We start from the raw sequence: 57,671 nt of genomic DNA, 5'->3' as shown, positions 1-57,671 counted from the left end.
ATTCGAGTCCCTCGCGAATCCGGGGAACGCCGAGATGAGGATGCTCGTTCTCGGGGACGACGACAGGTACACGCTCGACCGGCCCTTCACCCGCTGGCGAGATCCGGAACCGTACGGGATCAGCGGATAGAGTGGCAGAGCGATGACCGCTGACTTCTCTCCCGACCGGCGCCTGGAGCGCGCGCTGGCCAGCCTGCGCGGCCTCGCCCTGGGTGACGCGCTGGGCTCACAGTTCTTCGTGCCGGTGAACTATCCGCTGCTCCAGCGCCGCGCGCTGCCGCCCGGCCCCTGGCAGTGGACCGACGACACCGAGATGGCCTGCTCCGTCGTGGCCGTCCTGGCCGCCCACCACCGCATCGACCAGGACGCACTGGCGCAGTCCTTCGCGCAGCACCACGACTTCGACCGTGGGTACGGGCCCGCGGTCAACCGGCTGCTGAGGCTGGTCAGGGAAGGTGCCGACTGGCGTGAGCTGTCGGCCGCCCTGTTCAACGGGCAGGGGTCCTGGGGCAACGGCGCCGCCATGCGCGTGGCCCCGCTGGGAGCCTGGTACGCGGACGATCCCGAGCAGGCGACCCACCAGGCCGAGATCTCCGCCTACCCCACACATCAGCACCGGGAGGCCGTCGTCGGGGCCATGGCCGTCGCCGCGGCCGCCGCGCTGGTCGGCGCCCCGGGAGGGCCGCCCAGCGCCGAGGCGCTTCTGGACGGCGTCGTCGCCCTCGTTCCGAAGAGCGCCGTCGGCGCCGGTCTGCGGCGGGCCAGGGACATGCTCGACTACGCCGACGCGGCCACCGTCGCGGCAGTGCTGGGCTGCGGGAGGCGGACGTCGGCCCACGACACCGTCCCCTTCGCGGTCTGGTCGGCGGCGCGCGCTCTCGGTGACTACGAGACGGCGTTCTGGACCACCGCGCAGGTCGGCGGCGATGTCGACACGACCTGCGCCATCGTGGGCGGAATACTCGCCTCCGGCGAGGCGGGGGCGCCTCCGGAGGTGTGGGCACGGCAGGTGGAAGCGCTGCCGAGGTGGATGCCCGTCGGCCACGAGGTGCCTGACGCCTGACGCCTGACGTTTGTCGGCGGTCGGCGGTCGGCGGTCGGCGGTCGGCGGTCGGCCGTACGGCTCACCGTGCGCCCGCGTCGTCGCGCTGGGCGAGGCGGCGCGGCAGCCATTGAGCCATTGAGAACTCTCGGTGTTCGATGGGAACTCTGTGTGACTGTCCCGCGTTCTTCGGACATCCGCTGTGCGACCTGTGCGTGCAGGTGGGCGGGTGGCCGTGGGACGACCTAGGGGGTGCGCGTGCGGTTCGAACTGTTGACGATCATGGTGTCGGTATCGAGAGGCCGCGCGGGCCGACCCGGAAGCGGTGGACGCGCCTTCGTCGGAACAGGCAGTGACACTCCCGGGTCGGCCGACAGTGCTGGTCCGTCAGCCGGCCGTGGGGCCCGCCGTGCCGGACAGTGCCTCCAGGTCGCTCTTCTGGACGCGGATGACGAACCAGGCCGTCACCAGAGCGAGTACGGCCATCGCGGCAGCCGGGACGAAGGCCGTCGAAATGCCGTGGGCGAGTACGTCATGCCCCCAGGGGGCGGGCAACTGGTGCGTCTTGGCGAACTCGGCCTTCTGTTCCGGGGTTCCGTCCGCGAGGAACTTCGGCAGCTGCTTCTCCGCCTCGTCCTTGCTGGCCGTACCGAAGACGGTCGTCAGGATGGACAGGCCGAGCGAACCTCCCACCTGCTGCGTGGCGTTGAGCAGACCGGACGCGGCGCCCGCTTCGTGCGGGGCGACACCCGAGACGGCGGTGACCGTCACCGTCACGAAGTTGAGTCCCATGCCGAAGGCGAAGACCACCATCGGCCCGAGCACTCCGCCGATGTAGGTGCTGTCGGGACTGATGAAGGCCTGCCAGATGAGGCCGACCGCCACCAGTGCGGAACCGACGAGCATGAACGGCTTGGGGCCGACGGTGGGCAGGAAGCGCTGCGACAGACCCGCGCCCGCGGCGATGGCGACCGTGACGGGGAGGAAGGCGAGACCCGCCTTGATCGGGCTGTAGCCCAGCACGTTCTGCACGAAGAGCACGATGTAGAAGAACATGCCGAACATGGCCGCAGCGAGGCTCAGCATGATCACGTACGTACCGGAGCGGTTGCGGTCGGCGAACATCTTCAGTGGAGTGATGGGCTCCCTGGCCCGCGACTCCGTGAACACGAAGGCGACCAGCAGGACCAGTGCGACCGCGAAGGCGCCGACGGTCAGACCGTCCCGCCAGCCTTCCTCCGCCGAGCGGATGAACGCATAGACCAGGGAGACCATGCCGAGCGTCGAGGTCAGCGCACCGGCTATGTCGAAGCGGCCGGGGTGACGTTCGGACTCGCTGATGTAGAGCGGAGTGAGGAAGGCGATGAGCACGCCGATGGGCACGTTGACGAACAGCACCCAGCGCCAGTCGAGCCACTCGGTGAGCATGCCGCCCGCGAGCAGGCCGATGGCGCCGCCGCCCGCGGAGACCGCGGCGAAGACGCCGAAAGCCCGGTTCCGCTCCGGCCCCTCGGGGAACGTGGTGGTGATGAGCGCCAGCGACGTGGGCGACGCGATGGCGCCTCCCACGCCCTGGAGGGCGCGTGCGGCGAGTAACTGCCAGGGTTCCTGGGCCAGTCCGCCCAGGAGCGAGGCGAAGGTGAAGAGAAGAATGCCGGCCATGAACACTCGTCGCCGGCCGAGGATGTCACCCGCTCTGGCGCCGAGCAGCAGCAGGCCGCCGAAGGTGAGTGTGTAAGCGCTGACCACCCAGGTGAGATCGGTGGTGCTGAACTTGAGCGAGTCTTGAATGTGCGGAAGCGCGATGTTCACAATCGTCGCGTCGAGTACCACCATGAGTTGGCAGGCCGCGATCACGGTGAGTGCGATGCCGGGATGTCCCTCCCGACGGGCCGCCCCGGGTTTCTGGTTCTGAGTCAGCTGAGAGGTTGTCACTATGAGTCCCCCACAAGAGCATTAGTGAACGATGGCGTTCACTGGCTCGTCAACGGTAGTGAGTCCTTCGTAGTGAACGCAAGCGTTCACTCGCGGCGTCGCCCCCTCGGCGTGTCCCCCGTCGCGGTCGCGCGGAGCCTCGCTCCACCCCCTTGATCCCCGCTCTGCCCTGATCCCCGCTTCCTCTGCTCGCTGGAGACACCTGGATGGATACTTCGCGCTGGACGGCCGCCCCCGCTCGGGCGTCCTCTCCCCGCCGGCGCGGCGCCGTGCTCGAACGTGCGATTCTCGATGCCACGCTGGAGCAGTTGGGCACCGTCGGCTGGAACGGCCTCACGATGGAAGGGGTGGCGGCCGGTGCCCAGACCGGAAAGGCTGCCGTCTATCGCCGCTGGCCGTCCAAAGAGGCCCTCGTCACGGATGCCCTGCGGGCCGGGCTGCCTCGGCTGGACGCCGTACCCGATCTGGGCAGCGTGCGGGCGGATCTGATGGCGCTGTGCCGTGACGCGCGTGACGCGATGTTCTCCCGCCCTGGCTTCGCGTTGCGTTCGATCATTCACGAATGCGATCCGACGCAGGCTGAACGCTTCCACACCTTGATCATCGATGGAGTGGTGGAGCCGACCGTGAAACTGCTGCACGAGGTCGTCAACCGCGGAATCGAGAGAGGAGACGTACGGCCCGACGCGGCGAACGGTTATGTCTTCGATGTCATTCCGGCCATGATGATGTATCGATCGAAGATGTGCGGATGCGAATGGGATGATCGTGAACTCGACGAGATGATCGACCGGCTCATGCTGCCGCTGCTTCGGCCGGACCGGCCCTGAGCGCGGATTCGGCGGCCTTCTGACCGGTTGGCGGGGGCCCGGTGCCGACCGGGGTGTCGCGCCGGGCTCCCGGCGGCGTAATCTGAGGGCGCCATGCCGTACGAACCACCCACTCACACCGTCGAGCGCTCCCTCCGCGCCACGACCGGAGCGAAGGTCATTGCCGGTGTCGACGAGGTGGGCCGCGGTGCCTGGGCCGGACCCGTCACCGTCTGCGCGGCCGTCACCGGACTCCGTCGACCCCCCGTAGGCCTCACCGATTCCAAGCTGCTCACCGTCAAGCGGCGTAACGAGCTCTCGCAGGAGCTGCTGACGTGGGTGACCTCGCACGCCTTGGGTCACGCCTCCCCGGAGGAGATCGACGATCTGGGGATGACCGCCGCGCTCCGGCTCGCCGCCGGGCGGGCCCTGGATGCCCTCCCGATCCGCCCGGACGCGGTGATCCTCGACGGGAAGCACGACTACCTCGGCGCCCCGTGGCGGGTCCGTACGGTGATCAAGGGCGACCAGTCCTGTGTGGCGGTCGCGGCGGCCTCGGTGATCGCCAAGGTCCAGCGCGACAAAATGATGGCCGAACTGGGTGTCGACCATGCAGACTTCGGTTTTGCGGACAATGCCGGGTATCCGTCGCCCGTGCACAAGGCCGCACTGGAGGAGCGGGGACCCACTCCGTTCCACCGGTTGTCGTGGGCGTATCTTGATGCGCTGCCCCAGTGGCGGCACCTCAAGAAGGCCCGTACCTGGGCGAGCGGGAGCGTTCCGGGAGTCGAAGGTCAACTCGGCTTCGACTTCTGACGATTCCGGTCGCACTGATGTGCCACCCGCTGGCGCTTGCCGCACCAACGTTTGATAAATAACAGCTCATGCCTCTCATTCCCCAGGAGCCTCAGATTCACGAGAGTGCCCAGGGTCCCCGCGCCACTCCGGCCAGTGGCCGCACAGCGCCGACCCCTCGACCCGTACCCGGACCCCGTCCCGCGGCTCCGTCGCGTCCCGGTCGTCCCGGACCCGTCCGGCCCACGCCACCGGCGCAACGCGCGCCGCGTGACACGGTCGCCAAGCCCGGGCCCTCGGCCCCGGCCGCCCCTGCCGTCGCCGCGCCTGCTTCGGTGACTCCTCAGGTCCAGTTGATCCCGGCCTCCGCCGAGGGGGCGCTGGACGCCGCCGAGGAGGCCGTGGACCTCCTCCTGGACTCGGGTCGCACTCCGGGGGACGTGCTGGTGGTCACCACCGGCGAGCAGCACCCCTGGGCCACCCATGAACTGTCCTTCGGTGAGGCGCCCTACTGGGCGCAGCACGACGCGGGAGACGACGTCTTCTACGCCGATGCCGCAGTGCTGGACCGGGCGGGCGCGCGTCCCGTCGTCGTGGTCGCCGTCAACGGCGGCCCCGACACCGTGGCCGCCACCGCTCTGCCGCTGGCCCGCGCTCGGGCGGCCGGCCTGCTGATCGTCTGTGGCGATCCGCGGCAGATCAACGCCGCGCTGGGCGCGGGCGTCTGAGCCGGCTCCGGTAGGCCGTCAGGCGCCGGGGTCACGGAGGCGTCGCTCGTGCGGCGCCTCCGTGGTGTGTGTGCCGTCGGCACGGCCTTGCGCGTGCCGGACGGCCCAGGTCTCGGCGCGCGAAGATGCAGGTGGGCCCCCGGGAGGTTTGCGCCTCCCGGGGGCCGACGTACTTGCGGGCTCTTTTGGCCGCCCGGCCGCCTCTCAGCGGGCTGCCGCGCGACGGAGTACCTCCGAGGCGGCGCCGCCGGTTCGGGGCAGCGGCGGTGGGGCCTCGGACAGGGCGAAGGGTTCCGGAGTCGAATCGGCGTGCGGCCGACGGCCTCCGCGGCCCTCGCCGAGGACCTGCCACCCGTCCCGGGTGAGAGTGATGTACGCCCCACAGCGCAACCCGTGCAACGTGCAGGCGTCACGCAGACCCCACATCCACGCCCCGTCCTCTTCCGTCCAGCGCGCGTCGCCGTCCCGGCAGTAGAGCAGCACGGCGGTGCGCACGGGCGTGCGCAGCCGCAGATCGTGCGGGATGACCCGGCGCAACTGGGCGAGCAGCGCGTTGCGGAACATCCAGCCGTCCGACGATGCCTGGCGCCGGGTGAACGAGGCGCTCGCCCGCACCCGTTCGTCCGGGTCGAGTACGGCCACGATCGCGGTGGCCGGCCGTGGCCGGTGCCGCGAGTGCAGTCCGCTGACGACCTCCCGTGGGTTGCGCAGCAGCGGGATGCCGGCCGCTGCCCACTCGGCGGGTTCGAGCAAGCGGGTGGCGGAGGTGGCGGACGTGGACGTCGACAGCGATGCCGCCGAGGACGGAGCGAATCCGAAGGTCACGATCCTCCCTTCGGCTACGGCCCACACAGCGGGCGGGTCGGATTCGGGGGAGCGCACGCCGCAGCAAAGCCCTACCGGACTACGGGCGAGCCGTGCGGGGAGCGGAACTCAATTCTTCCTGGCGAACTGGGATGCGGCAACGAGCAATTGGGGCCACCGACCGTTATGTGACGATGAGTGACTTATATCCTTACCCAGTGATTCTCGGAAGGACACGTGAGCCGACAGCTCACGGCCTGTGAGTGCCTCCGTGGCGGCGGATTCGACAGACAACCACATCGGCACGCCGATGCCGAGGCGCCACCGGCAGGCGGTCGGGGGCGCGCGGGACGGGCTTCGCCGGTCGCAACCCGTGGTCAGCCTTGCACGGCCAGTACCAGAGGCAACACCCCCTGCGCGCCCGCGCGACGCAGCATCCGGGCCGCGACCGCGAGCGTCCAGCCCGTCTCGGTGTAGTCGTCGACGAGCAGAACGGGCCCTGAGGCCTCGGCGAGCGCGGCGGCGAGTGCGGGCGGCACCTCCAGCATTCCGTGGAGCGCCTTGAGGCGTTGGGCGCTGTTGCTCCGGGAGATCGGCGAGGCGTCAGCGGTGTACTCCACCGAGCCCAGGAGCGGCAGTCGGCCGACTTCGGCGATGCGCGCACCCAGGGAGTGGATCAACCGCGGTCGGGTGCGGGAGGCGATGGTGACGACCCCGACCGGGCGTGGCGAGGCGTCGGCCACCGCGGAGGCCCAACCGCCGGGGCCCTTCGCCCAGTCGGCCAGCACCCCCACCACGGCCCGCGCCACATCGTCCGGGACCTGCTCGTCGGAAGCCTGGGCAGTGAACATCGGGCGCAGTCGGTTGCCCCAGCCGATGTCGGAGAGGCGCCCCAACGCCCGCCCGGTCGAAGCCTGTTCACCGGCCGGAATGCGCCCCTTGAGCTCCACGCCGATCGCCGGGAGGCCGGTCGGCCACATCCGGCGGGGCTCCACCTCGACGCCCGCGCGGCCCAGGTCCACCCGCGCGGCGTCCAACGAGGCCGTGGACGTCTCGGCGGTGTAGCGCGCCCCCGCGCAGTTGTCGCAGCGGCCGCAGGGCTTGGCGCCGTCGTCATCGAGCTGACGCTGCAGGAACTCCATCCGGCAGTCCGTCGTCGACGCGTACTGCCGCATCGCCTCCTGCTCGGCCTTGCGCTGCCGGGCGACCCACTCGTACCGCTCGGTCTCGTACCTCCACGGCTGCCCGGTCGCGAGCCAGCCGCCCTTGACCCGCTTGACCGCCCCGTCCACGTCGAGGACCTTGAGCATGGTCTCCAGGCGGGAGCGGCGCAGCTCCACCAAGGGCTCCAGAGCGGGCAGCGACACCGGCCGCTCCGCGCGCGCGAGGACGTCCAGGGTGCGGCGCACCAGCTCCTCCGACGGGAAGGCCAGCGACGCGAAGTACTCCCAGATCGCCTCGTCCTCCTTCCCCGGCAGCAGGAGCACCTCCGCGTGCTCCACACCGCGACCGGCGCGGCCCACCTGCTGGTAGTAGGCGATGGGGGAGGACGGCGATCCCAGGTGCACGACGAATCCGAGGTCGGGCTTGTCGAAACCCATGCCGAGCGCGGAGGTGGCGACCAGTGCCTTGACCTTGTTGGCCAGCAGGTCCTCCTCGGCCTGCTGCCGGTCGGCGTTCTCCGTGCGTCCGGTGTACGAGGCGACGATGTGGCCGCGCTGGCGGAGGAAGGCGGTGACCTCCTCTGCGGCGGCGACGGTGAGCGTGTAGACGATTCCGGAGCCGGGCAGGTCGTCGAAGTGATCGGCGAGCCACGCCATCCGGTGCGCGGCGTCGGGCAGCCGCAGCACGTTCAGGCTGAGGCTCTCGCGGTCCAGCGGGCCGCGCAGCACCAGGGCGTCCGAGGTGCCGCCGGTGCCGAGCTGTTCGGCGACATCGGCCGTCACGCGCGCGTTGGCGGTCGCGGTGGTCGCGAGCACCGGTACGCCCGGCGGGAGATCGGTGAGCATGGTCCGCAGCCTGCGGTAGTCCGGGCGGAAGTCGTGGCCCCAGTCGGAGATGCAGTGGGCCTCGTCGACCACGAGCAGTCCGGTCGCGGCGGCCAGTGCGGGCAGCACCTCGTCACGGAAATCAGGGTTGTTGAGCCGCTCCGGGCTGACCAGCAGGACGTCGACCTCGCCGGCGGCGATCTCGGCCTGTACGGTGGCCCATTCCTCGGTGTTCGAAGAGTTGATGGTCCGTGCGTGGATACCGGCCCGGGCCGCGGCCTCGACCTGGTTGCGCATCAGGGCGAGCAGCGGAGAGACGATCACGGTGGGGCCGGAACCGCGGGCTCGGAGCAGCGAGGTCGCCACGAAATAGACGGCGGACTTGCCCCACCCCGTCCGCTGCACCACCAGGGCCCGGCGCCGGTCCGCGACCAGCGCCTCGATCGCCCGCCACTGGTCCTCGCGCAGCCGGGCCACGCCCGTTGAGTCGCCGACGAGGCGGGCGAGGACGGCGTCGGCGTCGGCCCGGAGATCCGCGTTGCTCGTGTGCTCCATGCCCCCATACAACAGGACGGCGCTGACAATCCGGCCTGTGACCGGAAGCGGCTGGGCGTTGCCCGGCCGTGCCGCGGCCCTTCCGCTCCGCGTGTCTGACGTGCTCCTGATCGGACTTATCCACAGGTCAAGCGGAACCTCGTGATCCGCGAGATCGTCGGCGCATGACGAATCACAGCGAAACCACTGGATCCTCCGAAAACGGCGACATCACCGGACGGGACGGACGTGAGCACCCGGCCCGTGCCGGCCGCACGGTGTTCGAGGGAGGCATCGGGTACGGCGCAAGCCCCGCCGACCACCAGGTCACCCTGCGGACTCCGGCGGAGCTGGCCGACGCCCTGCCCTATCTGCTCGGGTACCGGCCGGAGGACAGCATCGTCCTGGTCGCCCTGCACGACCGCGGCGGACGAGGCCGGTTCGGCGGCCGGGCGCGGCTCGGCATTCCTGCGAACCCGGACGACTGGGGAGCCGTCGCGCAGCAGTTGACGCAAGGACTCGTGAAGGGCAGCGAACGCCGGGGCACCCGTCCCGCGAGCATGGTCGTCTACCTCTGCCAGGAGCCGGGGAAGGGGGAGACGGGCCGTCAGGTCATGGAGCGGCTCCAACCGCTGGCCCACCGACTGCGTCTCGAGTGCGGCCGTCTCGACGTCCCCGTGATCGAGGCGCTCTGTATCGCCGACGGCCGTTTCTGGTCGTACTGCTGCGGCGGCAAGGGCTGCTGTCCGGTCGAAGGGGTGGCGATGGGCCTGCCCGGCACCTCCGTGCTGGCCGCGGCCGCGACCTACGCGGGCATCCAGGTCCGGGGCACCCTGCGCGAGTTGCGTGCCCGACTGCTGCCTCTGGAGACCGGCGCCGCACTGGAGCAGGAGATCGCCCTGGACACCGCAGGCATGGCGCTCCTCCCGAGGATCCTCGACGAGGAGAGTCGCGCGGCGGTGGCCGAGGAGACGATGGACCTGGCCGGGCGGATTGTGCGCCGCCTCGCCGAGGCGCCCGTCGTGCCCGGTGCTCTCCCGGCGGACCGCCGGGACGACGAACTGCTCGGATTCGACGAGGCCGCAGCTTTGATCCTCGGCCTCCAGGACCGGGCCACGCGTGACCGGGCGGCGGGGTGGATGGAGGGCGACGAGGCGGCCCCCGCCCTGCGTCTGTGGCGGGCCCTGGCACGGCGCTGCGTCGGACCGTACGCCGAGCACGCGGCGGCGCCGCTCACCCTCGCCGGCTGGGTCGCCTGGTCCACCGGCGACGAACTCGAGGCAAGGGAGGCCCTCGCCATGGCACTGGGCGCGGACCCGGACTATCTGTTCGCCCGCCTTCTGCACCAGGCCTGCAACGAGGGCCTCGACCCCGAGTCGGTACGACGCTGCCTGCGCGCCGAGCGCGAGGGACGCGGGCTGCCCACAGCAGTGGAGACGCCTGGCGAGACTGCTGCGGCCGAAGACTCCGAGGGCCCACAGGACCCAGGCGGGAAGGGGTTCCCCGCAGGTCTGTCCGGAACAGCGAGTGGGGAGGCGCCCACCGACCTACGGTGTCCAGACGCGGAGAATCGCCCCCGTGAGGAAGGCTGCCCCGAGCAGGGGAGCCGCTCCGGCGAGGAAGACCGCTCCAGTGAGCCGAATGACGCGGACGGCTCCGGCGGAGCACAGCACGAGGACCGGCCCGGTGAGGCCGAGCACGAGGACCAGCCCGGCCAAGTGAAGGGCCGCACCCCCGGCGGACTTCCGCACGTTCCAGCGACGCGCGCGTCAGAGTCAGTGCCGGTACCGGCCCCCACGACTGCTCGCAGGCGTCGCCGTGTCCGACCCACCGCTGTCGGCGCGGTCCACGCACGGGCTGCGGCCGGAGCGGAAGGCGGCCAGGAACCGGAAACCCGCACGCCGGGAACGCACGAGCTTCGCGCTCACACACCGAGGCCGCACGTCACGCGCCCTGCCGCGCCGAGCCGAGGAGGATCCCGAACCCGCCCTGCGGGGAAGGCCTCCACGCGGCATCGCGAAAACCGCCCGGGAGGCCCGGAAGGCCTGCGGTCCGACAGCGACGACACGACGGGGCAGGGGTGACGCCCGTTCTGCCGCCGCAGTGAAGGGCGGTGCTGCCGCGTGGGCGGGCCGGCGATGACCGAGGCCGGGTCAACGGACTGCCCTGCCCGGTGAACGCCTGTGGTCGGACACCCCGGCCAAGCAGCCCTGGCGTGGCCTTGAAGTCGGCTCAGCAGGCTCCGAAGCCGGCCCCGCCCGTCCGGATCCGGCGGCCATTCGGTGGGGCCTGCGGCCCAGAGGCGTGACCTGGGGGAGTCCCGCCCCGTTCACCTGAGTGGCGGAACGCCCGCACGGGGCGGGACGCCGCAGCGCACCCGCCCTGCCGGAGCCGTCCACCCGGCCTCGACCATGCCCGAGGCGCACAGAGAGCAGAAGAAGTCACCGCATGCATCAGCCGACTCCGCCCTCAGCCGCCGACGAACGCTCCAGCCACGACACCTCGACGCCGTTCCCCGGCGCGGGCACCGACCCACCGCTCGCGGACGGGCCGGGTCCGCAGCGGGCCGGACTTCCCGGCGAGGGCCGGCGCACCTCACCACTCCCTGCGCCCATCGGGCCGGCGGGAGGCCCGCGCCTGTCCACCGGACCGGGCGTCCGTGGCACGTCCGCCCTCCCGTCGACCGGCACAGCGCGTCGCCCGCCGTCGCCCTCGTCCAGAGGCGCCGGCCCTCCGCCGGGGACGCCTGCCCAGCCTCGCTCGGTCGGCCTGCCCCCCGCCCACACGGCGATGATCTGCGTCGCCCTGCCGGGCCTCGCCATCTCGACGGATCAGGGGCAGCTGACGGGACATGGGCTGGAGGGGTTCTACCGGGCGGGCCGACGCATCCTGTCCCGCTGCCAGGTGCGAGTGGCGGGACGTGAACCGCTGGCGGTCCAGGCCCGGATGACCTCGGCCGACCGGGCCCGTTTCGTCGGCACGCTCCGTGTCACACCGCACGGCGGTCCGGACCCGGACATCGTCGTCGAGCGGACCCGCTCCGCGGACGGCACGGAACTGATCATGCTGCACAGTGCCGCCGCCCGGCCGCTGCGTCTCCCGGTCGAGGTGGCGCTCGGCACCGATCTGGCCGACCTGGGGGCGATCGCGTCCGGCACCGTGGGGTCCGAACTCGCCGCCACCGTCCACGATTCCGGCCTGCGGTGGTCCTGTGCCGCCGGGGCCTCGAGCGTCACGGCCGACCCGCCCCCGGCCGACGCGATCGCCTCCGCGGGACTGCTGCGCTGGGACTTCGAGGTACCTCCCGGCGGAACCGTCCGTGTGGAGTTGAGGGTCCGCCTGGAGGGTGCGGGACCGGTCCGAGCCGTGGGGCGTGCGGCCACGAGCCCTTTGGCCACGGCACAGGCGACGGGCGACGATCCACGCGTCCGGGCGTTCCTGGCGACGAGCGTCGCGGATCTTCAGGCCCTGTTGGTGCGAGACCCCGCGCATCCCGCGGACACCCACCTCGCGGCAGGGGCGCCGTGGCGCTGCGGCCTGGCACCGGCGGACGCGCTTGCCGCGGCCCGCATGACACTGCCCCTCGGGACCCGCCTCGCCGCCGGCACGCTGCGCACCCTGGCCCGTACCCAGATCACGGCTCCGGGGCCACGGTGCGGCATGATCCCCGGCCCCCGTCGCGACGCGGGCGCGCACCTTCCGCCCGGATGCACGGGCATCGAGGCCACGCTGCTCTTCCCGGTGCTCCTCGCGGAGGCCCGCCGATGGGGCCTGCCCGACCCCGAGACGGAGGAACTGCTCCCCGCGGCCGAGCGCTGCCTGACCTGGCTGCGTACCACGGTCGGCGACGGGCCCTACCTGAGCGATCCCCAGCCCGGTGGTCCCGTCCGCTGCGAGACACAGGCCCATGCCCACCGGGCCGCGCTGCTCGGCGCCGACCTGCTCGACGCCTGCGGCAGACCGGGCGGGGAGGGGCTCCGGGAGTGGGCCCGGAAGCTGCGTGCCACCTTCCGGCGGGACTTCTGGATCGACGACCCCGGAGGCGGCCGGCCGGCAGCCGCCCGCACCCCGGACGGGCGGCCGCTGTCCCACCTCTGCGCGACGGCCGTCCACCTGCTCGACACCGGATTGCTGGGCGGCGGCGCCCACGCTCCCGGGCTGCTGGACCGGGTGCAGACCGAACAACTGGCCCGGCTGCTCGGCAGCCCCGTCATGGACTCCGGCTGGGGGCTCCGCGGCCTCGGCGCGAAGGAGATCGGCTACAACCCCTTCGGCCACCGCAGCGGTGCCGTCCGGGTCCACGAAACGGCGATCGCCGTCGCCGGGCTGGCCGTCGCGGGCTACGAGAAGGAGGGCGCCGCGCTGCTGCGAGGCGTACTGACGGCGGCCGAGGCCTTCGGGCACCGCCTCCCGGAGATGTACGCGGGGGAGCGACGGGGTGACGGGACAGCCCCGCTTCCCCATCCGGCCGCCTGTCGTCCTGCGGCCACCGCGGCGGCGGCCGGTGTCCTGTTGCTGACCACCCTGGCCGGCGTCCGGCCCGACGCCCCGGCCGGAACCGTCACGCTGCGACCCCTGCGCGGCACACCCCTGGGGGAGATCGGCCTGACCGGGCTGCGGGTCGCCGGCGCCCCCTTCTCCGTACGGGTCAGTCGGCTCGGTCTCGCCATGGTGGAGGAAGCGGCCGACGGTCTCCAATTGGGAGTGTGACCTCGCACGACGCAGCTCCGGACGCCGGCCCGGGTGGATGACGACGACCGTGCGGCACCGAAGTGGATCAGCCATGGAAGCGGCCGACGAAGGGAGTGTTTATCGTCAGGAAGACGACTATGATCGCCGCATGCCCTACGACCCGTCAGCCTTTCCGCCCTTCGCCGTCACCGTGGACCTGGTCGTGCTGACCGTGCGCCGCCATGCCCTGTGCGCGCTGGCGGTGCGCAGGGGCGAGGCGCCGTTCCAGGGGCGGTGGGCACTTCCGGGCGGCTTCGTACGGGCCGACGAGAATCTCACCCAGGCCGCGGCGCGTGAACTGGCCGAGGAGACGGGACTCCGTGCCCACGACCCCTCGGCCCCGGCGTACGACAACGGTGCCCATCTGGAGCAGCTCGCCACGTACGGCGACCCCAAGCGCGACCCCAGGATGCGCGTCGTCAGCGTCGCGCACCTGGCGCTCGCACCGGACCTGCCGGCCCCGCGAGCGGGCGGAGACGCCAGCAACGCGCGTTGGGCGCCGGTCGAGGAACTGCTTCAGCACGGCGGTTACGGGCGGGACGGAGAACCGGTCGCACCCCTCGCCTTCGACCACGCCCAGATCCTCGCGGACGGCGTGGAGCGGGCCCGTTCCAAGATCGAGTACTCGTCCCTGGCGACCGCGTTCTGCCCCACCGAGTTCACGGTCGGCGAGCTCCGCCGGGTCTACGAGGCGGTGTGGGGCGTGGCGCTCGACCCGCGGAACTTCCACCGCAAGGTGACCGGCACCCCCGGCTTCCTGGTGCCCACCGGCGGCACCACCACCCGCCAGGGCGGCCGCCCGGCGCAGCTGTTCCGGGCGGGCGGCGCCACCTTGCTCAATCCGCCGATGCTGCGTCCCGAGGTGTGACGCGGGCCCACCGTGTCGGCCCACGGGCGCGGGAGGGGCTTGGGGTGGTCGGCCGCGGCTGGGCAACGTCCGCATGGTGCCACCGTGCGGTGAACGGAAAAAAGGGATATACCGCGCTATCTTGCTACGGGTGATCCAGGCCTTCGGACTGACCAGCAACTCCCGCAAGGCGCTTCCGCCCGCCGTCGACGACGTCTCCTTCGAGGCGCGCGCGGGCCGCGTCACCGTGCTGCTCGGAGCGCCGGGCGCGGGCAAGACCACGGCGCTGAGACTGATGCTCGAACTCCAACAGGGCCGCGGGCTCGCCTACTTCCGGGGCCGTCCGCTGCACCGTATCGCCCACCCCTCGCGCGAGGTCGGCGTCCTCCTCGGCGATGTGCCGGGGCACCCGGCCCGCACGGTCCGGGGCCACCTGCGCATGTTGTGCGCGGCCGCCGGGGTTCCGGTGCGGCGGGCCGACGAAGTGCTCGAGGTGGTCGGCCTGGTGAGTCTGCGCGACGAACGCCTCGGCACCCTGTCCCGCGGCGTGGACCGGCGGCTGGGCCTGGCCTGCGCTCTGCTCGCGGACCCGCACACCCTCGTCCTCGACGATCCGGCCGACGGGCTTTCCGGGCGCGAGAACCGCTGGCTGCACGGCATGCTGCGCGCCCACGCGGACCAGGGCGGTACCGTGCTGACGACCACGGCCGATCCCAAGGAGGCCGCCCGCACCGCCGACCGGGTCATCACCCTGGAGCGGGGCACGCTGGTCGCCGACCAGGAGGCCACCGACTTCGCCCGCACCCGGCTGCGACCCCGGGTGGCCGTCCGCAGCCCGCATGCCGCCCGCCTGGCCGCCCTGCTCGCCAGGGAGGCGCGAGCCGCGCAACGCTCCGTCGAGGTCGTGCAGGAGGACGGCAACCGGCTCTCGGTGTACGGCAGTAGCTGTGCCCAGGTCGGTGAGACGGCATTCCGGCACGACATCCTGGTCCACCAACTCGCCGACGAGACCGGCGACATGGGGCCGGGAGCAGGGGCGGAGGATCAGCGGCGCGCGCGCCCCGAGGCAAGGCCGGGCTCCTCGGCTCAAGCAGGCCGGGGTCCCACGGACGGGGAGCCGGTCACCCTCGCCGCCGTCTCCGACCCGGGCACGGAACATGCGGAGGTCCCGGAAAACGCACGGGGGGCGAGCGATTCCCGGCGCACGGGAACCGCGGACGGGCCGTGCGGCCCCGACGATGCACCGCTGCCGTCCCCAGCGCCGTACCGGCCTGTCGACGCGGTGCCTCGCGACGGCATCCCGGCTTCCGACGGCGTCTCCCCGTCCGCTGTCGCGGCGTCCGTCGCCGTCGTCCGAGCCCCGGAAAACCCGGACGCACCGGTGTCTCCGACTGCCCCCGACAGGCACAGCGCGGGGAGACCGGCCGTCTCCGCAGGCACGATCGTCGACGGACTCCGGCGGCCCGGAGAAGCCGGCACCGCCGACGGTGGCGCCTCGGGTACCCACCCCGCCGCCTCCCGTTCCTCGGCCGCGTCCGTCGTGTCCTCGGCCCAGCGCCCCGGCCGCCCCTCCGTGTCTCGCGATGTCCACACCCTGCCCGCCCTGCCGCCTCCCATCTCCGTCCGCTCGGCCCCCAGCCCCCTGCGTCCGCTCCGCTACGAACTCCGTCGAGCCACCGGGATCGGCACCGGATTCACCACCGGTGCCGCCGTGCTGATCGTCTCCGCCCTCACCGCCCTGCTCCTGGCCCGCGCGGGTCACACCGCGCAGGCACGGCTGCTGGCCGCGTGGCCCACGGAGCTTCCGCTGCCGCCCGCGGCGCTCGGCGCGGGACTGCTCGGTGCGCTGGCCTTCGGAGACGAATTCCGCCATCCCGCCCTGGCCGCGGACCGCGGCACCGTGCCCCGAAGGCTGGGAGTGCTCACCGCCAAGCTCCTCGTCGCCGCTCTCACCGCGCTGATGCTGGCCTTTCTCACGGTGGGCTGCGACGCCGAAGCGCTCTATCTCGTCTACGGACGGGAGGTCGCACAGGTTCCCGGGGACTGGCTTTCGCTGAGCGCGAGTTGGATCGGCCTCGTGGTCGGCTGTGCCTGGACCGGTGTGCTGGCAGCCGGTGTCTTCCGCTCCACCACGGCCGGGATGGCGGCGGTGGTCGCCATGCCCGTCGTCGTCCTGCCCGTCGTACAGAAGGCCGTGGAGAGCGCGTCCGTGCGGACGGCGGCCGGATTCTCGATGCGGCTGCGCGAGCTGCTCCTGGTGCAGTGGCCCTTCGGCGGAGAGCGCTATCTGGCCGCCGCGGCACGTGTGATCGCCCAACCGGTCGGCGGCGCAATGACGTTGTCGCTGACGGCCCTGCTGTGCGCGTACCTGCTCACGACCCTGCGCAACAGAGCCCGATGACCACCGTCCGGGCCGATCCGATCCCGGCGTGTGCGCAACTCCCCGAAGAAAGCCCATTTCTTTCCGATAAGGCGTCAATTGCGACGGGGTGAGCGATCACCCTTTCGTGTGCTTTTCACCAAAGACCTCAAGGGAGTTGGGAGCGACGCCGACAAAGGATCCGTGAGTACCCTTGCGCACACCATGATGACCGCCGCCCGCTCCACCGACTCCGGTCTGGCCGGCCCGGGCGAACTCGACCGCTATCCCTTCGGTGAGGCCCCCGTGGCCGAACGCGTCGGAGCCCCCGTATGGGAGTCCGCGGAACCTGAGCTGGGCCGCGTGGGCCGTCGCGCCGCGGGCAGCCGCGGACGCGGACTGCACGGCCAACTCGTCCAGCAGCTCGGTCAGATGATCGTCTCGGGCGACCTGGGTGCCGACCGACCGCTGGTGCCCGAGGAGATCGGTCAGCGGTTCGAGGTGTCCCGCACCGTCGTCCGCGAGTCGCTGCGTGTCCTGGAGGCCAAAGGCCTGGTCAGTGCCCGGCCGAACGTCGGCACGCGCGTGCGTCCCGTGAGCGACTGGAACCTTCTCGACCCGGACATCATCGAGTGGCGGGCGTTCGGCCCCCAGCGCGATGACCAGCGGCGGGAGCTGAATGAGCTGCGCTGGACGATCGAGCCCCTTGCCGCGCGCCTCGCCGCAGGGCACGGGCGCGCCGACATCCAGCAACGCATGTCCGACATGGTCGAGATCATGGCGCACGCCATGGGGCAGGGTGATGCGCTCACCTACTCCCGGGCCGACGCCGAGTTCCACTCGCTGCTCATCCAGGTCGCGAGCAACCGCATGCTGGAACACCTTTCCGGGATCGTGTCGTCCGCCCTCCAGGTCTCCGGCGGCCCGGTCACGGGCTGTGACCGGCCGAACGACGCGTCGCTGGGGCATCACGGCCGGATCGTCGACGCCCTCGCGGCGGGCGACGGCGCCGCCGCCGAGACGGCCATGCGAGCACTGCTCACCGTTCATCCCGAGGTGGAGCGGGTCGTGCCGGCGCCGCGCGAACACTGACCGCACCGCGCGGGAGACGGTCGGGGGTGCCTCCCCCTCCCATGTCGTCCTCGGCCGCTCCATCCGTACTCCCCCTCGGACCCCGCAGAACCCGTCACGGGGCCTGCGGGGTCCGACGGTCGATGTGGCGGAACCGGCCCAGGCGGTACCGGTAGGCTCGACGGGTGACCTCATCTGTCCGCGTCTGACCGTTTTTGAACGCTTACGGGGTGTGACTCGGGCCACGAAGATTGGGCGTAACGCTTGTGGAAACAACGCGATGACCTAAGAGGTGACCGCCGCGGAGGGAATACGGACGCCGTTCAAGGCGCTGTGAATCCTCCCGGCCCCCGCCCGCGCCGTCGGCCCACCCCCAGGCCGGTGGTCGGCTCCTGTCCGTCACGGACGGGGCCGGAAGCCGTTTTCCAACGTTCCGAGAGGTTGTTCGTGTCGGCCAGCACATCCCGTACGCTCCCGCCTGAGATCGCCGAGTCCGTCTCTGTCATGGCGCTCATTGAGCGGGGAAAGGCTGAGGGGCAGATCGCCGGCGACGATGTGCGTCGGGCCTTCGAAGCTGACCAGATTCCGGCCACTCAGTGGAAGAACGTACTGCGCAGCCTCAACCAGATCCTCGAGGAAGAGGGTGTGACGCTGATGGTCAGTGCCGCGGAGCCCAAGCGCACCCGAAAGAGCGTCGCAGCGAAGAGTCCGGCCAAGCGCACCGCCACCAAGACGGTCGCGGCGAAGGCGGTGACCACGAGGAAGGCCACTGCCACGGCCGCCCCGGCCACCCCGGCCGTTCCTGCTGTGGACGATTCCGCAGACGAAGCCGCCCCCGCCAAGAAGGCGGCTGCCAAGAAGACGACCGCCAAGAAGGCGGTCGCGAAGAAGACCGTCGCCAAGAAGACGGCGGCCAAGAAGACCGCAGGCAAGGACGACGCCGAGGTTGCCGAGGACGAGGTCCTCGAGGACGCCAAGCCCGGCGAAGAGGAAGAGGAGGGGACCGAGAACAAGGGTTTCGTCCTCTCCGACGACGACGAGGACGACGCGCCCGCCCAGCAGGTCGCCGTGGCCGGTGCCACCGCCGACCCGGTGAAGGACTACCTCAAGCAGATCGGCAAGGTCCCGCTGCTCAACGCCGAGCAGGAGGTCGAGCTCGCCAAGCGCATCGAGGCCGGGCTGTTCGCCGAGGACAAGCTGGCCAACGCCGACAAGCTCGCCCCGAAGCTCAAGCGCGAGCTGGAGATCATCGCCGAGGACGGCCGACGCGCCAAGAACCACCTCCTGGAGGCCAACCTCCGTCTGGTGGTCTCCCTGGCCAAGCGCTACACCGGCCGCGGCATGCTCTTCCTGGACCTCATCCAGGAGGGCAACCTCGGTCTGATCCGCGCGGTCGAGAAGTTCGACTACACCAAGGGCTACAAGTTCTCCACGTACGCCACCTGGTGGATCCGTCAGGCGATCACCCGCGCCATGGCCGACCAGGCCCGCACCATCCGTATCCCGGTGCACATGGTCGAGGTCATCAACAAGCTCGCGCGCGTGCAGCGCCAGATGCTCCAGGACCTGGGCCGCGAGCCCACCCCGGAGGAGCTGGCCAAGGAACTCGACATGACCCCGGAGAAGGTCATCGAGGTCCAGAAGTACGGCCGTGAGCCCATCTCGCTGCACACCCCGCTGGGTGAGGACGGTGACAGCGAGTTCGGTGACCTCATCGAGGACTCCGAGGCCGTGGTCCCGGCCGACGCGGTCAGCTTCACGCTCCTCCAGGAGCAGCTGCACTCCGTCCTCGACACCCTGTCCGAGCGCGAGGCGGGCGTCGTCTCCATGCGGTTCGGTCTCACCGACGGTCAGCCGAAGACCCTCGACGAGATCGGCAAGGTGTACGGCGTGACGCGCGAGCGCATCCGCCAGATCGAGTCCAAGACCATGTCCAAGCTGCGCCACCCGTCCCGTTCGCAGGTGCTGCGCGACTACCTCGACTAGGTCGTAGCCGTACGAAGCCGAAGGCCCGGTCTCCCGCGAGGGGGCCGGGCCTTCGGCTTGGGCGCGAGGGTGCGGGCTGCCGCGCTCTGGATGACTCTGGGTGTCCATCAGTCACTCCAGAGTGAGGAGCGCGCATGCGTCGTCCCCTTGTCCGGGCCTTGGCCCGGCCGTTGATCCTGGCGGCCGCGGCGGTGGCCATACCCATGGGCTCCGCCGCCCCGGCAGCCTCCGACGGTGTTGTCGTGGGCGGCTACCCGGTCGATGTCTCCGAGAGCCCGTGGACGGTCGCGCTGTCCAGTCGTGACCGGTTCGGAGGTATGCGCTCCGGGCAGTTCTGCGGAGGCGTGGCGGTCGGACCCTCCACCGTGCTCACTGCGGCCCACTGCATGGGCGAGGACGTCCTGGGAGCACCGCCGGGGCAGCTGGCCGACCTGAAGGTCGTTGCGGGCCGCACAGACCTGTACAGGGACACCGGACAGGAGGTCTCCGTGCGTGGCGTCTGGGTGAATCCGGGCTACGACGGTGTCAGCAACGCCGGCGACTTCGCCGTGCTCACCCTCGCCCAGCCGCTTCCGGCGGCGGCGGTCATCCCCATGGCCGCCGAGGGTGATCCGGCGTACGAGGCCGGCACGGAGGCCGTGGTCTACGGCTGGGGCGACAGCACCGGCTTCGGTGCGTACGCCCACAGTCTGCGAGCGGCTCGTGTGCATGTGCTGTCCGACGCGTCCTGCGAGCGGGCCTACCCGGGCACCTCGGACGGCACCTACGACGCGCGGAGCATGGTGTGCGCCGGGGAGGAGCGGGGCGGCCGGGATGCCTGCCAGGGGGACAGCGGCGGGCCGCTGGTCGCACAGGGTCGACTCATCGGGCTCGTGTCGTGGGGAAGCGGTTGTGGACGGCCGGGAAATCCCGGTGTCTACACGCGGGTGTCCGACGCCGTGAAGACGCTCGGCTGGTTGCGGGCGCTCGGGGGCCCCACAAGGCTCCCTGAGGGCGCCTGAGCGAGCCCCGCCCTCGTGGCCGGTCTTCGAGTCACGAGAGCGGGCGGCCGCCCCTGAAGCAGGGGCGGCCGCCCGTATACCGGCCTGTGCCGGTCATGGCTCGTCGTGGACGCGCAGATCAGCGCTCTTCTTCCGGGGTAGAGGCCGGAACGGTCGTCAGCCGCTCTGTCTCGTCCTGTATCTCAGCGGCGATCTTCTTGAGTTCCGGCTCGAACTTGCGGCCGTGGTGGGCGCAGAAGAGCAGTTCTCCGCCGCTGAGCAGCACGACGCGTACGTACGCCTGGGCGCCGCAGCGGTCGCAGCGGTCCGCGGCTGTCAGCGGGCTCGCGGGGGTCAGAACAGTAGTCACGTCGCCTCTTCTCTAGCTCGACGAGCTGTCGTACCAGGGTCAACATCCAACCAGCCCCAAAACGTTCCCGCTCGTGGCTTGTCCTCGAAAAAATCTTTCCGAGGTGGCCGTCTGCTGCCGGTTTGGCGGCGAATGTGCCGTATTGCGTGGTCTGTAGTGCTTACGGTTTCGCGCTGTCGGTCATGGTTCGATCCTCCCGGCTGGGTTGCCGGTTTGTTCATGAGGACGTGCCCGGAGCCTAAATGGTTCATGCCCCGAAGGGAACGTGATATGTACTTCACTCAATCGAGGGATCGAACAAGTATGCGACGCTGGACTAGTCTGCGTTTCAGACGAGGGTGGCGTTACAACGGCTCTACCAGGCCTCGGTACCCTCTTGGCGGCAACCCAAGCCGCGCCCTTACCCAGAAGGGCCCCAAGTGAAATTCAGCGAGGAGCGAACCGCGTGACCGCCGAAACGTCCGTGCCGTCCACAGCGCTGCTGGCAGGAGCAGACCGGGACGGTTCCAACTACACCGCGCGGCACCTGCTCGTCCTCGAGGGGCTAGAGGCCGTGCGGAAGCGCCCGGGTATGTACATCGGCTCGACCGACAGCCGTGGTCTGATGCACTGCCTGTGGGAAATCATCGACAACTCCGTCGACGAGGCCCTGGGCGGCTATTGCGACCACATCGAGGTGATCCTCCACGACGACGCCTCGGTCGAGGTCCGTGACAACGGCCGTGGCATCCCGGTCGACGTCGAGCCCAAGACGGGTCTGTCCGGCGTCGAGGTCGTCATGACCAAGCTGCACGCCGGCGGCAAGTTCGGCGGCGGCTCCTACGCCGCCTCCGGCGGTCTGCACGGCGTCGGAGCCTCCGTGGTCAACGCTCTGTCCGCCCGCCTCGACGTCGAGGTGGACCGAGGCGGCCACACGCACGCGATCAGCTTCCGCCGCGGTGTTCCGGGCGCCTTCGCCGCGGACGGCCCCGACTCCAAGTTCGAGACGGGCGGCCTGCGGAAGATCAAGAGGGTCGCCAAGAACCGGACCGGCACGCGCGTGCGCTACTGGGCCGACCGCCAGATCTTCCTCAAGGACGCCAAGCTCTCCCTCGAGAACCTCCATCAGCGCGCCCGCCAGACCGCCTTCCTGGTGCCCGGCCTGACCATCGTCGTCCGCGACGAGTACGGCCTCGGCCAGGGCGGCAGCAAGGGCGAGGAGTCCTTCCGTTTCGACGGTGGCATCAGCGAGTTCTGCGAGTACCTGGCCACCGACAAGCCCGTCTGCGACGTCCTCCGCTTCACCGGACAGGGCACCTTCAAGGAGACCGTCCCGGTCCTGGACGAGCACGGGCAGATGACTCCGACGGAGGTCACCCGTGAGCTCGGCGTCGACGTGGCGCTGCGCTGGGGCACGGGCTACGACGTCAACCTCAAGTCGTTCGTCAACATCATCGCCACGCCCAAGGGCGGCACTCATGTCGCGGGCTTCGAGCAGGCGGTCGCCAAGACGATGAACGAGGTGCTGCGCGCCAAGAAGCTGCTGCGCGTCGCCGAGGACGACATCGTGAAGGACGACGCTCTGGAGGGACTGACCGCCGTCGTCACGGTGCGTCTCGCCGAGCCCCAGTTCGAGGGCCAGACCAAGGAGGTCCTCGGCACCTCGGCGGCCCGGCGTATCGTGAACACCGTGATCGCCAGGGAACTCAAGGCGTTCCTGACCTCCGCCAAGCGCGATGCCGCAGCTCAGGCGCGGGTCGTCATGGAGAAGGCGGTCGCCGCCGCACGCACGCGTATCGCGGCCCGGCAGCACAAGGACGCGCAGCGCCGCAAGACGGCTCTGGAGTCCTCGTCCCTGCCCGCCAAGCTCGCCGACTGCCGCAGCGACGACGTCGAGCGCAGCGAGCTGTTCATCGTCGAGGGAGACTCCGCGCTCGGTACGGCCAAGCTCGCCCGGAACTCCGAGTTCCAGGCACTGCTGCCGATCCGGGGCAAGATCCTCAACGTCCAGAAGTCGTCCGTCACCGACATGCTCAAGAACGCCGAGTGCGGCGCGATCATCCAGGTCATAGGAGCGGGCTCCGGGCGCACCTTCGACATCGACGCGGCCCGCTACGGCAAGATCATCATGATGACCGACGCCGATGTGGACGGCTCCCACATCCGGACGCTGCTCCTGACGCTGTTCCACCGCTACATGCGGCCCATGGTCGAGGCCGGGCGGGTCTTCGCCGCGGTCCCGCCCCTGCACCGCATCGAGCTCATCCAGCCCAAGAAGGGCCAGGACAAGTACGTGTACACGTACTCGGACCGCGAGCTGCGCGACAAGCTGATGGAGTTCCAGAGCAAGAACATCCGGTACAAGGACTCCATCCAGCGCTACAAGGGTCTCGGTGAGATGGACGCCGACCAGCTGGCCGAGACGACGATGGACCCGCGCCACCGCACCCTGCGCCGCATCAACCTCTCCGACCTGGAGGCGGCCGAGCAGGTGTTCGATCTGCTCATGGGCAATGACGTGGCACCGCGCAAGGAGTTCATCTCCAGCTCGGCGGCGACGCTGGACCGGTCCCGTATCGACGCGTAGGCGCCGCGTTCGGTCCGGCCGGGTCGCAGGTGGATCCGGCCGGATCCCGTACGGGTCCGTTCGTTCTCGGGCAGGTCCGGCTTGGTCTCGTGCACGTCAGGCCGGTTGCCGGGCAGGCCCGGCTGAGGGTTCTCCACCCGTGGGTGGAGAAGCCCGGTTTCCGGAGATCCACCCATGATCCACCCTCGCTCCGATCTGTGGACCGGCCCGTTTCCGTAGCGTCGAAGGCGTCGGCAGCTCTCGCTGCCGGCCTCCCCTTCCCGCTCACGGAGGCTGTGATGTCCGGGCTCGTCAACGCACTGGTGATCGTGGCGGTGGCCGCACTGGTGATCGCGCGGCAGTTCCGCGCAAGCCGCATCGACACGGACCGGCGATGGTGGCTCCTGCCGGGAATCCTGGCCGTCGTGGCGCTGCGCGAACCCGATCTGCTCGGTACCCGTCACCACACCGAATCGGCACTGGTACTCGGCGCCGAACTGATCGTCGCCCTGGTCATGGGAGCCGCATGGGCCTGGACCACCCGCATCTGGATGGAGCCGGACGGCGCCGTGTGGAGCAAGAGCACCAAAGCGAGCGTGGCCGTGTGGGGAGCCGGCATCGGTCTGCGGCTGGGCCTCTTCGGGGTCGGCGCCCTGTTGGGCATCCACCAGGACAGTGCGGCCCTGATGCTGGGACTCGCGGTCACCTTGCTGGTCCGCTCCGGGATCCTGATCTGGCGCGTGCGGTCTCTGGACCAGGCTCCCGCCTGCACCACGGCGTACGGTGACCCCGTGCCCCTGTTCCCGTGGAAGGAGCGCGTGTGACGGGCAACGTCTGGACACGCTGGCCCTCACGGGAGGCGCTGGGCCCCAGAGGGGTATCGCGCCCCAGGAGGCTGCTGGCCTGGGCCGTAAGGCTGCTGGTCGTGGGCGCCCTGGTGTGGAGCGCCCTCCACGACAGCCGCATCCAGGGGTGGGTCGCGGTCGCCGGCGTCGGCGGCGTTCTTGTGGCAGGTGGCCTGGCGTGGGCCTTGTTCCGGACCACGCTCGAGCACCGGCTGTGGCCGTCCTTGGCCCTTCTCCTCCTGCTCCTGGGGCTGGCGGCCGGCGCCGAGGCCGCGGACTTCCGCTCCCCGGCCGCGGTCCTGTGGTGCGGTTGCGCCATCGCGGCACTCGAACGACTTCCTCTGGGCGCGGCGCTGCCGGCGGCCTCGGTCGCGTTCGCCGCCTTCGCCGTGGTCAACGACGACTCGGGGATGACCTCGGCCACCGCCGTCGCGGGCATGGCCCTCGCCGGATACGCACTGCGTCTCGACGCCGAAGCCAGAGGCACCACACAGCGACTGCTCACCCAGGAGCGGGCCGCGCGCGCGGCCGAGGCCGAGTCGGCCGCACTCGCCGAGCGGGCCCGTATCGCCCGGGAGATCCACGACGTCCTGGCCCACAGTCTCTCGGCGCAGCTCGTGCACCTGGAGGCGGCCCGGCTGCTGATCGAGCGGGGCGCGGACCGCGAGCAGATTCTCGACCGCGTGGTGGCGGCACGGGGGATGGCCCGCGACGGCCTCGAGGAGACCAGGCAGTCGCTCTCCGCGTTGCGCGGTGAACTGACGCCGCTGGAGGACTTCCTGACGGATCTCGTCCGCACCTCCGACGGTGCCGAGGTCACCGTGGGCGGTGAGCGCAGACCACTGCCGGTCGAGGCGTCGCAGGCCGTGCGCCGGGTCGCTCAGGAAGCCTTGACGAACGCTCGCAAGCACGCACCGGGTGCCAAGGTCCGTGTCCGGCTGGAGTACGGCCGGCAGGAAGTGACCCTGGACGTGCGGGACTCGGGCGGTTCGCCGGGCGAACTCGCCGAGGCCGGCGGCGGGTACGGTCTGCTGGGTATGCGGGAGCGCGCCGAACTGCTGGGTGGTTCGCTCGCTGCCGGGCCGGACGAGGAAGGATTCGTGGTGACGCTGAAGGTGCCGGTATGACGGAGGAGGCGGCGAGGAAGCCCGCCACGGTGGTGGTCGCGGACGACCAGACGGTCGTCCGGGAAGGCATCGTGATGCTGCTCGGGCTGCTGCCGGGAGTCGAGGTCGTGGGCGCCGCCGGAGACGGGGAGGAGGCCGTGCGGCTCGTCGCCGAACTCGCTCCCGACGTGGTGCTGATGGACCTGCGCATGCCTCGCTGTGACGGAGTGGAGGCGACCCGGCGCATCCGGTCCGAGTATCCCGGGACACAGGTCGTGGTCCTCACGACCTACGCGGACGACGAATCCCTCTTCCCGGCGCTGAAGGCAGGCGCACGGGGGTACCTCACCAAGGACGCGGGCGGGGACGAGATCGTACGGGCCGTGCACAGCGTGCTGTCCGGGGATGCGGGGCTGTCGCCCAGTGTCCAGCGAAGGCTGCTGGAGCGCCTGTCGGCGCCCGAACCGGAACCGGCTGCGCCCGCTGTCGTCCCCGACGGGCTCACTACGCGCGAGGCGGAGGTGCTGGTGCTGATCGCCGAGGGGCTCAGCAATCAGGAGATCGCGCGCCGGCTGAGCGTGTCCACCGCGACGGTGAAGACGCACATCAACAACATGTTCTCCAAGACGGGACTCAAGGACCGGGCCCAGGCGGTGCGTTACGCGTACGGGAAGGGGCTGGTCCGGCCGCCCGCGGGGTGAACGGCGCGTTGGTCACCTGATGGGGTGAAGTGTTCGGGGAACAATAGTCGGGGATCTTCCCGTTCTGTCCATCCTTGGGCATGCAGCCAAGCAACGGTCGTGCCCGCGCCGACGGGGACGGTCCCGATAGCGGTGCCCCCACACCACACGCGTACGAGCAACATCAGAGCCAGGGCCAGGCGTACGCCGAGGTGCCAGGGGATGTGCGCTACGAAGACCCGTGGTACGACGCGCTCGCCTCGGGCTGGGGCGAGTCGGCCATCATGGGGACGCCAGGACCCGAGGTTCCCGCGGCACGTCGGCGGGAGACCGGAACCGCGGCGGCGGCTCAGATCTACCTCGAGGTGCAGCACAGCGCGGCCTTTCAGGAGGTACGCAGCCGGTACCGGCGATTCGTGGTGCCCGCCGCCGCCGGGTTCTTCCTCTGGTACGTGGCGTACGTGGTCACCGCGACGACCGCGCCAGGACTCATGGCGCGGCCGGTGGCGGGCGCGGTGAACGTGGCACTGCTCGCCGGGCTGGGGCAGTTCCTCAGCACGTTCCTGCTCACCTGGGCCTACGCCCGGCACGCGCGGCTGCGTCGGGACCGTGCCGCGCTCGAACTGCGCTGGGACACACAGGAGCTGACCCGGGGAGCAAAGGGCGGTGCGTCGTGACCGGCAACCACCAGGCGCTGGCGTTGTTGCTGTTCAGCGCCTTCGTCGCGGTCACGTTGGGGATCACGACCTGGGTGAGCCGCGACCGCCATGGTTCGGAGGAGGAGTTCTACGTCGGCGGGCGTCTGTTCTCCCCGATGGAGAATGGTTTTGCCATCGCGGGTGACTACATGTCCGCCGCCTCCTTCCTGGGTGTCACCGGGCTCATCGCGCTGTTCGGGTACGACGGGCTGCTGTATGTGGTCGGCTTCCTCGTGGCCTGGCTGGTGGTGCTGTTCCTCGTCGCCGAACTGGTGCGCAACTGCGGGCGGTTCACGCTCGCCGATGTGGTCGCCGCGCGGATGAGCGAGCGGCCGGTGCGGATCGCGGCGGGAACCTCCTCGGTCACCGTGTCCGTGCTCTATCTGGTGGCCCAGATGGTGGGCGCCGGCAGCCTGGTCGCGCTGCTCCTCGGGAACACCGGGGAGGCGGCCCAGTCCTGGGCCGTCATCGGGGTGGGTGCGCTCATGGTGATCTACGTGTCGCTGGGAGGGATGCGGGCGACGACGTGGATCCAGATCGTCAAGGCGGTTCTGCTGTTGGCCGGCACCGTCGCGCTCACCGTCCTCGTCCTGGTGCGCTTCCACGGTGACTTCGACCAGTTGCTGCGCACGGCGGCCGCGCGCAGTGGGCACGGTGACGCGTTCCTGGCACCCGGGCTGAAGTACGGCGGGGACTGGACCGCGCGTTTCGACTTCATGAGCCTGGGGCTCGCTCTGGTGCTGGGCACGGCGGGACTGCCGCACATCCTGTCCCGCTTCTACACCGTGCCGACCGCGCAGGCCGCCCGTCGCTCCGTCGTCTGGGCGATCGGGCTGATCGGCGGCTTCTATCTGATGACGATCGTCCTCGGCTTCGGTGCGGCGGCGATCGTCGGCCCGGAGGCGGTGCGCGGCTCGAACGCGGCGGGGAACACGGCGGTTCCGCTTCTGGCACTCGATCTGGGCGGCGGCGCCGACTCCACCGGCGGAGCGGTGCTGTTCGCGGTCGTGGGAGCCATCGCCTTCGCCACGATCCTCGCCGTCGTCGCCGGAATCACGCTCGCCTCCTCCGCGTCGGTGGCGCACGACCTGTATGCCTCCCTGCGCCGACGGCAGGCCAAACCCCGCAGCGAGGTCGCGGTGGCGCGGGTCGCCGCCGTGGGCGTCGGCGTGGTCGCGATCGCGCTCGGCCTGCTGGCCCGCGATCTCAACGTCGCCTTCCTGGTCGGGCTCGCCTTCGCCGTCGCGGCGTCCGCGAACCTGCCGGTCCTGATGTACTCGCTGTTCTGGCGGGGCTTCACCACGCGGGGCGCCGTGTGGGCGGTGTACGGCGGGCTCGTGCCGGCCCTGGCGCTCGTCGTGCTGTCCCCGGTGGTCTCCGGCAGCCCCGAGTCGCTCTTCCCGACCGTGGACTTCCAGTACTTCCCGCTGCAGAACCCCGGCCTGGTCTCGATTCCGCTGGGCTTCCTGGCGGGCTGGCTCGGTACGGTGACCTCGGCCGAGGTCGCGGACGAGGCCAAGCACGCGGAGACCGAGGTGCGGTCACTGACCGGGGCGGGAGCCGCGTGACGGGCGACGCCTCACCGCCGTGCCGCTTCGGAGCCCTGGCGCGCGTTACGGCGCCACCCAGGCGTACCGGTGCTCCGGGCGGCCCGTGTCGCCGTACTTGAGGGAGAGATGCAGGCGTCCGGCCTGTTCCAGGTGGCGGAGGTAGCGCTGGGCGGTGGAGCGGCTCAGGCCGGTCTCGGCGGCGACCTCGTGGGCCGACAGAGGGTGGTTCGCGCGGTGCAGAACGTCGCAGATCAGGTCCGTGGTCGGTTCCGAGTGGCCGCTCGGCAGGCCGGGCGAGGACGGCGCGGGCCCGGTGCGCAGGGCGCCGAAGATCCGGTCGACCTGCTCCTGGCCGGCGATCCCGTGCCCACCGACCCGGTCCACCGTGCGGCGCAGGGCGGCGTACGAGTCTAGGCGGGTGCGCAGAGCGGCGAAGGTGAACGGTTTGACCAGGTAGTGCAGGGCGCCCAGGCGCATCGCGGTCTGGACCGTCGTGACGTCACCGGCCGCCGTGATCATGATGACGTCGGTGCCATGGCCCTGCTCACGCATGCGGTGGATGAGCTGGAGGCCGGTCTGGTCGGGCAGGTAGTGGTCGAGCAGCACCAGGTCGATGGTTCCGCGCTCGATGGTTCCCAGCGCCTGGGCGGCACTGTGCGCGCGGGCGGCCACCCGGAAACCGGGAACCTTTCCCACGTACTTGGCGTTGATCTCGGCGACACGGAAGTCGTCGTCCACCACCAGGACGTCAATCATCGGGCCTCTCTCCGTCAAGGCCAGGCGGGCGTTGAGCCCGTGTTTCGGCTTCGCTGTTCTAGCGCGAGCAAAACGAGCACAACAGGCTACTGCAGGCAAAAGAAGCGCATGCGCCCAGAAGGCTGATGCCGCGTCCCGGGTCGCCTCTACCGTCCCCGGCCATGAGCGCACACACCAGCCCCGCCATCGAGCTGCGGGGCGCGAGCAAGGTCTTCAGGACCCCGTCGGGGGCCCCGCACACCGCCCTGCGGGAACTCGACCTCACGGTCGGGCGTGGCGAGTTCGTGGCCGTCGTCGGCCCGACCGGCTGCGGCAAGTCGACCACGCTGACCCTGGTCAGCGGTCTGGAAGAGCCCACCCAGGGCGAGGTGATGGTCGCCGGGCAGCCCGTGCGTGGCGTCGGTGACAAGGTCGGCTTCGTCTTCCAGCAGGACGCCACCTTTCCCTGGCGTACGGTCCTGTCCAACGTCATGGCCGGGCCCCGCTTTCGCGGTGTGCCCAAGGCGGAGGCGAAACGGAAGGCACGCGAGTGGCTGGCCCGGGTCGGGCTCACCGCCTTCGAGGACCGCTACCCGCATCAGCTCTCCGGCGGTCAGCGCAAGCGCGTGGCCCTCGCCGCGACCTTCGTGAACGATCCCGAGATCCTCCTCATGGACGAGCCGTTCTCGGCGCTCGACGTGCAGACCAGGGCACTGATGTCGGACGAGCTCCTCGAGCTGTGGGAGGGCACGGGCGCGTCCGTCGTCTTCGTCACCCACGACCTGGAGGAGTCCATCGCGCTGGCCGACAAGGTCGTCGTGATGACCGCCGGCCCCGCCACCGTGAAGCAGGTCTTCGACATCGACCTGCCGAGGCCGCGCAAGGTCGAGTCGGTGCGGCTGGAGCCGCGGTTCATCGAGATCTACCGCGAGATCTGGGAATCCCTCGGCGAAGAGGTCCGCATCACCCGCGAGAGAGGTGCCGCCCATGTCGCCTGAAGTTCTCAGCACCCCGGTCGTCGACACGGTCAAGGTGCCGGACCGCGCCCGCTCACGCGCGCGTGCCGCTCGCAGACGCAAGGCCGTGGTGACGGCGTCGCGTGTCCTGCTGCTGGTGGCCGTGCTCGCCCTGTGGGAGGCGTTCTCCCGGGCCAAGGTCATCGATCCCTTCAACTTCTCGATGCCTTCCAAGATCTGGGACCAGATCTGGACCTGGGTGACGCACGGGACCGCGCTCGGCTCTCTGGGCGAGCAGATCTGGTACACGCTCTACGAGGCCCTGCTCGGCTGGGTCATCGGTGTGGTCGCCGGTGTCGTGTGCGGCATCGCACTGGGGCGGATCACCTTCCTCGCCGACATCCTTGGTCCATACATCAAGGTGCTCAACTCCATACCCAGGATCGTGCTGGCCCCGATCTTCGTGATCTGGTTCGGCCTCGGCCCGGCCTCCAAGGTCGCCTCGGCCGTCGTCCTGGTGTTCTTCCCGGTCTTCTTCAACGCCTTCCAGGGCGCCCGCGAGGTGGACCGCAACCTCGTCGCCAACGCCCGCATCCTCGGCGCGAGCGACCGCAGGGTGACGCTCCAGGTGGTCGTCCCGTCCGCCACCTCCTGGATCTTCACCAGCCTCCATGTGAGCTTCGGCTTCGCCCTGATCGGCGCCATCGTCGGTGAGTACATCGGGGCGACCAAGGGGATCGGACTGCTCGTCGCGCAGTCGCAGGGCACGTTCAACGCGGCGGGTGTGTACGCCGCGATGGTCATCCTCGCCGTCGTCGCACTCGTCGCGGAGGGGCTGCTGACCTTCGCCGAGCGCCGCATCTTCCGGTGGAAGCCGTCGGGCTCCGACAGCTGACCCGTCGTTCGACGATCCACCGATGAGCCGTTCCCGCGAAAGGGCCCTCGGGACCTTCCTCGGACACTTCCTCGCACTCCCCTCACTGCTGCCCCACCCCCGCATCGCCCTCTCACAAGGACGTGAACCCGCCATGCGCACAACCGCCAGATACACGGCCCTGGCCGCCGCCGGCCTGCTCGCCCTCTCCTCGCTCACCGCCTGTGCCAACGACGCGGCGAGCACCGCGTCCACGGGCTCCGGTGGCAAGGGAGACGGCAAGGGCACCAAGGTCAAGATCATGGTCGGTGGCCTGGACAAGGTCATCTACCTGCCCGCCATGCTCACCCAGCGTCTGGGCTACTTCGACGCCGAGGGGCTGGACGTCGAGATGCTGAGCGAGCCGGCCGGTGTCCAGGCCGAGACGGCGCTCGTCTCGGGCCAGGTGCAGGGAGCCGTCGGCTTCTACGACCACACCCTCGACCTGCAGGTGAAGGGCAAGGAGGTGGAGTCCGTCGTGCAGTTCTCGCACGCGCCCGGCGAGGTGGAGATCGTCTCCACCAAGGCGGAGGGTGACATCACCTCGCCCGAGGACTTCAAGGGCAAGAAACTCGGCGTCACGGGCCTCGGCTCCTCGACCGACTTCCTCACCAAGTACCTCGCGGTCAAGAACGGCGTGAAGGTCAGCGAGTTCACCCCCGTCGCCGTTGGCGCGGGGCCGACCTTCATCGCCGCGCTCCAGCAGGGCGCCATCGACGGCGGTATGACGACCGACCCGACCGTGGCGACGATCCTCGACAAGAAGGCCGGCAAGGTCCTGCTCGACATGCGCACCCCGCAGGGCTCCGAGGACGCGCTCGGCGGGCCGTATCCCTCGTCAAGCCTGTACATGCAGACGGACTGGGTCAACAGTCACAAGGACACCGTCCAGAAGTTGGCCAATGCATTCGTCAAGACGCTCAAGTGGATGTCCACCCACAGCGCGGCCGAGATCGCCGAGAAGATGCCGACGGACTACTCCCAAGGGAACAAGCTGCTGTACTCGGTGGCCATCAAGAACACGCTGCCGATGTTCACCAAGGACGGCGTGATGCCCAAGAACGGCCCCGAGACCGTCGAAAAGGTCCTCAAGGCCTTCAACCCCAACATCCAGAACGCCGACGTGGACCTGAGCAAGACCTACACGACCGAGTTCGTCGAGAAGGCGGTGGGCTGACGGTCGAGCAGGGGGCGGGCCGGGATCCGTATCCCAGGAGGGCCACGGTTCCTTCCCCCGCCCCCTGGGACCGTGCCCTTCAGGCGCGGGTCGCCCACACGTAACGGTGTTCCGGGCGGCCCGCGTCGCCGTACTTCAGGGTCAGCCGGGCCCGCCCCGTGCGCTCCAGGAGCTTCAGGTAGCGCTGGGCGGTCTGGCGGCTCACCCCGGTCCGGTCGGCGATCTCCTGGGCCGACAGGGGCCCTTCGGCGTTCATCAGGGACTGGCGTACGAGTTCGGCGGTGGTGGGGGAGTGACCCTTGGGCAGACCGGGCTCCGAGGAGGCCGACAGCGCGCCGAAGATGCGGTCGACGTCGGCCTGTTCGGCCTCCCCGCCGCCGTCGAGCGTCCGGCGCAGCTCGGCGTACGCCTCCAGCTTGGCGCGCAGACCCGCGAAGGCGAACGGCTTCACCAGGTACTGAAGGGCACCCTGGCGCATGGCCGCCTGCACCGTCGTGACGTCCCGCGCGGCGGTCACCATGATCACGTCGGTCTGATGGCCGCGCCGGCGCATCTCCTGGACGACCTCGAGGCCCGTCTCGTCGGGCAGGTAGTGGTCCAGCAGGACGAGGTCCAGACGGGGCAGCAGCTCCAGCTGACGGAGCGCGTCGGCCGCGCTGTGGGCCTCGCCGGCGACGTGGAAGCCCGGGACCTTCCCGACGTAGGCGGAGTTGACCTGGGCGACCCGGGTGTCGTCGTCCACGACCAGGACCTCGATCATCGCGACTCCTCCTCGGCAGTGCTCTTCGCCGGTGCCGCCAGCGCGGGTTGCAGATCGGGCTCCGTGAGTGCCTCGGGCAGGACGACGGTGAACTCGGCGCCCCCACCGTCCGCTTCGTCCACACAGGCGTGGCCGCCCTGCCGCTCGGCGAGCCTGCGCACCAGGGAGAGCCCGATCCCACGCTTGCCGTGCGCCGGGGGCTTCTTCGTGGACCAGCCCTCGGTGAAGATCAACTCGCGCTGCTCGGCCGGGATACCGGGGCCGGTGTCGCGCACCCGCAGGACCGCGGTACGGCCCTCCGTGCGCAGTTCGACCTCCACGCGCGCGTGCGGCTTGCCCGCGACTGCGTCGAGCGCGTTGTCCACGAGGTTGCCCACGACCGTGACCAGCCCGCGCGGGTCGATCAGGCTGTCGGGCAGCCGCGTGCGGTCGGAGACCCACAGGGCGACACCGCGCTCGGCCGCGACGGTCGCCTTGCCGACCAGCAGGGCGGCGAGCAGCGGGTCCTCGATCTTCTCGGTCACCTGCTCCGCGGTCGCCCGGTGATCGCCGACCACCTCCCCGACGAAGTCCACCGCGTCGTCGTACATCTCCAGTTCGAGCAGCCCCAGCAGCGTGTGCATGCGGTTGGCGTGCTCGTGGTCCTGGGCGCGCAGCGCGTCGATGAGGCCGTGCGTCGAGTCGAGTTCGCGCCCGAGCTGCTCCAGCTCGGTGCGGTCGCGCAGGGTGGCCACGGCGCCGCCGTCGTCGGTGGGCATGCGGTTGACGACCAGGACGCGCTGCCCGCGGACGGCGATCAGGTCCGTACCGGTCACCCGGCCCGCCAGGACATCGGCCGTACGTCCTTCGCCGAGCGCTTCGTCGGGCGAAGCGCCCACCTCCTCCTCCCCGATACCGAGGAGGCGCTGGGCCTCGTCGTTGAGCAGCCGGACGCGGCCGGCGCGGTCCAGGGCGACGACGCCTTCCCGGATGCCGTGCAGCATCGCCTCACGCTCGGCGAGCAGCGCCGAGATGTCCGAGAAGGCCAGGTCGCGGGTCTGTCGCTGGACCCGCCGGGAGATCAGCCAGGCGGCCAGCGCGCCCACGGCGAGGGCTCCGCCCGCGTAGGCGAACAGTCCGGGGATCGCATGGATCAGGCGGGCGCGCACGCTGTCGTACTCGATACCGACCGAGACCGCGCCGATGATCTTGTCGTCGCCGTCGCGCAGGGGCACCTTGCCGCGGGCCGAGCGGCCCAGGGTGCCGCTGTCGATCTCCATGACGTCCTTGCCCGCCAGGGCCTGGCTCGGGTCCGTCGACACATGGCCACCGACCTGCTTGGGGTCGGCGTGCGACCAGCGGGTGCCGTTCAGGTCCATCACCACGACGTACTCCGCGCCGCTGGCCTTGCGGATCCGCTCGGCCTCACGTTGCACCGGTCCGTCGACCGACGGCTGCGTGCTCCGGAGGTCCTCGGCGATCTGCGGCACAGCCGCGGTCGTCTGCGCGATGGCGAGGGCACGGCGCATCGCCTGGTCGTCCAGCTGATCGCTGAGCGGAGCGAGGAACAGCCCGGTCGCGAGCACCACGACTCCCGCGGCGATCGTCAGCTGCATGAGCAGGACCTGCGAGAACATGCGCCGGGGCATTCCGAGGCGCAGGCGGCGGGCGGGGGGAGTGGGGCTCATACCCAAGACGGTACGTGGGTGGACCGGCGCAGCCGTAGGGCTGGGTGGTGTGGATCTCTTGACCGACTCAAGAGGAAACGATTCCTTCGCGCCCGCGCCGGGTGCGGCCGCACGACGTCCGGAGGCGTGTCAGCCCACCAGGGCCGTTCCGGCCAGCTCGTGTACCGCCACCACGTCCATCCGTGCAGGTGAACCGAGGACCGAGGCGCCGCAGCTCTCCGGCCGGGCCGGCAGTGAGGCGCCCTGGTCGACGACGACCTGCCAGTGGCGTCCGTCCCGGTGCGCGACGGTCACCTCCCAGCGCGGCGCGCCGCCCGTGGTCCGGACGACGCTGAGCGCCTGCGCCGCGTCCTCTCCGGTCGCCGAGCGCACCGCCAGTTCCGCCGCCTGGCCGGGCCGCTCCCAGGCCGAACACCCGCGGCACCCGTCCACGACGATCCGGCCGTCCTGGACGCCGTGCAGGACCTCCTTGACGGCATGGGCCTCGGCGCGGCCGTACGCGTACCCGTACGGCAGGACGAGCAGGGTGGGGGAGAAGCGATGACCCCCCAGATGGGTGACCTCCCAGGCGCCCCGCACCCCCGAGGCGGCGAGCTCGGCGGCCAGCGGACGGCCGAGGAGCGCGCAGCAGCGGTCACGCTTGCCGTTGGTGCAGACGAGGGCGAGCGGGTCGCCCGTGTGGGGCCCTCCCCGCAGCGCGGTGTCGAAGGTGCGGTGGTCGCCCCTGCCGAGCGCGGCGAAGTCGAGGTCCAGCAGCTGCCGCGGATCGTGGGTGGTGGCGCTGCGCAGCCACACACTTCCGGGGACGGTGTGGGCCGCGTACACCTGGCGCAGGGGCGCTGCGCCGAAATCCGCGTGGCGCCCGGGGCGGCGGATGAGCGCGACGCGTACGCCCGTGTTCCGCGCGGCGGCATCCAGGGCGCGGCCCAGGGCCGGGTCCAGGTGGCTCGACACCAGCGCTTTGGCACCCCAGGGGCCGGGCTGTTCCAGGAGGAGCCAGGTCGTTGCCGTGGCCGCGGTTCCGGAAATGGGCTCGTCGAGATCCCGCGAGACGGTTGCGCACGTACTCACAGAGGTGAGCCTAACCTGACTTCCCGGAGCGCGACTTCCGGACGGTGCATCTGCTCGGCCGTGCGGGTACGCGTGCGCGTGCGGCCGAGGGACGGGGCAGCCTGGCCCGCCCGGGCGTCGCCCCTGGTCGCAGTGGTGCCGACCGCCCGAGTGGCGTGGCGCCCGGAACGGTGACGCGGGCCCGCTCACGACGGCTTCCGCGTTTTCCTACTCCGGCAGCGGCTGGGGCGGTTTCGGCCCCACGTAGTGTCCGCTCGGACGCATCCGCAGGGGACGCTCGCCGTACTCCTCCAGGGCGTGGGCGATCCAGCCCGCCGTACGGGCGACGGCGAAGATCGTCTCGCTGGCCGAGGACTCCATTCCGCAGGACGCGGTGAGGACGGCGAGCGCCAGGTCCACGTTGGCGTGCAGCGGTGCGTGGCGCGCGGTCGTGGCCACGATGTCCCGGGCCGCGGCGAGGGCCGGCCCGGCAGCGGGAATCTCCTCCAAGAGCGCGAACAGGGCACGCGCGCGGGGGTCCTCGCCGGGGTAGAGCCGGTGACCGAGACCCGGAATGCGGCGGCCCGCGCGCAGCTCCTCGGCGATCACCGGGGCTGCACTGCCGATGTCCAGCACCTCGAGCAGCATGCGGTGGGCCAGGCCCCCGGCCGCGCCGTGCAGCGGCCCCTCGAGCACTCCGAGCCCGGCGGAGACGGCCGCGTAGGCGTGCGCACGGGCCGAGGCGGCGACGCGCACCGCGAGCGTCGAGGCGGCCAGGTCGTGGTCGACGAGCAGACCGAGCGCCGTGTCGAGGACGCGCAGCTGCGCCTTCTCGGCGGGCCGTCCGCTGAGTCGGCACCACAGGCGCAGGGCGAGCGGGCCTTCGTCACGGTGCGTGGGCAGCTTCGGGGGCAGGGCGGCGACGAGGGTGGGGATCAGGATGCGGGCGGTGCCGAGCACGGCGTCCTCGGACAGGTCGAACCGCAGCGGGTCCGCGGCCGCGGCTGCGACGGCGGCGACCCGCAACCGGTCGGTGGGCCCGGTGTGTTCGGGCAGCGCCTCGACGACGCGTCGGGCGGCCTCGACGGATGCCTCGGGCGCGGCGAAGGTGACGCCGGGCCGCAGCCGACCGGTCCACAGCCACTCCGCGACCTCTTCGTAGGAGTACCGGGAGGCCAGTTCGACCGCGTCGACGCCCCGGAAGTAGTAGCGGTCCTGGTCGATCAAGGTGACGCGCGTACGTACGGACAGTTCCGCCCCGGAGCCCGGACTCCCGCTGCTCTCCCGCTTGTTGCGCCGCGCGAGCGCCTCGACCTCCTTGGCGTCGAAGGTGCTGCCGCGGCCCCCGGGCGTGCGCCGGCTGCTCAGCTGGCCACGACTGACGTACGCGTACACGGTCTCGGGTTTCACGCCGAGCAGCTCGGCGGCCTCCTTGGTGCTCAGCCGTCGTTCGAGGGGGCCTGGTCCGGGTTCGTGAGCGCGCATATGGGTCACCGTATCCACAAGACACATGTATTGATTCAATCAATATTGACAGAGTTCGAGTCAAGCATGGACAGTCGAATCAAGTTCAGGGAGGAAACATGTCCGTCAACCTGTCATCAGCCTCAACCATGGACGTGCCGCGAGGGCTCGCGGGTGTCGTCGTCGCCGAGACGGAGGTCGGCGACGTCCGAGGCCGTGAGGGCTTCTACCACTACCGCCAGTACTCGGCCGTGGACCTCGCGCGCACCCGTCGCTTCGAGGACGTCTGGCACCTCCTGGTCCACGGCGAACTGCCGGACGGGCGACGGAGCGCCGCCTTCGCCGCCGAGACCGCGGCGCTGCGGGGCCTCCCCGAGGGGGTGGCCGCCGCCCTGCCCGCCCTTGCGGCAGCGGCCGGTGCGGATGCGAACCCGCTGGCCGGGATGCGGACGGCCCTGTCTCTGCTGGGCGCGGCGAAAGGCTTCCGGCCCGTGTACGACGTCGACGTGGACCGGCGCCGGGAGGACACGATCATCGCGGCCGCGGCCGTACCCACGCTGCTCACCGCGCTGTACCGGCTGGGGCACGGCCTCGCTCCCGTCGAGCCGCGCGAGGACCTGCCGTACGCGGCGAACTACCTCTACATGTTGACCGGAGTCGAGCCCGATCCGGAGCGGGCCCGGGCCGTCGAGCAATACTTGATCTCCACCATTGATCACGGCTTCAACGCATCAACCTTCACGGCCAGGGTCATCGCCTCGACCGGCGCGGATGTGGCGGCGTGCCTCGTGGGGGCGGTGGGCGCCCTGTCGGGGCCGCTGCACGGTGGCGCGCCCAGCCGGGCCCTGGACACTCTGGACGCGATCGGCACTCCCGATCGCATCGATCCCTGGATCAGGGAGCGGGTCCTCGTCGGCGAGCGCATCATGGGCTTCGGTCACGCCGTCTACCGCACGGAGGACCCGCGTTCGCGCATGCTCCGCGAGATCGCCCGGCGATTCGGAGGCCCGCGCGTCGAGTTCGCCGTGGAGGTGGAGCGGCGCGTCGAGGCGATCCTCGCCGAGCTGAAGCCCGGCCGGGAGCTGCACACGAACGTGGAGTTCTACGCAGGCGTGGTCATGGAGCTCTGCGGACTGCCCCGCGAGATGTTCACCCCGACGTTCGCGGCGGCACGGGTGGTGGGCTGGAGCGCCAACATCCTGGAGCAGGCGGAGGACTCGAAGATCATCCGTCCGGTCGCGCGGTATGTGGGCCCGGGGGCGCCGGTCGAGGTGCCCGCGGTGGCCTGAAACGCGCCCCGAGGGCACCCGTACGCGAGGAAGGCCCGGCATCGCGGGCGGGCCGGCCGGGCCATCCTCTCGAACTCTCGAAAGAGCCTAAAGGTCCGGAATATCAGCCTTCGCGCGAATCAGGGTCTCGCGGGTGATGACGACAATTCTCTCGTGGTCACCGCGTGAGGCATCGGACGGGAGATCCGGGTCCAGTGAATCCGTGGCATCCGTGCCGATAACGGCGAAATTACCATCGGCAAGTTCGAAAATATCGGGGCAATTGGCTCCGCTCACGCTTCCCCGAGCGCGCGGAGATGCACCGATCCGACGGATGATCTGACTCACTGTTGCTTCCTTGGGTCCGTTGGTTTGCGCACGACGACTGCGCGGTGCAAGACGGGCCCTGTGGGGTCGCTCGTCATCCGGCGGCGTAGGCGACGGTCTGGTGGGGTCCTCTACGCGATCAAGCGCGAGTCAACTCCCTGACGCCCCACCTAACTCCCGACTTGACCTTTTCGTAATGGGCCGAGGGTGTGATTCCGCAGGAGGGGGTGCGAGCCCCGGAGTGTGAGCCCTCGGCTGCCGGAGTGCGCCGACGGGCGGTGGAAGTTCACGAGTTCGGCGGCTCGCCCACCACCCACCATTCGTCGGCGTCCGACTCCTCGAGTTGCGTCAGGAGTTCGTCCACCATACGGCCGAGTTCTGCTTCGTCCGAACCATCGGCAATGGTCGCCCGCTGGTGTCTTGTCGCGTACCAGTACTCCCGTACCACAGGGTTCTGAAGAATGCCTCGAATGTACCCGAAGAACTCCTCGCGGGAGATGTTGCCTATCCGGTAGTAAAACAGCGCGTTCGTGTAGAGAGCGTTGGCGTAGAGGTACTGGCGCCGCTGCTTGGTGGAAACGGGCGCTTCGAAGAGGTCCAGCACTTCCGCCAGTTCGGGGTCGTCGATGGCTTTGCTCAGCAATTCCCAGTGCAGGCGCTGCTGGTTGGCCAGATTGGTGTGCTGCTGGGAGTGGGCGGTCCGTTCCAGATGTTCCAGCCGTACCCGCAGTGTCTCCAGCGCATGGCGTTGTGCCGCCATGGTGACGAGGGCGCCCGCGGCCATGCCGGCCGCCGCCGCGGCGACTGCACCGAGTCCGCGGACCCCAAACCTCTGTGTGGCCATGTCAAAAACCCCCGATCGGGCGGCCGTGCGCCGGTCGTCGGGGTGCGGGTGGACGTGACGGGGACCGGCGAGCGGTGGGCGGCGCTTGCCGTCTCCCAGAGTGCCGAGCGGCTCTGATCGGCGGGGGAGGCGGAGGGGAGGCGCACGGAGGGAAGCGAGGGTCGCACGCCCGGGCGCCTTGCCCAGGGTCTGCCCCGCGGGTGCTGCTAACAATCGTTCACTTCGCGGTCATTCCCACGGCTCGTATCCTGGGGCGGCATTCAATCCTCGTACGCGCGCCCGGGCCGCGCGCCGGTGCACGCGTAGGTTTCGGAAAGGTCGCACGTGTCGCAGAGCCGCAGTCCGCAGCAGATCCCGGTCGTCGTACTCGCCGGATTCCTCGGTTCCGGCAAGACGACCCTGCTCAACCATCTCCTGCACCGCAGCGGCGGCAGCCGCATCGGGGCGATCGTCAACGACTTCGGCGCCATCGAGATCGACGCCATGGCCGTGGCCGGTGCGCTCGGCGACTCCACCGTCTCCCTCGGCAACGGCTGTCTGTGCTGCGCCGTCGACGCGGGCGAACTCGACGTGTATCTCGAACGGCTCGCCGATCCGGCCGCCGGCATCGATGTCATCGTCATCGAGGCCAGCGGTCTCGCCGAGCCCGAGGAACTCGTGCGGATGGTGCTGGCCAGTGAGCACCCCGGCATCGTCTACGGCGGGCTCGTCGAAGTCGTCGACGCCGCCGAGTTCGACGAGACCCGGACGAAGCATCCCGGGATCGACCGGCACCTCGCCCTCGCCGACCTCGTCGTGGTGAACAAGCTCGACCGTGCGCCCGACGCCGACCGGGTCCTCGGGCTCGTGCGCTCCCTCACCGACCGGGCCGCCGTCGTCCCCGCCACCTACGGCCGTGTCGACCCCGAGTTCCTCTTCGACTGCCGGCCGGGCGAGGAGCGTGTCGGGCAGCTCTCCTTCGACGACCTGCACGACCACTCCGGGGACGAGCGCGCCGACCACCTCCACAGCTCCTACGACAGCCTCTCCTTCACCTCCGAAGTACCCCTCGGCCCCCGCCGGTTGATGGAGTTCCTCGACAGCAGGCCCGAGGGGCTGTACCGCATCAAGGGGTATGTCGACCTCGGTCCGCACGACCCGGCCAACCGGTACGCCGTGCACGCCGTCGGGCGCTTTCTCCGCTTCTACCCGGAGCCCTGGCCGGCCGCCGACGCCCGCCTGACCCAGCTCGTCCTCATCGGATCCGGCATCGACGCCGCCGCCCTCGGCAAGGAACTCGAGGCGTGCAAGGACGACGCCCCACACGCCGACGAGCACGGCATGTGGGGCGTCCTGCGCTACGTTCAGGCCCCCGACGACGAGGCCTTCCAGGAGGCCGAGGCCTAGACCGGCCCGGCCACCACCGAGACCGTCTTCGTCAGCGACACGCCCGAGCCGTCACGGCGCGGGTCCATCTCCGGCAACTCGGCCGGCAGGCCGTTCTTCTGCGCCGCCTTGGCAGGGACGGGACCGGCCCAGGCCAGGGACAGGCAGTCCTCGCCCTTCAGGAACCGCTGGCAGCGCACACCGCCCGTGGCACGTCCCTTGCGCGGGTACTGGTCGAACGGGGTGAGCTTGGCGGTCGTCTGGACGGAGTCGTCCAGGGTCCCGCGCGAGCCCGCGATCGTGAAGACCACCGCGTCCACCGCGGGGTCCACGGCCGTGAAGGAGATGACCTTCGCGCCCTCGGTGAGCTTGATGCCCGCCATGCCGCCCGCCGCGCGGCCCTGCGGACGCACCTGCGAGGCCTGATAGCGCAGCAACTGGGCGTCGTCGGCGATGAAGACCAGGTCCTCCTCGCCGGTACGCAGTTCGACGGCACCGACGATCCGGTCGCCGTCCCGCAGGGTGATGACCTCCAGCTCGTCCTTGTTGGTCGGGTAGTCGGGCACGACCCGCTTGACGACACCCTGTTCCGTGCCGATGGCCAGCCCCGGGGACGACTCGTCGAGCGTGGTCAGACAGATCACCGTCTCATCGCCCTCCAGGGAGACGAACTCCGCCAGCGGGGCGCCGCCCGAGAGGTTCGGCGCGGAGGCCGTGTCCGGGAGCTGCGGCAGGTCGACGACGTTGATCCGCAGCAGGCGGCCCGAGGAGGTGACGGCGCCGATCTCCCCGCGCGCGGTGGCCGACACCGCCGAGATGATCACATCGTGCTTGGTGCGCTTGCCGTCCCCGTCCTCGGCGTCCTCGGCGTTCTCCGTGAAGGGCTCGCCGTTCGCCGTGCGGGCCAGCAGGCCGGTGGAGGACAACAGGACACGGCACGGGTCGTCCGCGACCTGGAGGGGCACGGCGGTGGCCGTGGTACCCGACGACTCCAGCAGGACCGTACGGCGCTCGGTGCCGAACTTCTTGGCCACCGAGGCCAGTTCGGCCGAGACCAGCTTGCGCAGCTCCGCGTCCGAGTCCAGGATCCGGGTCAGCTCGGCGATCTCCTCGTTGAGCTTCTCCTTCTCCGCCTCCAGCTCGATGCGGTCGTACTTGGTGAGCCGGCGCAGCGGGGTGTCCAGGATGTACTGGGTCTGGATCTCCGACAGCGAGAAGCGCTCCATCAGGCGCTGCTTCGCCTCCGCGCTGTTGTCGCTGGAGCGGATCAGCCGGATGACCTCGTCGATGTCGACGAGCGCCGTCAGCAGGCCCTCCACCAGGTGCAGCCGGTCGCGGCGCTTGCTGCGGCGGAACTCGCTGCGGCGGCGCACCACGGTGAAGCGGTGGTCGAGGTAGACCTCCAGGAGCTCCTTGAGGCCCAGCGTGAGCGGCTGGCCGTCGACCAGCGCCACGTTGTTGATGCCGAAGGACTCCTCCATCGGGGTCAGCTTGTACAGCTGCTCCAGGACGGCCTCCGGCACGAAGCCGTTCTTGATCTCGATGACCAGGCGCAGACCGTGCGCGCGGTCGGTGAGGTCCTTGACATCGGCGATGCCCTGGATCTTCTTCGAGCCGACCAGGTCCTTGATCTTGGCGATGACCTTCTCGGGTCCGACGGTGAAGGGCAGTTCGGTGATGACCAGGCCCTTGCGGCGGGCCGTGACGGTCTCCACCGACACCGTGGCGCGGATCTTGAACGTGCCGCGGCCGTTCTCGTAGGCGTCGCGGATGCCGGAGAGGCCGACGATCCGGCCGCCGGTCGGCAGGTCGGGGCCCGGAACGTACTTCATCAGGGCGTCCAGATCCGCGCCGGGATAGCGGATCAGATGGCGGGCGGCCGCGATGACCTCGCCCAGGTTGTGCGGCGGCATGTTGGTGGCCATGCCGACCGCGATCCCGGACGCGCCGTTGACCAGCAGGTTCGGGAAGGCGGCGGGCAGTGCCACCGGCTCCTGCTCCTGGCCGTCGTAGTTGGGCGAGAAGTCGACCGTGTCCTCGTCGATCGACTCCGTCATCAGGCTCGTCGCCTGGGCCTGGCGGCACTCGGTGTACCGCATGGCGGCCGGCGGGTCGTCGTTGCCCAGCGAGCCGAAGTTGCCGTGGCCGTCGATCAGCGGCACCCGCATGGAGAAGGGCTGGGCCATGCGCACCAGGGCGTCGTAGATCGACGCGTCGCCGTGCGGGTGCAGCTTGCCCATGACCTCGCCGACGACCCGCGCGCACTTCACGTAGCCGCGCTCCGGGCGCAGGCCCATCTCGTTCATCTGGTAGACGATGCGGCGGTGCACCGGCTTGAGGCCGTCACGGGCGTCCGGCAGGGCGCGGGAGTAGATGACCGAGTACGCGTACTCGAGGAAGGAGCCCTGCATCTCGTCGACGACGTCGATGTCGAGGATCCGCTCCTCGAACGACTCGTCGGGCGGCGGGGTCTTCGTGCTGCGGCGGGCCATCGCTGCCGGCTCCTTGCTGGGGCGTGATACGGGATCTGACGCGGACCATTGTGGACCGTGGCACTGACAGCGCGGGCGAGGACCCGGCGTCGGCCGTCCGGCCCGAACGCAGAGGCATCTCCTCCACGGCTGCCCGCAGGCTACGCGATCTCGCTCTCGGCGTATGTCGTCCGGGAACTTCGCGGACCGTCCGCACGCTTGCATACAGTGGCAGGACCGGCAGGAAAACCGCGGTTTCGACGACCGCGTCCGCGATCGGAAGGGACGTACATGCCCATGGGTCACACGGCCACAGCCCAGGCAGGCTCCGGGGGCCTGACAGCGACCGAGCACCGTCTGGCCAACGGCCTGCGCGTGGTGCTCTCGGAGGACCACCTGACCCCCGTCGCGGCGGTGTGCCTCTGGTACGACGTCGGTTCACGCCATGAAGTCAAGGGGCGTACGGGTCTTGCTCACCTTTTCGAGCACCTGATGTTCCAGGGTTCCGGCCAGGTCAAGGGCAACGGACACTTCGAGCTGGTCCAGGGGGCCGGCGGCTCGCTCAACGGCACCACCAGCTTCGAGCGCACGAACTACTTCGAGACCATGCCCACCCACCAGCTGGAGCTCGCCCTCTGGCTGGAGGCCGACCGCATGGGCTCGCTGCTCACCGCGCTGGACGACGAGTCGATGGAGAACCAGCGCGACGTCGTCAAGAACGAGCGCCGTCAGCGCTACGACAACGTCCCCTACGGCACGGCCTTCGAGAAGCTGACCGCTCTCGCCTACCCGGACGGCCACCCGTACCACCACACGCCGATCGGCTCGATGGCCGACCTGGACGCGGCGACCCTGGAGGACGCACGCGCGTTCTTCCGCACGTACTACGCGCCCAACAACGCGGTCCTTTCCGTGGTCGGTGACATCGACCCGGAGCAGACCCTCGCCTGGGTCGAGAAGTACTTCGGCTCGATCCCGGGCCACGACGGCAAGCCCGCGCCCCGTGACGGCGGGCTGCCCGACGTCATCGGCGAGCAGCTGCGCGAGATCGTCGAGGAGGAGGTGCCGGCCCGCGCGCTGATGGCCGCCTACCGGCTGCCCGAGGACGGCACGCGTGCGTGCGACGCCGCCGACCTGGCGCTCACCGTCCTCGGCGGCGGCGAGTCCTCCCGCCTCTACAACCGGCTGGTGCGCCGTGACCGTACGGCCGTCGCGGCCGGCTTCGGCCTGCTGCGGCTCGCCGGAGCGCCCTCCCTGGGCTGGCTGGACGTGAAGACGTCCGGTGACGTCGAGGTGCCCGTCATCGAGGCCGCCATCGACGAGGAGCTCGCCCGGTTCGCCGAGGAGGGCCCCACGGCCGAGGAAATGGAGCGCGCCCAGGCGCAGTTGGAGCGCGAGTGGCTCGACCGGCTCGGCACGGTCGCCGGCCGCGCCGACGAACTGTGCCGGTTCGCCGTCCTGTTCGGCGACCCGCAGCTCGCCCTCAACGCAGTCCAGCGCGTGCTGGACGTGACGCCGCAGGAGGTGCAGGAGATCGCCAAGGCCCGCCTGCGCCCCGACAACCGCGCGGTGCTCGTCTACGAGCCGACCGCCGCCGAAGCCCCCGCCGACCAGGACGAGAACGAGGAGGCGGCCCGGTGACCGAGCTCGCCACGATGGACTTCCACCCCCAGCCCAGGGCGGGCGAGGCCAAGCCGTGGGCGTTCCCGGCGCCCGAGCGCACCGCGCTGGCCAACGGCCTGACCGTGCTGCACTGCCACCGTCCCGGCCAGCAGGTCGTCGCCGTGGAGATCCTCCTCGACGCGCCCCTGGACGCCGAACCGGCCGGCCTCGACGGCGTCGCCACGATCATGGCGCGGGCCTTCTCCGAGGGCACCGACAAGCACTCCGCCGAGGAGTTCGCCGCCGAACTGGAGCGCTGCGGCGCCACCCTGGACGCGCACGCGGATCACCCCGGTGTCCGGCTGAGCCTCGAAGTGCCGGCCTCGCGCCTGTCCAAGGCCCTCGGTCTGCTCGCCGACGCCCTCAGGGCCCCCGCGTTCGCCGACAGCGAGGTCGAGCGCCTCGTCCGCAACCGCCTGGACGAGATCCCGCACGAGCTGGCCAACCCCTCCCGGCGCGCCGCCAAGGAGCTCTCCAAGGAGCTGTTCCCGGCCACCGCGCGGATGTCGCGGCCGCGCCAGGGCACCGCGGAGACGGTCGAGAAGATCGACTCCGCCGCCGTACGCGCCTTCTACGACAAGCACGTCCGTCCCGCCACGGCCACCGCCGTGGTCGTCGGCGACCTCACCGGTGTCGACCTGGCGGTGCTCCTCGGCGACACCCTGGGTGCCTGGACGGGCTCCTCGGCCCAGCCGCGGCCCGTGCCGCCGGTGACCGCCGACGACGCCGGCCGGGTCGTCATCGTGGACCGTCCGGGCGCCGTGCAGACGCAGTTGCTGATCGGCCGGATCGGTGCCGACCGGCACGACCGCGTGTGGCCCGCGCAGGTGCTCGGCACGTACTGCCTCGGTGGCACCCTCACCTCCCGGCTGGACCGTGTCCTGCGCGAGGAGAAGGGCTACACCTACGGTGTCCGCGCGTTCGGGCAGGTGCTGCGGTCCGCCCCGGACGGCTCGGGCGCCGCGATGCTCGCCATCAGCGGCTCCGTCGACACCCCGAACACCGGCCCCGCTCTGGACGACCTGTGGAAGGTGCTGCGCACCCTCGCCGCCGAGGGGCTGACCGACGCCGAGCGTGACGTCGCCGTGCAGAACCTGGTCGGTGTGGCCCCGCTGAAGTTCGAGACCGCCGCGGCCGTCGCCGGCACGCTGGCGGACCAGGTCGAGCAGCACCTGCCCGACGACTTCCAGGCCACGCTGTACCAGCAGCTCGCCGCGACCGGCACGGTGGAGGCCACCGCGGCGGCCGTGAACGCCTTCCCGGTGGACCGGCTGGTGACCGTCCTCGTCGGTGACGCGGCCCAGATCAAGGAGCCGGTCGAGGCCCTCGGCATCGGCGAGGTGAAGGTCGTGTCCGCGGAGTAGTTCCCGGCAACGGCACGCGCGTGTGGGGGCCCTGGTCGACGAAAGCGTCACCAGGGCCTCCGTATGTCCGAATTGAGGCGGAGGTTGCCCGTCTGCCCTGTGGGATGCGCTACAAAAACCGGGATCCGTTTGAGGATTGAAACCCGCGCCGCTTAGCGTCATCCGGGCTGTTCGTCAGGCAGTGCGCCGCAGCCGCGGCACCGGACAGTCATCGCCGAGTCCCCGTACGGCGCGAGCCAGGGGAGCCGGGGACCCACTTGTGAAGTCCCTGGGGTGAATCGGACGCCCGCGCGTGAACGCGAGGGGGTCCGTAGGAGACCTTCCTGCTCCGAACCCGTCAGCTAACCCGGTAGGCGAGAGGGAAGGAAAGGACACCCCCAACTTCATGGCGTTCACCTGCGCCACCGGGAAGCACCGTCGGCCCAGCCGGATGCAGCGCACCAGCGTCCGCGCGGCGGGCATCGCGGCGCTCACCACCACCGGTGTCATGGCCACGGTCGCCTCCACCCCGGCCTTCGCCGCCGAGCCCACCCCCGAGCAGACCGGGCTGATCCCCGTGGTCACCGCCGGCGAGTCCGTCGTCGAGCAGATCGACGACCAGGTCGCCGTGCAGAAGCACGCGGCCTTCGAGGAGGCCGCCCGGCAGGCCGCCGCCAAGAAGGCCGTGGAGGAGCGCGAGGCACGCGTGCGTGCCGCCCGCGAGGCCGAGCGCAAGCGCCTCAACACCTTCGTGCTGCCGATCGCCGGTTCCTACGTCTCCACCGGCTACCAGGCCAGCAGTTCGCTGTGGTCCTCCGGCAGCCACACCGGCATCGACTTCCACGCCGCGAGCGGTACCTCCGTGCACGCGGTCGGCTCCGGCACCGTGGTCGAGGCCGGCTGGGGCGGGTCGTACGGCAACCAGATCGTCATCAAGATGCACGACGGGACGTACACCCAGTACGGTCACCTGTCGTCCCTCGCGGTGTCGGTGGGCCAGACGGTCACCCCGGGCGAGCGGATCGGCCTGTCCGGCGCCACCGGCAACGTCACCGGCCCGCATCTGCACTTCGAGGCCCGCACCACCGCGGAGTACGGCTCGGACATGGATCCGGTCGCCTACCTCCGCACGCACGGCGTGAACGTCTGACGACCCACGGCGACAGATCGTCTTGCCCCGGCCCTCCCGGCCGGGGCTTTCGCCGTTTTCGAGGCCCTGCTGTCCAAAAAATATCCCTGGATTCCGGCCCGCCATCGGAAATCCCCGCCCATTGCAATAGAGTCACGGAACACACGTCAATCGTCGACGTTTCACGGGGATTAAGGCGGAGGTCCGTCATGCGTATTCCGGCGCACTCGGTGTGCACGGCCATTCGGGACGACATCGTCGCGGGTGTCTACGAGCGCGGCAGCCGCCTCACCGAGGAACTCCTCGCCCGCCGCTACGGCGTTTCCCGCGTCCCCGTCCGAGAGGCGCTGCGCACGCTGGAGGCCGAGGGCTTCGTCGTCACGCGGCGGCACGCGGGCGCGTGCGTCGCGGAGCCGACCGAGCAGGAGGCCGCGGACCTGCTGGAGATGCGCATGCTCCTGGAGCCGCTCGGCGCCTCCCGGGCCGCCCAGCGGCGCACCGAGGCCCATCTGAAGGTGCTGCGCGGCCTCGTCCGGCTGGGCCAGGAGCGGGCCAGGCGGGGCAACAGCGAGGATCTGCGCTCTCTGGGGGGCTGGTTCCACGAGACGCTCGCCCAGTCCTCCGGGAGCCAGGCCCTGACGTCGATGCTCACCCAGCTGCGCCACAAGATCGCCTGGATGTACGCGGTGGAGGCTCCGGCGAACCCCGTGGAGTCCTGGGCGGAGCACGGCGCGATCGTGGATGCGGTGGCGCGCGGCGACGGCGAGCGTGCGCGGGCGATCACGGCGCTGCACACCGAGCGCGCGACGGGCGCGCACCGGCTGCGCTTTTCCGGCGGCCCCGAGCGCGCCGACCGTGTGAGGACTTCGCAACCTCCCGTAAACATGACGGGTCTGCGGCATTAACACGAGGGCCGTATACAAAGAGGGGATAATTCGCGGGGGATTATTTCTGCTGCCCGTAAAGGGAAATGCGAAGGGCTCGCCCGATAATTCGGACGAGCCCTTCGGGGTTTAGCGGGACGGCACCTTTGGAGCGACGAACACCGCCCCCGTCAATTGAGCACCCCCGAGGGCGCGCAACCACCTCCGCGAGTGCGGCGGCGGCTCAGGCGCAAAGGGGGCGGCGCGCTCAGACGGTCTCGGGGAGCTCCTCGAGACCCTCGGCGACCAGCTTCGCCAGACGGTCGAGGGCGGCGTCCGCGCCGTCGGCCTCGGAGGCGAGGACGATCTCCTCGCCGCCCTGGGCGCCCAGGCCGAGAACGGCCAGCATGGAGGCCGCGTTGACGGGGTTGCCGTCGGCCTTGGCGATCGTCACCGGGATACCTGCGGCCGTGGCGGCCCGGACGAAGATGGAAGCGGGGCGGGCGTGAAGGCCCTCGGCCCAGCCGACGTTGACGCGGCGCTCAGCCATGTGATGCTGCCCTTCAGTGTTCAGGTTGTCTAGACCAGTGTTCCACACGTGAAGCGTGTGAGGGAGGGGTCGTGTGTCCCCTCCCGACGTGGTCGTCGGATCGCGGCCTCGATCCGACGAATGTCCTCCACAGACTGCCTCGCGCCGTTGTCGTACGCGAGCCGTACTCTGGGCCCCATGCAGAGCGCGTCGGACCGGCACGAGTACCCCGCCCACTGGGAGGCCGACGTGGTGCTGCGCGACGGCGGCACCGCGCGCATCCGCCCCATCACCGTCGATGACGCCGAGCGCCTGGTCAGCTTCTACGAGCAGGTTTCGGACGAGTCGAAGTACTACCGCTTCTTCGCGCCCTACCCGCGCCTGTCCGACAAGGACGTCCACCGCTTCACGCACCACGACTTTGTGGACCGGGTGGGACTCGCGGCCACGGTCGGCGGCGAGTTCATCGCCACCGTACGCTATGACCGCATTGGTGCCGACGGCATGGCCGCCTCGGCGCCTGCCGACGAGGCCGAGGTCGCGTTCCTCGTCCAGGACGCCCACCAGGGCAGGGGCGTCGCCTCCGCGCTGCTCGAGCACATCGCGGCCGTGGCGCGCGAGCGGGGCATCCGCCGCTTCGCGGCCGAGGTGCTCCCCGCCAACAACAAGATGATCAAGGTGTTCACGGACGCCGGTTACACCCAGAAGCGCAGCTTCGAGGACGGCGTCGTACACCTGGAGTTCGGCCTCGAACCCACCGAGCGCTCCGTCGCCGTGCAGCGTGCGCGGGAACAGCGCGCCGAGGCGCACTCCGTGGGGCGGCTGCTGGCACCCGGTTCCGTGGCCGTCGTCGGCACCGGCCGCAGCCCCGGCGGTGTCGGCCGGAGCGTCCTCGGCAACCTCCGCGAGGCGGGCTTCACCGGGCGGCTGTACGCCGTGAACAAGGCCTTCCCCGAGGACCTGAAGGAACTGGACGGTGTGCCCGCCCACCGCTCGGTGCGCGACATAGCGGCGCCCGTCGACCTCGCGGTCGTCGCCGTCCCGGCGGAGCAGGTCGTCGAAGCCGTCACCGAGTGCGGCGAGCACGGCGTGCAGGGACTCGTGGTCCTCTCCGCCGGCTACGCCGAGAGCGGCCCCGAGGGGCGGGAGCGCCAGCGCGAACTCGTCCGGCACGCACGCGCGTACGGCATGCGGATCATCGGCCCCAATGCCTTCGGAGTCATCAACACCTCCCCCCAGGTGCGGCTGAACGCCTCCCTGGCTCCGGAGATGCCGAGACCCGGCCGGATCGGCCTGTTCGCCCAGTCCGGTGCCATCGGCATCGCCCTGTTGTCCCGCCTCCACCGGCGTGGCGGCGGCGTCACCGGCGTCACCGGCGTATCGACCTTCGTCTCCTCCGGCAACCGCGCGGACGTCTCGGGCAACGACGTCCTCCAGTACTGGTACGACGACCCCGACACCGACGTCGCCCTCATGTACCTGGAATCCATCGGCAACCCGCGCAAGTTCACCCGCCTCGCGCGGCGCACGGCGGCGGCCAAGCCCCTGGTGGTCGTCCAGGGCGCCGGTTCCGCCCCGCAGGGGCACGCCGTGCGGGCGACCCGGCTGCCCCACGCGACGGTGTCGGCGCTGCTGCGGCAGGCCGGCGTGATCCGCGTGGACACCATCACCGAACTGGTCGACGCGGGCCTGCTGCTCGCCCGTCAGCCGCTGCCGACGGGCCCGCGGGTGGCGATCCTCGGCAACTCCGAGTCGCTGGGCCTGCTGACGTACGACGCCTGTCTCTCGGAAGGGCTGCGTCCGCTGCCGCCGCTGGACCTGACGACCGAGGCGTCGGCCCAGGACTTCCACGCGGCGCTGGCCCGGGCGCTGGCCGACGAGACGTGCGACGCGGTGGTCGTGACGGCGATCCCTGCGATCGGGGAGAGGTCGCCCGGGGACGCGGAACTCGCGGAGGCCCTGCGGTCGGCCGCGGCGGCCGCTCCCGCCAAACCGGTGCTCGTCGTGCACGTGGAACTCGGCGGTCTCGCCATGGCGCTGTCCGCCGCGACGAGCACCGCACCGCGCGCCGAAGCGGCCCCACGCGCGCGTACCGACGTCCCCGACGGCGCGCAGCCGGTGCCCACCGCCGTCGCGGCACCCGAGGGAACGCACCTCATCCCCGCCTACCCCGCCGCCGAACGCGCCGTCCGCGCGCTCGCGGAGGCCGTCAAGTACGCCCATTGGCGGCGCGAGGCGGCCGACGCCGGCAAGGTGCCCGAGTACGAGGACATCGACGAGAAGGGCGCCGCCGAACTGATCGGCGGGCTCCTCGCGCGCGGGCAGGGCCTGACCCTCGGCACCGACGAGACGTGCGAGCTGCTCGGCCGCTACGGCATCCGCACCCGCCGGTCCATCCCGGCGCCCACCCCGGACGAGGCGGCACGGGCCGCGGCCGCCCTCGGCTACCCCGTCGCCCTCAAGGCCACCGCCCCGCACCTGCGGCACCGCGCCGACCTGGGCGGCGTACGGCTCGATGTACCCGACGAGGAGCAACTGCGCCGTTCGTACGCCGAGTTGACCGGGCTCTTCGGCAAGCCGGAGGAGATCCGCCCGGTCGTCCAGGCGATGGCACCGCGCGGGGTCGACACGGTAGTCCGCGCGGTGATCGACCCGGCGGCCGGAGCCGTACTGTCCTTCGGGCTCGCCGGGGCCGCCTCACAGCTGCTCGGAGACATGGCGCACCGGCTGGTTCCGGTCACCGACCGCGAGGCGACCTCGCTGATCCGGTCCATCCGGACCGCCCCGCTCCTCTTCGGCTGGCGCGGCTCGACACCCGTCGACACCGCCGCCCTCGAGGAACTGCTGCTGCGCGTGTCCCGGCTGGTCGACGACCACCCCGAGGTCGTCGCGGTCACCCTGGAGCCGGTCGTCGTCGCCCCGCACGGGCTGAGCGTCCTCGGCGCCTCCGTCCGCCTCGCACCCCCGCCGGCGCGCGACGACCTCGGACCGAGGACGCTGCCCACGTACTGAGCGGACCGCCCGGGAGTGCGTCGTCGGGCACGCGCGCGAGGACGTGCCTCCCGGGCAGCGGCTCACTCCGGGGAGGCGCGTCCCACGGAGCACGGACGGAGCGCGCCCCCGCCGCCGCCGACCTACCGAAGGGGTCCTGAGCGGTGCCTCGCAGTCGGTGGGTCCCCGTAGGATGGAGGGCATGGCCAAGACCAGTACGACGACCCAGGGGCTGCGCGCGGCGATCGAGCGCAGCGGCTACTACCCGGCCCTCGTGGCCGAGGCGGTGGAGGCCGCTGTGGGCGGCGAGCCGATCCGGTCGTACCTGGTCCACCAGGAGACCACGTTCGACCAGAACGAGGTGCGCCGGCATGTGACCGTGCTGGTCCTCACCGGCAACCGCTTCATCGTCAGCCACACCGACGAGCAGGCTGCCGACACCACCTCCCCGACGCCGTACGCCACGACGTCCACGGAGTCCGTGAAGCTCGGCCGGATCTCGTCCGTCGTCCTCAGCAGGGTGGTCGCCAACCCGGAGTCGTACACGCCGGGCACCCTGCCGCGCGAGATCGTGCTGACCATCGGCTGGGGCGCGGTCTCCCGTATCGACCTGGAGCCGGCCGCGTGCGGTGACCCCAACTGCGACGCCGACCACGGCTACACCGGCAGCTCCACGGCGGACGACCTCAGCCTGCGCGTGAGCGAGGCCGGCGACGGCCCGGAGACGGTCCGCCAGGCGCTCGTCTTCGCGCAGTCGCTGTCCGAGGCGACAGCGGACGTAACCCGCTGATGTCGCGCTCCGTGCCCACCCCCTTCGACTCCGCCCCCTGGGAGTTCCCCGAGCCGCTCGCGGTCGGCTCCGCGCCCGTCCCGGAGTACGGTTCCGGCTCCCTCGCCGACCTGCTGCCCACGCTGGCCGCGGGGATGGGCGTACCCGGCACGACCGCGGCGATCCCGGAGCTGACCCCGGCCGACCGCAACTGCGTCTTCCTGATCGACGGCCTCGGCTGGGAGCAGATCAAGGACCACCCCGACGAGGCGCCCTATCTCCACGCGCTGCTCGGCAGCTCGCGCGGCGGCACCGGACGTCCGCTCACCGCCGGCTACCCGGCGACCACCGCGACCTCCCTCGCCTCCGTCGGCACCGGCCTTCCCCCGGGCGCGCACGGCCTGCCCGGCTACACCGTGCGCAACCCGGCGACCGGCGCCCTGATGAACCAGCTCCGCTGGCAGCCGTGGACGGCCCCGGGCGCCTGGCAGCCGTACCCCACCGTCTTCCAACTCGCCCACGAGGCGGGTGTGCACGCCGCCCAGGTGTCGTCCCCCACCTTCCAGAACACCCCGCTGACCAAGGTCGCGCTCAGCGGCGGAACGTTTCACGGGCGGCTGACCGGCGAGGAGCGCATGGACTTCGCCGCCGAGCAACTCGCCGCCGGTGACCGCTCCCTCGTCTACACGTACTACGCGGAACTGGACGGCGCCGGGCACCGCTACGGCGTCGCCTCCGACACCTGGCGCGGTCAGCTCATGTACGTCGACCGGCTCGTCCAGCGCCTCGCCGAGCAACTCCCGCCGCGCAGCGCGCTCTACGTCACCGCCGACCACGGCATGGTCGACGTGCCCTTCGACGAGGAGCACCGCATCGACTTCGACGCGGACTGGGAGCTGCGCGCCGGGGTCGCCCTGCTGGGCGGCGAGGGCCGCGCCCGCCATGTCTACGCCGTACCGGGCGCCGAGAACGACGTCCTGACCTGCTGGCGCGAGGTGCTCGGCGAGCAGTTCTGGATCGCCTCGCGCGACGAGGCGATCTCCGCGGGCTGGTTCGGGCCGCAGGTCGACGAGCGGGTGTACGCCCGCCTCGGCGACGTGGTCGCGGCCGCCCGGGACGACGTGCTGATCATCGCCTCCGAACGGGAGCCCAAGGAGTCGGCGATGGTCGGCAACCACGGCTCGATGACCCCTGCCGAGCAGTTGGTCCCGCTGCTCGAAGTACGCTCCTGACGCCCAGAACCGTTTCTTCTCCACCTTCACCGAAAGGCGCTCAACTCCCCATGCCCGAGCTGGTTTTCTTCTCCGGAACCATGGACTGCGGGAAGTCGACGCTGGCTCTCCAGATAGAGCACAACCGCTCCTCGCGCGGTCTCCAGGGCATGATCTTCACGCGGGACGACCGCGCGGGCGAGGGCAAGCTGTCCTCCCGCCTGGGCCTGGTCACCGACGCCGTCGAGGTCGAGGACGGTCAGGACCTCTACGCCTCCCTCGTCGACCACCTCTCGCAGGGCGGCCGCGCGGACTACGTGATCGCGGACGAGGCGCAGTTCCTGGCCGAGGAGCAGATCGACCAGCTCGCGCGCGTGGTCGACGACCTGGACATCGACGTCTACGCCTTCGGGATCACGACCGACTTCCGCTCCAAGCTGTTCCCCGGCTCCCAGCGGCTGGTCGAACTCGCCGACCGCGTCGAGGTCCTCCAGGTCGAGGCCCTGTGCTGGTGCGGCGCCCGCGCCACGCACAACGCCCGCACCGTGGGCGGGGTCATGGTCGTGGAGGGCGCCCAGGTCGTCGTCGGAGACGTCGACCAGGCGGACACGGTCGGCTACGAGGTCCTGTGCAGGCGCCACCACCGCCGCCGTATGACCTCGGCGTCGGCACGGGCGGCGGCCCTGTCGCCGGACGTGCTGCCGGTGCAGCCGGTCTAGCCGCCGGCGGCTTCGGGGACCGCCCGTCGACGAGGTCCCTGGATCAGGGAGAAGCGGGCCCCCTCGGGGTCGGCCACGCCCGCCACGCGCCCGTGCTCGCTGTCCTGGGCCGGCTCGAGGACCTGCCCGCCGAGATCGACGACGAGGCCGAGCGCCGCGTCCGTGTCGGCCACCTCGAAGTACGTCGTCCAGTGCGGGCCCCGGTCCCGGGGCAGTGCGGCGCCCACCCCGTGGATACCGGCGACCGGGTGGCCGGCGACGTGCAGGGTCATGTGGTCGAAGTCGGCGGACACCACTGTCTCCTCGTAGCCGAAGACCGTCTCGTAGAACTTGCGGACGCCCGCGGCCTCGTAGGTCGTCAGCTCGTTCCAGGCGGGGGTGCCGGGCACGCCGGTGATGGTGGTGCCGACGTGGGCCGCCGCCTGCCAGACGCCGAAGACGGCGCCGGAGGGGTCGGAGCCGATGGCCAGCCGTCCGGCGTCGGAGGCGTCCAGCGGGCCGACCCCGATCGTGCCGCCGCACAGCCGGACCGTTTCGGCAGTCGTGTCCACGTCGTCCGAGGCGAAGTAGGGCGTCCAGGCGACCGGGAGGTGGCGGTCCGGGGGCAGCTGACCGATCCCGGCCACCTCGCGGCCGTCGAGCAGCGCCCGCACATAGGGGCCCAACTGCTGTGGACCGGGCTGGAACTCCCAGCCGAACAGCTCGCCGTAGAACTCCTGCGTCGCGGTCAACCCGTGCGCCATCAGACTCACCCAGCAGGGTGTACCGGGCGCGTACCGGGCGTGTGCTGCGCCGATCGGGCCGGCCGACCCACCTGCCTCGGTCATCGTCACTCTCTCCTCAGCCCCTTGCGGTGGCCGCGTCGCTTCCGCCCTCGGAGGATGCCTGATAGGGGGTTTCTCGTTGGTTTACGCGCGGTTGTCGCTGTATGTCGATCGCCTGTACGGTATGTGCTCGATCCCGCACGCCGCGTGATCGAGCCTGTCCGGCCGAGCAGAGTAGCCGGACATGAGCGATGGGGCCACCCCGTGCGCGAGGATGGTGACCATGAACGCCATCATCACCGCATCGGAACTGGCCGGCGACCTGGCGGGGGAGAACCCGCCCGTCGTCCTCGACGTCCGCTGGCAGCTCAGCGTGGCGAAGGCGGCGGGGGAGCCGCCGTTCGACGGGCGGGCCGCGTACGAGGCCGGGCATGTGCCCGGCGCGGTCTATGTCGACCTGGACCGGGAGCTCGCGGGCGCCCCGGGCGGCCGCGGCCGGCATCCGCTGCCCGACATCGCGCTGTTCGGTTCCGCGATGCGCCGGGCGGGTGTCTCGGCGGGTAGGCCGGTGGTCGTGTACGACGGCGGGCAGGGCTGGGCGGCGGCCCGCGCGTGGTGGCTGCTGCGCTGGACGGGTCACCCGGACGTGCGGGTCCTCGACGGCGGGTTGCCATCGTGGCAGGGAGAACTCTCGGACGACGTCCCCGCGCGCGTGGAGGGCGATTTCGAACCGGTGCCGGGCACCACGGGACTCCTCGACGCCGACGGGGCCGCCGCTCTCGCCGGCTCCGGAGTGCTGTTCGACGCCCGCGCGGGGGAGCGGTACCGGGGTGAGGTCGAGCCGATCGACCGGGTCGGCGGGCACATTCCGGGTGCCGTCTCCGCGCCCACGAACGACAACGTGGGTCCGGACGGCCACTTCCTGTCCGCCGAGGAGCTGAGGGACCGCTTCAAGGCGCTGGGGGCATCCGACGGCACGGAGGTCGGCGTCTACTGCGGCTCGGGCGTCTCCGGCGCCCACGAGGTGCTGGCCCTGGCGGTGGCGGGCATTCCTGCGGCCCTGTACGTCGGCTCCTGGTCGGAGTGGTCCTCGGACCCGGCCCGGCCCGTCGCGGTGGGGCCCGGCCCCCGGTAGTCCCGGCGCGCGGACACGTGGGGGAGGGCCGCACCGAACAGGTGCGGCCCTCCCCCACGTATGTACAGGTGTGCCCACCGGATTCCGTGAACCGGCCGACGCCTCGGGCGAGTTGCCCGAGGGCCGGTTACTCCTGCTTCTTCCGCCGGGTGCCGAACACGATCTCGTCCCAGCTCGGCACCGCGGCCCGGCGGCCCGGACGGACGCCGTCCGCCTCGGCCTGACGGTCGGTGGCGCCGACGAGACGGTCGCGGTGGCTGCCGACGGAACGCGGCATGAGGACGTCCGCGTAGGCGGATCCGGCGGAGGCGGCCGGCGCCGGGGGTTCCTCGGCGGCGGGCTCCTGCTCGTCGGGCTCCTCCGGGGCGGGCTCGACCGGACGTTCCGGGACGACCATGTCGCCACGGAAGCTCGGCACCGCCTCCAACAGGCTGGTCAGCGAGTCGCGTTCCCGTTCGCCGGTGCTTTCCTCGGTCGGCTCGGACGGCTGGGCCGGCAGGCTGGGCCGATCGAGCGCGCGGTCCAGCGGACGGTCGCGCGGCAGCCGTGCGATGCGCGGGACGAACGGAAAACTGGGCTCGGGAGCGGCCAGGTCGTCGGACTCGCCGATCAGCGAACGCGCCTCGTCGTCGACGGCCTGGACGAGCCGCCGGGGCGGGTCGTACGTCCAGCTCGCCGAGTGCGGCTCGCCCGCGACCAGGTAGACCAGCAGGACTTCCCAGGTGCCGTCGTCGCGACGCCACGAGTCCCACTGGACGGTGTCCTTGTCGGCGCCGCGCAGCAGCAGCCGTTCCTGGACGGCCTCGCCGAGTTGAGGTCCGGCGTTCTCGCCGGGCCGACGGACCGGAGTCTTCCGGGCCCGCTCGGCCATGAAGGCGCGCTCGGCCAGCACGGGGCCCTCGAAGCGGCGCACACGGTCGACGGGAATGCCGGCCATCTGGGCGACTTCTTCCGCGGTGGCACCGGCGCGTATACGCGCCTGGATGTCACGGGGGCGGAGATGGCTCTCCACCTCGATCTCGATCTGGCCGAGGCGGGGACGGTCGCCGCGGACGGCGGCGCGCAGACGCTCATCGATCGGAAGCGTGTACTCCGTGCTGTCCGCAGCCTTCAGCACCAGCCGTGTGCCGTCATTCGAGACGGCCACGACACGCAG

Annotated in this window: 47 protein-coding genes and 1 riboswitch (2 of these 48 cut by a window edge); of the genes, 32 read left to right on the top strand and 15 right to left on the bottom strand. The window is 71.0% G+C overall.

Annotation, left to right across the window (positions count from 1 at the left end; all coding sequences use genetic code 11):
* On the top strand, positions 1 to 130 hold the 3' end of the coding sequence (locus OHU34_RS11465) for a histidine phosphatase family protein (protein ID WP_142266516.1). 530 nt of this gene lie to the left of the window's left edge; only the last 130 of its 660 coding nucleotides appear in the window; its start codon lies beyond the left edge, outside the window; it ends in the stop codon at positions 128 to 130.
* Positions 131 to 142: 12 nt separating this feature from the next.
* On the top strand, positions 143 to 1,063 hold the full coding sequence (locus OHU34_RS11460) for an ADP-ribosylglycohydrolase family protein (RefSeq protein ID WP_142266517.1): 921 nt from the start codon (positions 143 to 145) through the stop codon (positions 1,061 to 1,063).
* Positions 1,064 to 1,429: 366 nt separating this feature from the next.
* Here the strand turns inward: OHU34_RS11460 and OHU34_RS11455 are convergent, their stop codons facing one another.
* A complete protein-coding gene (locus OHU34_RS11455; protein ID WP_142266518.1) occupies positions 1,430 to 2,977 on the bottom strand; it encodes an MFS transporter in 1,548 nt (515 codons plus the stop codon).
* Between the two features lie 206 nt (positions 2,978 to 3,183).
* Here OHU34_RS11455 and OHU34_RS11450 point away from each other — a divergent pair, with 206 nt between their 5' ends.
* The 3 genes from OHU34_RS11450 (at position 3,184) to OHU34_RS11440 (ending at position 5,309) form a co-directional block, all read left to right on the top strand.
* Complete coding sequence (locus tag OHU34_RS11450; RefSeq protein ID WP_142266519.1) at positions 3,184 to 3,807, top strand: TetR/AcrR family transcriptional regulator; 624 nt, start codon at positions 3,184 to 3,186, stop codon at positions 3,805 to 3,807.
* Positions 3,808 to 3,900: 93 nt separating this feature from the next.
* Complete coding sequence (locus OHU34_RS11445; protein WP_405766176.1) at positions 3,901 to 4,602, top strand: ribonuclease HII; 702 nt, start codon at positions 3,901 to 3,903, stop codon at positions 4,600 to 4,602.
* A gap of 68 nt (positions 4,603 to 4,670) precedes the next feature.
* A complete protein-coding gene (locus OHU34_RS11440) occupies positions 4,671 to 5,309 on the top strand; it encodes a hypothetical protein (protein WP_142266521.1) in 639 nt (212 codons plus the stop codon).
* A 204-nt stretch (positions 5,310 to 5,513) separates the two neighbouring features.
* Here OHU34_RS11440 and OHU34_RS11435 read toward each other — a convergent pair whose 3' ends face one another.
* A complete protein-coding gene (locus tag OHU34_RS11435; protein ID WP_020125086.1) occupies positions 5,514 to 6,134 on the bottom strand; it encodes a hypothetical protein in 621 nt (206 codons plus the stop codon).
* A 356-nt stretch (positions 6,135 to 6,490) separates the two neighbouring features.
* Positions 6,491 to 8,656 carry a RecQ family ATP-dependent DNA helicase gene (locus OHU34_RS11430; protein ID WP_405766174.1) on the bottom strand — a complete coding sequence of 722 codons (2,166 nt, stop codon included), beginning with the start codon at positions 8,654 to 8,656 and terminating at the stop codon, positions 6,491 to 6,493.
* A 164-nt stretch (positions 8,657 to 8,820) separates the two neighbouring features.
* On the opposite strand from OHU34_RS11430, the gene OHU34_RS11425 reads away from it, so the two are divergent.
* From OHU34_RS11425 to OHU34_RS11395, 7 genes are all read left to right on the top strand, one after another.
* Positions 8,821 to 10,719: a DUF4192 family protein gene (locus OHU34_RS11425; RefSeq protein ID WP_405766172.1), complete on the top strand. Its 1,899-nt coding sequence runs from the start codon at positions 8,821 to 8,823 to the stop codon at positions 10,717 to 10,719.
* A 706-nt stretch (positions 10,720 to 11,425) separates the two neighbouring features.
* Positions 11,426 to 13,345 (top strand): glycogen debranching N-terminal domain-containing protein, encoded by a 1,920-nt coding sequence (locus tag OHU34_RS11420; protein WP_405772232.1) that lies wholly within the window; start codon positions 11,426 to 11,428, stop codon positions 13,343 to 13,345.
* A 130-nt stretch (positions 13,346 to 13,475) separates the two neighbouring features.
* Positions 13,476 to 14,234, top strand: a complete 759-nt coding sequence (locus OHU34_RS11415; protein ID WP_405766170.1) for an NUDIX domain-containing protein — start codon at positions 13,476 to 13,478, stop codon at positions 14,232 to 14,234.
* A gap of 130 nt (positions 14,235 to 14,364) precedes the next feature.
* Positions 14,365 to 16,614 carry an ATP-binding cassette domain-containing protein gene (locus tag OHU34_RS11410; RefSeq protein WP_405766168.1) on the top strand — a complete coding sequence of 750 codons (2,250 nt, stop codon included), beginning with the start codon at positions 14,365 to 14,367 and terminating at the stop codon, positions 16,612 to 16,614.
* A gap of 162 nt (positions 16,615 to 16,776) precedes the next feature.
* Positions 16,777 to 17,664 (top strand): FadR/GntR family transcriptional regulator, encoded by an 888-nt coding sequence (locus OHU34_RS11405; protein ID WP_142266525.1) that lies wholly within the window; start codon positions 16,777 to 16,779, stop codon positions 17,662 to 17,664.
* 426 nt (positions 17,665 to 18,090) lie between these two features.
* Complete coding sequence (locus OHU34_RS11400; RefSeq protein WP_405766166.1) at positions 18,091 to 19,629, top strand: RNA polymerase sigma factor; 1,539 nt, start codon at positions 18,091 to 18,093, stop codon at positions 19,627 to 19,629.
* A gap of 134 nt (positions 19,630 to 19,763) precedes the next feature.
* Positions 19,764 to 20,630: a serine protease gene (locus OHU34_RS11395; protein ID WP_405766163.1), complete on the top strand. Its 867-nt coding sequence runs from the start codon at positions 19,764 to 19,766 to the stop codon at positions 20,628 to 20,630.
* A 118-nt stretch (positions 20,631 to 20,748) separates the two neighbouring features.
* On the opposite strand, the gene OHU34_RS11390 is transcribed toward OHU34_RS11395, so the two are convergent.
* The gene (locus OHU34_RS11390; protein WP_020125094.1) at positions 20,749 to 20,979 is read right to left on the bottom strand and encodes a hypothetical protein; all 231 of its coding nucleotides are present in this window, start codon (positions 20,977 to 20,979) and stop codon (positions 20,749 to 20,751) included.
* Positions 20,980 to 21,424: 445 nt separating this feature from the next.
* On the opposite strand from OHU34_RS11390, the gene OHU34_RS11385 reads away from it, so the two are divergent.
* From OHU34_RS11385 to OHU34_RS11360, 6 genes are all read left to right on the top strand, one after another.
* Positions 21,425 to 23,545: a type IIA DNA topoisomerase subunit B gene (locus tag OHU34_RS11385; protein WP_230194439.1), complete on the top strand. Its 2,121-nt coding sequence runs from the start codon at positions 21,425 to 21,427 to the stop codon at positions 23,543 to 23,545.
* A 278-nt stretch (positions 23,546 to 23,823) separates the two neighbouring features.
* Positions 23,824 to 24,348: a DUF1453 domain-containing protein gene (locus OHU34_RS11380; protein ID WP_405766161.1), complete on the top strand. Its 525-nt coding sequence runs from the start codon at positions 23,824 to 23,826 to the stop codon at positions 24,346 to 24,348.
* The gene (locus OHU34_RS11375) at positions 24,345 to 25,496 is read left to right on the top strand and encodes a sensor histidine kinase (protein WP_142266529.1); all 1,152 of its coding nucleotides are present in this window, start codon (positions 24,345 to 24,347) and stop codon (positions 25,494 to 25,496) included. The genes OHU34_RS11380 and OHU34_RS11375 overlap by 4 nt, the downstream gene beginning before the upstream one ends.
* A complete protein-coding gene (locus tag OHU34_RS11370) occupies positions 25,493 to 26,176 on the top strand; it encodes a response regulator (RefSeq protein ID WP_405766158.1) in 684 nt (227 codons plus the stop codon). Before OHU34_RS11375 ends, OHU34_RS11370 begins: the two co-directional genes overlap by 4 nt.
* 80 nt (positions 26,177 to 26,256) lie before the next feature.
* The gene (locus OHU34_RS11365) at positions 26,257 to 26,832 is read left to right on the top strand and encodes a DUF485 domain-containing protein (RefSeq protein ID WP_405766155.1); all 576 of its coding nucleotides are present in this window, start codon (positions 26,257 to 26,259) and stop codon (positions 26,830 to 26,832) included.
* On the top strand, positions 26,829 to 28,421 hold the full coding sequence (locus OHU34_RS11360) for a cation acetate symporter (protein WP_405766152.1): 1,593 nt from the start codon (positions 26,829 to 26,831) through the stop codon (positions 28,419 to 28,421). The genes OHU34_RS11365 and OHU34_RS11360 overlap by 4 nt, the downstream gene beginning before the upstream one ends.
* A 45-nt stretch (positions 28,422 to 28,466) precedes the next feature.
* On the opposite strand, the gene OHU34_RS11355 is transcribed toward OHU34_RS11360, so the two are convergent.
* Positions 28,467 to 29,159, bottom strand: coding sequence for a response regulator (locus tag OHU34_RS11355; RefSeq protein ID WP_020125101.1), 693 nt, complete (start codon positions 29,157 to 29,159; stop codon positions 28,467 to 28,469).
* 161 nt (positions 29,160 to 29,320) lie between these two features.
* Here OHU34_RS11355 and OHU34_RS11350 point away from each other — a divergent pair, with 161 nt between their 5' ends.
* From OHU34_RS11350 to OHU34_RS11340, 3 genes are all read left to right on the top strand, one after another.
* Entirely contained in the window at positions 29,321 to 30,136 is an 816-nt protein-coding gene (locus OHU34_RS11350) for an ABC transporter ATP-binding protein (protein ID WP_020125102.1), read from the top strand.
* Entirely contained in the window at positions 30,126 to 30,989 is an 864-nt protein-coding gene (locus tag OHU34_RS11345) for an ABC transporter permease (protein ID WP_020125103.1), read from the top strand. The genes OHU34_RS11350 and OHU34_RS11345 overlap by 11 nt, the downstream gene beginning before the upstream one ends.
* 133 nt (positions 30,990 to 31,122) lie before the next feature.
* Entirely contained in the window at positions 31,123 to 32,184 is a 1,062-nt protein-coding gene (locus tag OHU34_RS11340; RefSeq protein ID WP_142266535.1) for an ABC transporter substrate-binding protein, read from the top strand.
* A 79-nt stretch (positions 32,185 to 32,263) separates the two neighbouring features.
* Here the strand turns inward: OHU34_RS11340 and OHU34_RS11335 are convergent, their stop codons facing one another.
* From OHU34_RS11335 to OHU34_RS11320, 4 genes are all read right to left on the bottom strand, one after another.
* The gene (locus OHU34_RS11335; protein ID WP_267021145.1) at positions 32,264 to 32,944 is read right to left on the bottom strand and encodes a response regulator; all 681 of its coding nucleotides are present in this window, start codon (positions 32,942 to 32,944) and stop codon (positions 32,264 to 32,266) included.
* Positions 32,941 to 34,611 carry an ATP-binding protein gene (locus tag OHU34_RS11330; RefSeq protein WP_405766149.1) on the bottom strand — a complete coding sequence of 557 codons (1,671 nt, stop codon included), beginning with the start codon at positions 34,609 to 34,611 and terminating at the stop codon, positions 32,941 to 32,943. The genes OHU34_RS11335 and OHU34_RS11330 overlap by 4 nt, the downstream gene beginning before the upstream one ends.
* A gap of 129 nt (positions 34,612 to 34,740) precedes the next feature.
* Positions 34,741 to 35,682: a sucrase ferredoxin gene (locus tag OHU34_RS11325; RefSeq protein WP_142266538.1), complete on the bottom strand. Its 942-nt coding sequence runs from the start codon at positions 35,680 to 35,682 to the stop codon at positions 34,741 to 34,743.
* Between the two features lie 207 nt (positions 35,683 to 35,889).
* The gene (locus OHU34_RS11320; RefSeq protein ID WP_230194434.1) at positions 35,890 to 37,146 is read right to left on the bottom strand and encodes a citrate/2-methylcitrate synthase; all 1,257 of its coding nucleotides are present in this window, start codon (positions 37,144 to 37,146) and stop codon (positions 35,890 to 35,892) included.
* A 98-nt stretch (positions 37,147 to 37,244) separates the two neighbouring features.
* On the opposite strand from OHU34_RS11320, the gene OHU34_RS11315 reads away from it, so the two are divergent.
* Entirely contained in the window at positions 37,245 to 38,414 is a 1,170-nt protein-coding gene (locus OHU34_RS11315; RefSeq protein WP_405766145.1) for a citrate synthase/methylcitrate synthase, read from the top strand.
* A gap of 87 nt (positions 38,415 to 38,501) precedes the next feature.
* On the opposite strand, the gene OHU34_RS11310 is transcribed toward OHU34_RS11315, so the two are convergent.
* On the bottom strand, positions 38,502 to 38,741 hold the full coding sequence (locus OHU34_RS11310) for a hypothetical protein (RefSeq protein ID WP_230194432.1): 240 nt from the start codon (positions 38,739 to 38,741) through the stop codon (positions 38,502 to 38,504).
* Positions 38,742 to 39,006: 265 nt separating this feature from the next.
* Positions 39,007 to 39,564, bottom strand: a complete 558-nt coding sequence (locus OHU34_RS11305; RefSeq protein ID WP_142266541.1) for a DUF6082 family protein — start codon at positions 39,562 to 39,564, stop codon at positions 39,007 to 39,009.
* Between the two features lie 324 nt (positions 39,565 to 39,888).
* Here OHU34_RS11305 and OHU34_RS11300 point away from each other — a divergent pair, with 324 nt between their 5' ends.
* Positions 39,889 to 40,950, top strand: a complete 1,062-nt coding sequence (locus OHU34_RS11300; RefSeq protein ID WP_142266542.1) for a GTP-binding protein — start codon at positions 39,889 to 39,891, stop codon at positions 40,948 to 40,950.
* Here OHU34_RS11300 and OHU34_RS11295 read toward each other — a convergent pair.
* Entirely contained in the window at positions 40,947 to 43,421 is a 2,475-nt protein-coding gene (locus OHU34_RS11295) for a DNA topoisomerase (ATP-hydrolyzing) subunit A (RefSeq protein WP_020125112.1), read from the bottom strand. The two genes, OHU34_RS11300 and OHU34_RS11295, sit on opposite strands and share 4 nt — an antisense overlap.
* A 270-nt stretch (positions 43,422 to 43,691) precedes the next feature.
* Between OHU34_RS11295 and OHU34_RS11290 the strand changes: the two genes are divergently transcribed.
* The 4 genes from OHU34_RS11290 (at position 43,692) to OHU34_RS11275 (ending at position 48,439) form a co-directional block, all read left to right on the top strand.
* Entirely contained in the window at positions 43,692 to 45,041 is a 1,350-nt protein-coding gene (locus tag OHU34_RS11290; protein WP_142266544.1) for a pitrilysin family protein, read from the top strand.
* Positions 45,038 to 46,426 carry a pitrilysin family protein gene (locus OHU34_RS11285; protein WP_142266545.1) on the top strand — a complete coding sequence of 463 codons (1,389 nt, stop codon included), beginning with the start codon at positions 45,038 to 45,040 and terminating at the stop codon, positions 46,424 to 46,426. The genes OHU34_RS11290 and OHU34_RS11285 overlap by 4 nt, the downstream gene beginning before the upstream one ends.
* A gap of 202 nt (positions 46,427 to 46,628) precedes the next feature.
* Positions 46,629 to 46,797: riboswitch (cyclic di-AMP (ydaO/yuaA leader) on the top strand.
* Positions 46,798 to 46,811: 14 nt separating this feature from the next.
* Positions 46,812 to 47,555 (top strand): M23 family metallopeptidase, encoded by a 744-nt coding sequence (locus OHU34_RS11280; protein ID WP_142266546.1) that lies wholly within the window; start codon positions 46,812 to 46,814, stop codon positions 47,553 to 47,555.
* Positions 47,556 to 47,743: 188 nt separating this feature from the next.
* Positions 47,744 to 48,439: a GntR family transcriptional regulator gene (locus OHU34_RS11275; RefSeq protein WP_054243641.1), complete on the top strand. Its 696-nt coding sequence runs from the start codon at positions 47,744 to 47,746 to the stop codon at positions 48,437 to 48,439.
* A 226-nt stretch (positions 48,440 to 48,665) separates the two neighbouring features.
* On the opposite strand, the gene OHU34_RS11270 is transcribed toward OHU34_RS11275, so the two are convergent.
* Positions 48,666 to 48,947: an HPr family phosphocarrier protein gene (locus OHU34_RS11270; RefSeq protein ID WP_020125117.1), complete on the bottom strand. Its 282-nt coding sequence runs from the start codon at positions 48,945 to 48,947 to the stop codon at positions 48,666 to 48,668.
* Between the two features lie 177 nt (positions 48,948 to 49,124).
* Between OHU34_RS11270 and OHU34_RS11265 the strand changes: the two genes are divergently transcribed.
* The 4 genes from OHU34_RS11265 to OHU34_RS11250 all read left to right on the top strand — a co-directional run bounded on the left by OHU34_RS11265 (position 49,125) and on the right by OHU34_RS11250 (position 54,616).
* A complete protein-coding gene (locus OHU34_RS11265; RefSeq protein WP_405766139.1) occupies positions 49,125 to 51,938 on the top strand; it encodes a GNAT family N-acetyltransferase in 2,814 nt (937 codons plus the stop codon).
* 172 nt (positions 51,939 to 52,110) lie between these two features.
* On the top strand, positions 52,111 to 52,707 hold the full coding sequence (locus OHU34_RS11260; RefSeq protein ID WP_054243638.1) for a DUF5998 family protein: 597 nt from the start codon (positions 52,111 to 52,113) through the stop codon (positions 52,705 to 52,707).
* On the top strand, positions 52,707 to 53,918 hold the full coding sequence (locus tag OHU34_RS11255; RefSeq protein WP_405766136.1) for an alkaline phosphatase family protein: 1,212 nt from the start codon (positions 52,707 to 52,709) through the stop codon (positions 53,916 to 53,918). The genes OHU34_RS11260 and OHU34_RS11255 overlap by 1 nt, the downstream gene beginning before the upstream one ends.
* Positions 53,919 to 53,968: 50 nt before the next feature.
* Positions 53,969 to 54,616, top strand: a complete 648-nt coding sequence (locus tag OHU34_RS11250) for a thymidine kinase (RefSeq protein ID WP_020125121.1) — start codon at positions 53,969 to 53,971, stop codon at positions 54,614 to 54,616.
* Here OHU34_RS11250 and OHU34_RS11245 read toward each other — a convergent pair.
* Positions 54,613 to 55,443, bottom strand: coding sequence for a VOC family protein (locus OHU34_RS11245; RefSeq protein WP_142266549.1), 831 nt, complete (start codon positions 55,441 to 55,443; stop codon positions 54,613 to 54,615). The genes OHU34_RS11250 and OHU34_RS11245 overlap by 4 nt on opposite strands.
* A gap of 220 nt (positions 55,444 to 55,663) precedes the next feature.
* Here OHU34_RS11245 and OHU34_RS11240 point away from each other — a divergent pair, with 220 nt between their 5' ends.
* On the top strand, positions 55,664 to 56,515 hold the full coding sequence (locus OHU34_RS11240) for a sulfurtransferase (protein WP_142266550.1): 852 nt from the start codon (positions 55,664 to 55,666) through the stop codon (positions 56,513 to 56,515).
* 127 nt (positions 56,516 to 56,642) lie between these two features.
* On the opposite strand, the gene sepH is transcribed toward OHU34_RS11240, so the two are convergent.
* Positions 56,643 to 57,671: the 3' portion of a septation protein SepH gene (sepH, locus tag OHU34_RS11235; protein ID WP_142266551.1), read on the bottom strand. 9 nt of this gene lie beyond the right edge of the window; only the last 1,029 of its 1,038 coding nucleotides appear in the window; the start codon falls outside the window, past its right edge; its stop codon occupies positions 56,643 to 56,645.

This window comes from Streptomyces sp. NBC_00080 (assembly GCF_045041255.1).
GTDB lineage: Bacteria > Actinomycetota > Actinomycetes > Streptomycetales > Streptomycetaceae > Streptomyces > Streptomyces coriariae.
The sequence above is the reverse complement of the archived record's forward strand: the minus strand, read 5'-3'. Positions and strand labels throughout refer to the sequence as shown.

Coding starts and splice junctions, on each gene's coding strand:
- OHU34_RS11440 (WP_142266521.1), top strand. CDS start 4,671: ATGCCTCTCATTCCCCAGGAGCCTCAGATTCACGAGAGTGCCCAGGGT.
- OHU34_RS11260 (WP_054243638.1), top strand. CDS start 52,111: ATGGAGGGCATGGCCAAGACCAGTACGACGACCCAGGGGCTGCGCGCG.
- OHU34_RS11365 (WP_405766155.1), top strand. CDS start 26,257: ATGCAGCCAAGCAACGGTCGTGCCCGCGCCGACGGGGACGGTCCCGAT.
- OHU34_RS11265 (WP_405766139.1), top strand. CDS start 49,125: ATGCAGAGCGCGTCGGACCGGCACGAGTACCCCGCCCACTGGGAGGCC.
- OHU34_RS11290 (WP_142266544.1), top strand. CDS start 43,692: ATGCCCATGGGTCACACGGCCACAGCCCAGGCAGGCTCCGGGGGCCTG.
- OHU34_RS11415 (WP_405766170.1), top strand. CDS start 13,476: ATGCCCTACGACCCGTCAGCCTTTCCGCCCTTCGCCGTCACCGTGGAC.
- OHU34_RS11380 (WP_405766161.1), top strand. CDS start 23,824: ATGTCCGGGCTCGTCAACGCACTGGTGATCGTGGCGGTGGCCGCACTG.
- OHU34_RS11240 (WP_142266550.1), top strand. CDS start 55,664: ATGAACGCCATCATCACCGCATCGGAACTGGCCGGCGACCTGGCGGGG.
- OHU34_RS11280 (WP_142266546.1), top strand. CDS start 46,812: ATGGCGTTCACCTGCGCCACCGGGAAGCACCGTCGGCCCAGCCGGATG.
- OHU34_RS11270 (WP_020125117.1), bottom strand. CDS start 48,947: ATGGCTGAGCGCCGCGTCAACGTCGGCTGGGCCGAGGGCCTTCACGCC.
- OHU34_RS11420 (WP_405772232.1), top strand. CDS start 11,426: ATGATCTGCGTCGCCCTGCCGGGCCTCGCCATCTCGACGGATCAGGGG.
- OHU34_RS11460 (WP_142266517.1), top strand. CDS start 143: ATGACCGCTGACTTCTCTCCCGACCGGCGCCTGGAGCGCGCGCTGGCC.
- OHU34_RS11295 (WP_020125112.1), bottom strand. CDS start 43,421: ATGGCCCGCCGCAGCACGAAGACCCCGCCGCCCGACGAGTCGTTCGAG.
- OHU34_RS11340 (WP_142266535.1), top strand. CDS start 31,123: ATGCGCACAACCGCCAGATACACGGCCCTGGCCGCCGCCGGCCTGCTC.
- OHU34_RS11350 (WP_020125102.1), top strand. CDS start 29,321: ATGAGCGCACACACCAGCCCCGCCATCGAGCTGCGGGGCGCGAGCAAG.
- OHU34_RS11315 (WP_405766145.1), top strand. CDS start 37,245: ATGTCCGTCAACCTGTCATCAGCCTCAACCATGGACGTGCCGCGAGGG.
- OHU34_RS11330 (WP_405766149.1), bottom strand. CDS start 34,611: ATGAGCCCCACTCCCCCCGCCCGCCGCCTGCGCCTCGGAATGCCCCGG.
- OHU34_RS11250 (WP_020125121.1), top strand. CDS start 53,969: ATGCCCGAGCTGGTTTTCTTCTCCGGAACCATGGACTGCGGGAAGTCG.
- OHU34_RS11445 (WP_405766176.1), top strand. CDS start 3,901: ATGCCGTACGAACCACCCACTCACACCGTCGAGCGCTCCCTCCGCGCC.
- OHU34_RS11275 (WP_054243641.1), top strand. CDS start 47,744: ATGCGTATTCCGGCGCACTCGGTGTGCACGGCCATTCGGGACGACATC.
- OHU34_RS11450 (WP_142266519.1), top strand. CDS start 3,184: ATGGATACTTCGCGCTGGACGGCCGCCCCCGCTCGGGCGTCCTCTCCC.
- OHU34_RS11395 (WP_405766163.1), top strand. CDS start 19,764: ATGCGTCGTCCCCTTGTCCGGGCCTTGGCCCGGCCGTTGATCCTGGCG.
- OHU34_RS11305 (WP_142266541.1), bottom strand. CDS start 39,564: ATGGCCACACAGAGGTTTGGGGTCCGCGGACTCGGTGCAGTCGCCGCG.
- OHU34_RS11345 (WP_020125103.1), top strand. CDS start 30,126: ATGTCGCCTGAAGTTCTCAGCACCCCGGTCGTCGACACGGTCAAGGTG.
- OHU34_RS11425 (WP_405766172.1), top strand. CDS start 8,821: ATGACGAATCACAGCGAAACCACTGGATCCTCCGAAAACGGCGACATC.
- OHU34_RS11355 (WP_020125101.1), bottom strand. CDS start 29,159: ATGATTGACGTCCTGGTGGTGGACGACGACTTCCGTGTCGCCGAGATC.
- OHU34_RS11370 (WP_405766158.1), top strand. CDS start 25,493: ATGACGGAGGAGGCGGCGAGGAAGCCCGCCACGGTGGTGGTCGCGGAC.
- OHU34_RS11335 (WP_267021145.1), bottom strand. CDS start 32,944: ATGATCGAGGTCCTGGTCGTGGACGACGACACCCGGGTCGCCCAGGTC.
- OHU34_RS11245 (WP_142266549.1), bottom strand. CDS start 55,443: ATGACCGAGGCAGGTGGGTCGGCCGGCCCGATCGGCGCAGCACACGCC.
- OHU34_RS11320 (WP_230194434.1), bottom strand. CDS start 37,146: ATGCGCGCTCACGAACCCGGACCAGGCCCCCTCGAACGACGGCTGAGC.
- OHU34_RS11430 (WP_405766174.1), bottom strand. CDS start 8,656: ATGGAGCACACGAGCAACGCGGATCTCCGGGCCGACGCCGACGCCGTC.
- OHU34_RS11255 (WP_405766136.1), top strand. CDS start 52,707: ATGTCGCGCTCCGTGCCCACCCCCTTCGACTCCGCCCCCTGGGAGTTC.